55 protein-coding genes and 2 tRNA genes (2 of these 57 only partly in view) are annotated in these 56,982 nt (G+C 64.0%); 21 read left to right on the top strand and 36 right to left on the bottom strand.

Features of this window, described 5'->3' with window-relative positions; genetic code table 11:
* Window positions 1-489: the beginning of a porin gene (locus SR870_RS04510; protein WP_322516848.1), read on the bottom strand. The gene continues 954 nt to the left of window position 1, outside the view; only the first 489 of its 1,443 coding nucleotides appear in the window; the start codon lies at window positions 487-489; its stop codon lies off the left edge, out of view.
* Between the two features lie 655 nt (window positions 490-1,144).
* Here SR870_RS04510 and SR870_RS04505 point away from each other — a divergent pair.
* Window positions 1,145-1,238, top strand: a tRNA-Ser gene (locus tag SR870_RS04505).
* A gap of 107 nt (window positions 1,239-1,345) precedes the next feature.
* Here the strand turns inward: SR870_RS04505 and SR870_RS04500 are convergent.
* Entirely contained in the window at window positions 1,346-1,864 is a 519-nt protein-coding gene (locus SR870_RS04500; protein WP_322516847.1) for a nuclear transport factor 2 family protein, read from the bottom strand.
* Window positions 1,865-1,960: 96 nt separating this feature from the next.
* Complete coding sequence (locus SR870_RS04495; protein WP_322518190.1) at window positions 1,961-4,060, bottom strand: TonB-dependent receptor; 2,100 nt, start codon at window positions 4,058-4,060, stop codon at window positions 1,961-1,963.
* A gap of 264 nt (window positions 4,061-4,324) precedes the next feature.
* Between SR870_RS04495 and nikR the strand changes: the two genes are divergently transcribed.
* Entirely contained in the window at window positions 4,325-4,741 is a 417-nt protein-coding gene (nikR, locus tag SR870_RS04490) for a nickel-responsive transcriptional regulator NikR (RefSeq protein WP_322516846.1), read from the top strand.
* A gap of 173 nt (window positions 4,742-4,914) precedes the next feature.
* The gene (locus tag SR870_RS04485; RefSeq protein WP_322516845.1) at window positions 4,915-5,256 is read left to right on the top strand and encodes a GrlR family regulatory protein; all 342 of its coding nucleotides are present in this window, start codon (window positions 4,915-4,917) and stop codon (window positions 5,254-5,256) included.
* A gap of 37 nt (window positions 5,257-5,293) precedes the next feature.
* Here the strand turns inward: SR870_RS04485 and SR870_RS04480 are convergent, their stop codons facing one another.
* The 4 genes from SR870_RS04480 to SR870_RS04465 all read right to left on the bottom strand — a co-directional run bounded on the left by SR870_RS04480 (window position 5,294) and on the right by SR870_RS04465 (window position 8,943).
* A complete protein-coding gene (locus tag SR870_RS04480) occupies window positions 5,294-5,488 on the bottom strand; it encodes a hypothetical protein (RefSeq protein WP_322516844.1) in 195 nt (64 codons plus the stop codon).
* A gap of 622 nt (window positions 5,489-6,110) precedes the next feature.
* Window positions 6,111-7,004 carry an ADP-ribosyl-[dinitrogen reductase] hydrolase gene (gene draG / locus SR870_RS04475; RefSeq protein WP_322516843.1) on the bottom strand — a complete coding sequence of 298 codons (894 nt, stop codon included), beginning with the start codon at window positions 7,002-7,004 and terminating at the stop codon, window positions 6,111-6,113.
* Between the two features lie 8 nt (window positions 7,005-7,012).
* Window positions 7,013-7,822, bottom strand: coding sequence for an NAD(+)--dinitrogen-reductase ADP-D-ribosyltransferase (locus SR870_RS04470; RefSeq protein WP_322516842.1), 810 nt, complete (start codon window positions 7,820-7,822; stop codon window positions 7,013-7,015).
* Between the two features lie 131 nt (window positions 7,823-7,953).
* Window positions 7,954-8,943 carry an AraC family transcriptional regulator gene (locus tag SR870_RS04465; protein ID WP_322516841.1) on the bottom strand — a complete coding sequence of 330 codons (990 nt, stop codon included), beginning with the start codon at window positions 8,941-8,943 and terminating at the stop codon, window positions 7,954-7,956.
* Window positions 8,944-9,285: 342 nt separating this feature from the next.
* Between SR870_RS04465 and SR870_RS04460 the strand changes: the two genes are divergently transcribed.
* Window positions 9,286-9,375 (top strand) — tRNA-Ser (locus SR870_RS04460).
* A gap of 533 nt (window positions 9,376-9,908) precedes the next feature.
* Here the strand turns inward: SR870_RS04460 and SR870_RS04455 are convergent.
* The 7 genes from SR870_RS04455 to SR870_RS04425 form a co-directional block, all read right to left on the bottom strand.
* Window positions 9,909-10,661, bottom strand: a complete 753-nt coding sequence (locus tag SR870_RS04455) for an SDR family NAD(P)-dependent oxidoreductase (protein ID WP_322516840.1) — start codon at window positions 10,659-10,661, stop codon at window positions 9,909-9,911.
* 11 nt (window positions 10,662-10,672) lie between these two features.
* A complete protein-coding gene (locus SR870_RS04450; RefSeq protein WP_322516839.1) occupies window positions 10,673-11,455 on the bottom strand; it encodes a 2-keto-4-pentenoate hydratase in 783 nt (260 codons plus the stop codon).
* 188 nt (window positions 11,456-11,643) lie between these two features.
* Window positions 11,644-12,873: an ABC transporter substrate-binding protein gene (locus SR870_RS04445; RefSeq protein WP_322516838.1), complete on the bottom strand. Its 1,230-nt coding sequence runs from the start codon at window positions 12,871-12,873 to the stop codon at window positions 11,644-11,646.
* Between the two features lie 324 nt (window positions 12,874-13,197).
* Window positions 13,198-14,007: an alpha/beta fold hydrolase gene (locus SR870_RS04440; RefSeq protein ID WP_322516837.1), complete on the bottom strand. Its 810-nt coding sequence runs from the start codon at window positions 14,005-14,007 to the stop codon at window positions 13,198-13,200.
* Window positions 14,008-14,024: 17 nt separating this feature from the next.
* The gene (locus SR870_RS04435; RefSeq protein ID WP_322516836.1) at window positions 14,025-15,548 is read right to left on the bottom strand and encodes an AMP-binding protein; all 1,524 of its coding nucleotides are present in this window, start codon (window positions 15,546-15,548) and stop codon (window positions 14,025-14,027) included.
* On the bottom strand, window positions 15,545-16,075 hold the full coding sequence (locus SR870_RS04430; protein ID WP_322516835.1) for a hypothetical protein: 531 nt from the start codon (window positions 16,073-16,075) through the stop codon (window positions 15,545-15,547). Before SR870_RS04430 ends, SR870_RS04435 begins: the two co-directional genes overlap by 4 nt.
* Window positions 16,032-17,087 carry an amidohydrolase family protein gene (locus SR870_RS04425; RefSeq protein ID WP_322516834.1) on the bottom strand — a complete coding sequence of 352 codons (1,056 nt, stop codon included), beginning with the start codon at window positions 17,085-17,087 and terminating at the stop codon, window positions 16,032-16,034. The genes SR870_RS04430 and SR870_RS04425 overlap by 44 nt, the downstream gene beginning before the upstream one ends.
* Between SR870_RS04425 and SR870_RS04420 the strand changes: the two genes are divergently transcribed.
* The 9 genes from SR870_RS04420 to SR870_RS04380 are packed head-to-tail and all read left to right on the top strand — an operon-like array spanning window position 17,046 to window position 23,848.
* Complete coding sequence (locus SR870_RS04420; RefSeq protein ID WP_322518400.1) at window positions 17,046-17,207, top strand: hypothetical protein; 162 nt, start codon at window positions 17,046-17,048, stop codon at window positions 17,205-17,207. The genes SR870_RS04425 and SR870_RS04420 overlap by 42 nt on opposite strands.
* A 33-nt stretch (window positions 17,208-17,240) precedes the next feature.
* Window positions 17,241-18,449: an NAD(P)/FAD-dependent oxidoreductase gene (locus SR870_RS04415; protein ID WP_322516833.1), complete on the top strand. Its 1,209-nt coding sequence runs from the start codon at window positions 17,241-17,243 to the stop codon at window positions 18,447-18,449.
* 25 nt (window positions 18,450-18,474) lie between these two features.
* Window positions 18,475-19,767: an aromatic ring-hydroxylating dioxygenase subunit alpha gene (locus tag SR870_RS04410; RefSeq protein WP_322516832.1), complete on the top strand. Its 1,293-nt coding sequence runs from the start codon at window positions 18,475-18,477 to the stop codon at window positions 19,765-19,767.
* Window positions 19,768-19,778: 11 nt separating this feature from the next.
* Window positions 19,779-20,264 (top strand): aromatic-ring-hydroxylating dioxygenase subunit beta, encoded by a 486-nt coding sequence (locus SR870_RS04405; RefSeq protein WP_322516831.1) that lies wholly within the window; start codon window positions 19,779-19,781, stop codon window positions 20,262-20,264.
* A gap of 11 nt (window positions 20,265-20,275) precedes the next feature.
* Complete coding sequence (locus SR870_RS04400) at window positions 20,276-21,034, top strand: SDR family NAD(P)-dependent oxidoreductase (protein ID WP_322516830.1); 759 nt, start codon at window positions 20,276-20,278, stop codon at window positions 21,032-21,034.
* Window positions 21,031-21,357 carry a non-heme iron oxygenase ferredoxin subunit gene (locus SR870_RS04395; protein ID WP_322516829.1) on the top strand — a complete coding sequence of 109 codons (327 nt, stop codon included), beginning with the start codon at window positions 21,031-21,033 and terminating at the stop codon, window positions 21,355-21,357. Before SR870_RS04400 ends, SR870_RS04395 begins: the two co-directional genes overlap by 4 nt.
* Complete coding sequence (locus SR870_RS04390) at window positions 21,344-22,099, top strand: TetR/AcrR family transcriptional regulator (RefSeq protein WP_322516828.1); 756 nt, start codon at window positions 21,344-21,346, stop codon at window positions 22,097-22,099. Before SR870_RS04395 ends, SR870_RS04390 begins: the two co-directional genes overlap by 14 nt.
* Complete coding sequence (locus tag SR870_RS04385; protein ID WP_322516827.1) at window positions 22,096-22,977, top strand: VOC family protein; 882 nt, start codon at window positions 22,096-22,098, stop codon at window positions 22,975-22,977. Before SR870_RS04390 ends, SR870_RS04385 begins: the two co-directional genes overlap by 4 nt.
* 19 nt (window positions 22,978-22,996) lie before the next feature.
* The gene (locus tag SR870_RS04380; RefSeq protein ID WP_322516826.1) at window positions 22,997-23,848 is read left to right on the top strand and encodes a VOC family protein; all 852 of its coding nucleotides are present in this window, start codon (window positions 22,997-22,999) and stop codon (window positions 23,846-23,848) included.
* A 245-nt stretch (window positions 23,849-24,093) separates the two neighbouring features.
* Here the strand turns inward: SR870_RS04380 and SR870_RS04375 are convergent, their stop codons facing one another.
* From SR870_RS04375 to SR870_RS04350, 6 genes are all read right to left on the bottom strand, one after another.
* Window positions 24,094-25,305: an acyl-CoA dehydrogenase family protein gene (locus SR870_RS04375; RefSeq protein WP_322516825.1), complete on the bottom strand. Its 1,212-nt coding sequence runs from the start codon at window positions 25,303-25,305 to the stop codon at window positions 24,094-24,096.
* A 47-nt stretch (window positions 25,306-25,352) separates the two neighbouring features.
* Entirely contained in the window at window positions 25,353-26,888 is a 1,536-nt protein-coding gene (locus SR870_RS04370) for a sugar ABC transporter ATP-binding protein (protein ID WP_322518189.1), read from the bottom strand.
* Between the two features lie 15 nt (window positions 26,889-26,903).
* Window positions 26,904-28,019, bottom strand: a complete 1,116-nt coding sequence (locus SR870_RS04365) for an SMP-30/gluconolactonase/LRE family protein (protein WP_322516824.1) — start codon at window positions 28,017-28,019, stop codon at window positions 26,904-26,906.
* Entirely contained in the window at window positions 28,003-30,117 is a 2,115-nt protein-coding gene (locus tag SR870_RS04360; protein ID WP_322516823.1) for an ABC transporter permease, read from the bottom strand. Before SR870_RS04360 ends, SR870_RS04365 begins: the two co-directional genes overlap by 17 nt.
* A gap of 156 nt (window positions 30,118-30,273) precedes the next feature.
* Window positions 30,274-31,203: a sugar ABC transporter substrate-binding protein gene (locus SR870_RS04355; RefSeq protein ID WP_322516822.1), complete on the bottom strand. Its 930-nt coding sequence runs from the start codon at window positions 31,201-31,203 to the stop codon at window positions 30,274-30,276.
* Between the two features lie 135 nt (window positions 31,204-31,338).
* Window positions 31,339-32,265 (bottom strand): ABC transporter permease, encoded by a 927-nt coding sequence (locus tag SR870_RS04350; protein ID WP_322516821.1) that lies wholly within the window; start codon window positions 32,263-32,265, stop codon window positions 31,339-31,341.
* Window positions 32,266-32,577: 312 nt separating this feature from the next.
* On the opposite strand from SR870_RS04350, the gene SR870_RS04345 reads away from it, so the two are divergent.
* A complete protein-coding gene (locus tag SR870_RS04345) occupies window positions 32,578-33,207 on the top strand; it encodes a GntR family transcriptional regulator (protein WP_322516820.1) in 630 nt (209 codons plus the stop codon).
* 451 nt (window positions 33,208-33,658) lie between these two features.
* On the opposite strand, the gene SR870_RS04340 is transcribed toward SR870_RS04345, so the two are convergent.
* The 6 genes from SR870_RS04340 to SR870_RS04315 form a co-directional block, all read right to left on the bottom strand.
* Window positions 33,659-34,111 carry a Zn-ribbon domain-containing OB-fold protein gene (locus SR870_RS04340; protein ID WP_322516819.1) on the bottom strand — a complete coding sequence of 151 codons (453 nt, stop codon included), beginning with the start codon at window positions 34,109-34,111 and terminating at the stop codon, window positions 33,659-33,661.
* Window positions 34,108-35,289 carry a thiolase C-terminal domain-containing protein gene (locus SR870_RS04335; RefSeq protein ID WP_322516818.1) on the bottom strand — a complete coding sequence of 394 codons (1,182 nt, stop codon included), beginning with the start codon at window positions 35,287-35,289 and terminating at the stop codon, window positions 34,108-34,110. The genes SR870_RS04340 and SR870_RS04335 overlap by 4 nt, the downstream gene beginning before the upstream one ends.
* Window positions 35,286-36,572 carry a CoA transferase gene (locus SR870_RS04330; protein ID WP_322516817.1) on the bottom strand — a complete coding sequence of 429 codons (1,287 nt, stop codon included), beginning with the start codon at window positions 36,570-36,572 and terminating at the stop codon, window positions 35,286-35,288. Before SR870_RS04330 ends, SR870_RS04335 begins: the two co-directional genes overlap by 4 nt.
* A 308-nt stretch (window positions 36,573-36,880) precedes the next feature.
* Window positions 36,881-37,987, bottom strand: a complete 1,107-nt coding sequence (locus SR870_RS04325) for a PDR/VanB family oxidoreductase (RefSeq protein WP_322516816.1) — start codon at window positions 37,985-37,987, stop codon at window positions 36,881-36,883.
* Window positions 37,929-39,248, bottom strand: a complete 1,320-nt coding sequence (locus tag SR870_RS04320) for a Rieske 2Fe-2S domain-containing protein (RefSeq protein WP_322516815.1) — start codon at window positions 39,246-39,248, stop codon at window positions 37,929-37,931. Before SR870_RS04320 ends, SR870_RS04325 begins: the two co-directional genes overlap by 59 nt.
* A 19-nt stretch (window positions 39,249-39,267) precedes the next feature.
* A complete protein-coding gene (locus SR870_RS04315; RefSeq protein ID WP_322516814.1) occupies window positions 39,268-39,594 on the bottom strand; it encodes a hypothetical protein in 327 nt (108 codons plus the stop codon).
* 181 nt (window positions 39,595-39,775) lie between these two features.
* On the opposite strand from SR870_RS04315, the gene SR870_RS04310 reads away from it, so the two are divergent.
* The 3 genes from SR870_RS04310 (at window position 39,776) to SR870_RS04300 (ending at window position 43,176) form a co-directional block, all read left to right on the top strand.
* Complete coding sequence (locus SR870_RS04310; RefSeq protein WP_322516813.1) at window positions 39,776-40,282, top strand: MarR family winged helix-turn-helix transcriptional regulator; 507 nt, start codon at window positions 39,776-39,778, stop codon at window positions 40,280-40,282.
* Between the two features lie 508 nt (window positions 40,283-40,790).
* Window positions 40,791-41,930, top strand: coding sequence for an acyl-CoA dehydrogenase family protein (locus SR870_RS04305; RefSeq protein WP_322516812.1), 1,140 nt, complete (start codon window positions 40,791-40,793; stop codon window positions 41,928-41,930).
* Between the two features lie 31 nt (window positions 41,931-41,961).
* A complete protein-coding gene (locus tag SR870_RS04300) occupies window positions 41,962-43,176 on the top strand; it encodes an ABC transporter substrate-binding protein (RefSeq protein WP_322518188.1) in 1,215 nt (404 codons plus the stop codon).
* A 118-nt stretch (window positions 43,177-43,294) separates the two neighbouring features.
* Here the strand turns inward: SR870_RS04300 and SR870_RS04295 are convergent, their stop codons facing one another.
* Window positions 43,295-44,071, bottom strand: a complete 777-nt coding sequence (locus tag SR870_RS04295; protein ID WP_322516811.1) for an SDR family NAD(P)-dependent oxidoreductase — start codon at window positions 44,069-44,071, stop codon at window positions 43,295-43,297.
* A 63-nt stretch (window positions 44,072-44,134) separates the two neighbouring features.
* The gene (locus SR870_RS04290; RefSeq protein ID WP_322516810.1) at window positions 44,135-44,998 is read right to left on the bottom strand and encodes a MaoC/PaaZ C-terminal domain-containing protein; all 864 of its coding nucleotides are present in this window, start codon (window positions 44,996-44,998) and stop codon (window positions 44,135-44,137) included.
* Between the two features lie 145 nt (window positions 44,999-45,143).
* On the opposite strand from SR870_RS04290, the gene SR870_RS04285 reads away from it, so the two are divergent.
* Together SR870_RS04285 and SR870_RS04280 are read left to right on the top strand one after the other, a co-directional pair.
* Window positions 45,144-46,310, top strand: coding sequence for a thiolase domain-containing protein (locus SR870_RS04285; RefSeq protein ID WP_322516809.1), 1,167 nt, complete (start codon window positions 45,144-45,146; stop codon window positions 46,308-46,310).
* Window position 46,311: 1 nt separating this feature from the next.
* The gene (locus SR870_RS04280) at window positions 46,312-46,716 is read left to right on the top strand and encodes a Zn-ribbon domain-containing OB-fold protein (RefSeq protein ID WP_322516808.1); all 405 of its coding nucleotides are present in this window, start codon (window positions 46,312-46,314) and stop codon (window positions 46,714-46,716) included.
* Between the two features lie 130 nt (window positions 46,717-46,846).
* Here the strand turns inward: SR870_RS04280 and SR870_RS04275 are convergent, their stop codons facing one another.
* The gene (locus SR870_RS04275; RefSeq protein WP_322516807.1) at window positions 46,847-48,043 is read right to left on the bottom strand and encodes an acyl-CoA dehydrogenase family protein; all 1,197 of its coding nucleotides are present in this window, start codon (window positions 48,041-48,043) and stop codon (window positions 46,847-46,849) included.
* Window positions 48,044-48,051: 8 nt separating this feature from the next.
* The gene (locus SR870_RS04270) at window positions 48,052-49,200 is read right to left on the bottom strand and encodes an acyl-CoA dehydrogenase (RefSeq protein ID WP_322518187.1); all 1,149 of its coding nucleotides are present in this window, start codon (window positions 49,198-49,200) and stop codon (window positions 48,052-48,054) included.
* Window positions 49,201-49,385: 185 nt separating this feature from the next.
* Here SR870_RS04270 and SR870_RS04265 point away from each other — a divergent pair, with 185 nt between their 5' ends.
* Window positions 49,386-49,853 carry a hypothetical protein gene (locus tag SR870_RS04265; protein ID WP_322516806.1) on the top strand — a complete coding sequence of 156 codons (468 nt, stop codon included), beginning with the start codon at window positions 49,386-49,388 and terminating at the stop codon, window positions 49,851-49,853.
* Here the strand turns inward: SR870_RS04265 and SR870_RS04260 are convergent.
* The 6 genes from SR870_RS04260 to SR870_RS04235 all read right to left on the bottom strand — a co-directional run bounded on the left by SR870_RS04260 (window position 49,772) and on the right by SR870_RS04235 (window position 56,312).
* A complete protein-coding gene (locus SR870_RS04260; protein ID WP_322516805.1) occupies window positions 49,772-50,875 on the bottom strand; it encodes an NAD(P)-dependent alcohol dehydrogenase in 1,104 nt (367 codons plus the stop codon). The genes SR870_RS04265 and SR870_RS04260 overlap by 82 nt on opposite strands.
* 67 nt (window positions 50,876-50,942) lie before the next feature.
* Window positions 50,943-52,211: a cytochrome P450 gene (locus tag SR870_RS04255; protein WP_322516804.1), complete on the bottom strand. Its 1,269-nt coding sequence runs from the start codon at window positions 52,209-52,211 to the stop codon at window positions 50,943-50,945.
* A gap of 149 nt (window positions 52,212-52,360) precedes the next feature.
* Entirely contained in the window at window positions 52,361-53,584 is a 1,224-nt protein-coding gene (locus SR870_RS04250) for a CoA transferase (protein WP_322516803.1), read from the bottom strand.
* Between the two features lie 8 nt (window positions 53,585-53,592).
* Complete coding sequence (locus tag SR870_RS04245; protein ID WP_322516802.1) at window positions 53,593-54,477, bottom strand: CoA transferase subunit A; 885 nt, start codon at window positions 54,475-54,477, stop codon at window positions 53,593-53,595.
* A gap of 44 nt (window positions 54,478-54,521) precedes the next feature.
* On the bottom strand, window positions 54,522-55,310 hold the full coding sequence (locus SR870_RS04240; RefSeq protein ID WP_322516801.1) for a CoA-transferase subunit beta: 789 nt from the start codon (window positions 55,308-55,310) through the stop codon (window positions 54,522-54,524).
* 195 nt (window positions 55,311-55,505) lie between these two features.
* Window positions 55,506-56,312 carry a FadR/GntR family transcriptional regulator gene (locus tag SR870_RS04235; RefSeq protein ID WP_322516800.1) on the bottom strand — a complete coding sequence of 269 codons (807 nt, stop codon included), beginning with the start codon at window positions 56,310-56,312 and terminating at the stop codon, window positions 55,506-55,508.
* 156 nt (window positions 56,313-56,468) lie between these two features.
* On the opposite strand from SR870_RS04235, the gene SR870_RS04230 reads away from it, so the two are divergent.
* On the top strand, window positions 56,469-56,982 hold the 5' portion of the coding sequence (locus SR870_RS04230; protein WP_322516799.1) for an acyl-CoA dehydrogenase. It continues 1,709 nt past the right edge of the window; the window shows 514 of its 2,223 coding nt (coding positions 1-514); the start codon lies at window positions 56,469-56,471; the stop codon falls past the right edge of the window.

Raw genomic sequence — 56,982 nt, 5'->3', positions numbered from 1 at the left:
ATAGCCGGTCCAGGGCGTGTCGAACTGCGACACGGCCTTACCGAAGGTGAAGCCGGCGAACTGGATGAAGGCATAGTAGACGCCGAGCGAACCGGCGGCGACGCCGTCACCCGTGGTCCAGTTGAAGGTCGCATCGAAGTAGGTGCGAACCACGCCGTATTCAGTCGCGGTGCGGGTGTCGATGTTGATGTCCTGGCGCGAACGGAAGATGGTGTTGTTCGCGAGGCGGTTCTTCTGGCCGGCGTTGCCGTTCCAGGCCGGGGCGTTATAGGCGGCCCCACCGTACATCGTGGCGTCGGCGCGCAGATAGCCGCCGAGCTTGATGCAGGTGTCGGTGCCCGGGATGTAGTAGAAGCCGGCGCCGTAGATCGAGCAAACCTTCACGTACTCGACCGCTTTGGCCTTCAACGGAAGATCGGCCGCCTGCGCGCCGCTCATGGCGACGAGAGCCGCCGCGGAGCCAAGGAAAAGGCTCTTAACCATGTTCATGTAAACCTCCAAGTTTGCTCTCTAGGGAAGGTTCCTGACCGCAGAATGCTCAAAGCACCCGCAGGGTGGTCCCCTTGTCCCAATCAAACCCGCCTAGCCGCTTCGCGCCTTCGGACACACCCGCTGAACGCGAGGGACTTAAGCGAACCACCTAATCCGGGACGACCTCGGGATGCCCCCCTCCGTCGCAGTCACGAGAATTACCTAAGCGTGATGCACACGCAACAAAGGAACGCCCCAGAAGCGCTTGAGTCTCGCCCTTTTCGGGGGGGTGTTGCACAAATAACACTCACGTTCAGGCTCCGGAACTCTCGCAAATTATTGATTTTAAATGACATTTCCGATTCTTCGCGAGAGGCGTCTACCGCTCTGCAACATCACCCGGCCACAGTCGCCTAACCCGCTGCTGCGAGCACGCGGGCCGGTTTCGCCGGTCAAAGCAGGTATTTCTGAGAATCGAATCCTCTTTTGGGCGAATCTCCCGACTCCGCCTGGCCGGGATCCCGCCCCGACGCTCCAGCAATTCGCTGAAACGGAACCGCCGCTTTTGCCGGCGACCTGGCGCCCCCCGGTTCGGTCCCGTCCTGAAGTCGCGGTTATCAAGCGTCGAATCCCGCTTGCGGGTCGCGAGCGTGTCGGGCATATCGGGCCAGCCGGAGACGTGGCCGAGTGGCTGAAGGCGGCGGTTTGCTAAACCGTTATAGGGTTGTAAAGCCCTATCGAGGGTTCGAATCCCTCCGTCTCCGCCATCAAATGTCTGTTTTTATTCGATAAAATTCCACCTGACGAGCGGGTCGCGGCGCCGCACGCCCGGGCCGCCGAGAATGGGCGCCGCTTTCCGCCGCGCCCCTGATTCTCAGCGGGGACGAGGCGCCTCCGCGTCGATCGCGCGCGGACGCCCCAGATACGCGACCGTTTCCGGCCGCTCCTTCAGCCACCCTCCCCACCGATTGAAGATCTTCGCCATGCGCTCGGGCTCGACGCCGAGTTGCTGCATCGCGACGCCGCCGTTCACCGATTCGCGATACTCGCTGATCAGGCCGTCGCGGATGACGAAGCGGCTCATGCCGTCGATCACGACGAACCGGCCATTGAACTGCGGCACCAGCGAGGTGAAGCTCGACAGCGACCAGGCGTAGCCCATCGTGCCGTCGAACACCGGATCGAACATCTCCCAGCGATAGTCGTCGCCGGCGTCGCGCCGGAACAGTTCGACCAGCATGTGGGCGATTTCCTTGCGGCCGCGATGCACGCCGTAGATGTAGTCGTAATAGACGCCGTCTTCGGCGAAACAGCGCGCGAAGCGATCGCCGTCGGCGGCCTCTGCTGCGAGCGTGAACTCCGTGAGCAGGCGCCGAAAGTCGTCGAGAGTCATGCCGGTCTCCGTGTGGGCGTGCGTCGCGGGCATCGTATCGGCGAAATGCGCTGCGCGACACTATCGGTCGCCGAGACGGGCCTCAGAACTGTCCGTTCAGAACGCCCCGGCCAATGTCAGCCGGACGGCCAACGGCTCGGCCGGATGAACGTGGCGGTCGCCGGCGCCGCCGAGCGGCTCGCCCGGAAGTCGCGAGAGATAGTAATATTCGATCTGGTTGGTGCTGGCGTTGAACAGGTTGAGCACGTCGAGCTGAAACCGCAATCCGTTGTCGAAGCGATAGCCCGCGCGGGCGTTGAAGATCAGCGACGCCAGCGAGCGTTCGCTGCCGTCTTCAATCAGCGGCCGGGAACCGAAATAGCGGCCCTTCAGCGCGCCGAACCAGCCGGCCTCGCGCCCGAACGTCAGACCTGCGCTCGCCACCCAGGCCGGCGCGCCGGGAATGAGATCGCCGGCCGGATCGACATCGGTGAAGCGTGCCCGCGTGTAGGCGACGTCGAGGTCGAAGCCGAGCCACGGCAGCGGCCGATACTGGCTGCTCCACTCGACGCCGACGCGGCGGCTCGGCCGGCTCGCCTCGGTGGTGCCGGCGTCGCCGACGAACAGCAGTTCGGAATCGAAGTCGAGCACGAACACCGCAAGCGACGTGGTCAGTCCCGGGATCGACCGATTGCGCAAGCCGAGTTCCGCCCCCTTGGAGCGCACCAGCAGCGGCACGCGGTCGGCCGGCGTGGTCTTGTCGGTCGGATTAACCGTGATGGTCGCGCCGCGAATGTCGTTGCTGTGCAATCCAGTTCCGGCATTGCCGAACAACTCGGTCGAAACCCACGGGCCGAGCACGATGCCGATCGTGGGGCTGGTCATCGTCGCCGACGCCGAGCCGGAATTCGCCGGCGTATCGCTGACGACGCGGCCACCGACATAATCTTCGCGCAGCCCCGCTGTGGTGCGCAGCCAGTCGGTCCAGCGCACCGTGGTGTCGGTCCACAGTCCCAGCGACCGTTCGGCGACGTCGTCGGCGCGCACCGTCGACAGCCAGTCGCGCTGCATCGTCTTGCCGAGGCCGAGGCTGATACTGTCGGCGCGGCCCTGCAATCCGATGCGGGTCTCCACCGGCAGCCCGGCGAAGCGGTAATCGAAGCGCTGGGTGCCGTTCAGCCCGACCACGGTGCGGCGGTCGTACTGGTTGAATTGATCGCCATTGACCGGATCGTCGAGATAGTAAGTGAAGTTGTTGTAGAGCTGCATCGACGAGCGGATCACATAGGCGTTCAGATCGGTCTGTCCGATATCGCTCGAGCGCGCGAACCGACCGGACAGGCTGAAGCGGCTGGAATTGCCGCCGTTGGTCGGATCGAGCGAGCCGTAGCGGCCGATCACGCCCTGATCGATCGCGCGCTGCGCCACCTGATCTGTCGAGGTCCAGCGATTGGCATAGGCCATGCCGGTCAGCGAGAAGCCGTCCGTCACCGTGCCCTGGCTGTAGCGCAGCACGCCGTTGAGCTTGCGGACGTTGTCGGGCACGTCCCAGGGGCCATTATAGGTGTTGGCCTCGAACGCGGCGAGCACCGTCCCCTCGCCTGCTTTGGTCGAGCCCGCGCCGAGCAGCCGGCGATAGCCGAAGCTGCCCAGCGTCACCTCTGCGAGGTTGTTCGGCATCGCGCGCAAGTAATCGATACTCACCGCGCCGGCTGAACCGAAATCGCCGACATCGGCGAAGTAAGGTCCCTTGCGCAGCGTCAGCGCGCCGATCAGCTCGGGGATCAGAAAGTTGATGTCGGCGTAGCCCTGGCCGTGGCCGTGGGTCGGCATATTGACCGGCATGCCGTCGACGCTGATCGCAAGATCGGTGCCGTGGTCGAGATTGAAGCCGCGCAGGAAATACTGATTGGCCTTGCCCTCGCCGGAGTGCTGGGTGACCACCAGCCCGGGCACCGCTTCGAGCACCTCACCGACCCGCGAAACCGGCATCGCGTTGATGTCGACGCCGCTGATCACTTGTGCGCTCGCGGACTGGTCCTGCGGGGCGCTGAGCGGCGTCGGCCCGGCGCTGACCGGCGGCGCGGCCTCTGCGGCCGAGGCTCCAGCCGGGCCAGGGCGCGCCGGATGCGTTGTAGCCCGGCGCGCCGGGCGCCGGACCAGACTGCGCGACCCGCGCGATGGCGCGTCGATCGCGATCTGCGGCAAGGTCTCCATCCGCGACCGCGGGGTCTCCTCCTGCGCCGGAGCAGATGCCACGCCGGTGCCGAAAATGACGCAGCAGACCGCTACGCCTCGTCGAGCCTCCCGCCGGACATCAATACCAAGCACGCTCGCCCCCGTCGCATCTTGCCTGGTTGCAAGACGCGCGCGCTCAAGATCTGCTATCGCAGGCGGCCCCCGGCAGATCGCCCGAACCGGTAACGTGGCACGGGCAGTATGATAATGTCAATAAAACTGCATACCAAAACGAGGCCTGCGATGCACCGCGTCACCGTCACGTTGGACGACGATCTGATGAAGAAGCTCGACGCCATCATCGCGGCGCGCGGTTATCAGAACCGCTCGGAAGCGATCCGCGACCTGGCGCGGATCGGCATTCAGCAGACCACCTCGGAGGACAACGGCGAGAACTGCGTCGGTGCGATGGTCTACACCTACGATCATTCCAAGCGCGATCTTCCGCGCAAGCTGACGCAGAGCTTCCACAATCACCACGAGCTGTCGCGCGCGACCATGCACGTGCATCTCGACCACGACCAATGCCTCGAAGTCACCATCCTCGACGGCAAGGCGAGCGAGATCCAGCATTTCGCGGATCACATCTTTTCGGAACGCGGGGTGCGCTACGGTCGGCTGGTGACGATCCCGGCCGCGGTGGGCGACGGGCACGACTAACGCGCGCTACGGGCCAAGCGCTCGACCAATGAGCCGCCGCCTCTGCAAGGACGATCATACTGGCGGACGATCGCGCGACCGCAGGACAACCGCCGGCTACAAGTCGAGTGCATTAGCAAAGCCGTAAACCTCCGGTGGTAGACAGCCGCATATTCACCGAATTAGAGATTTCCATGACGAATTATCTCAAGGGCTTTTACGCGGCTGAGTTTGAAACGGCGCGGAAGAAAGCGCACGGAGTCGTGCTGCTGCAGGACGGTCAAATCCGCGGCGGCGATTCCACATTCGCGTATATCGGATCGTACACCCAGGAAGGCTTAACGGTGTCGGGCAGCGTCCGCGGCTTCCGGCACGCCAACGCCAACCACCCCGACCACGTCTCGGTGTTCGGCATCGATCCCGTCGAGGTCGTGTTCGACGGCGTCGCCAAGGACGGCTACGTTTCGATCGAAGGTGTCGCGCGCGAGACGCCTAGCCTGTCGCTACGCGGCCTTCTCACCCGGATCGGCGACTAACCCCGCCGAGGGCCTCGCTCTGCGGGACAGCCTGAAATCAACTCGGCGGCTTCAGCTCCGGCGACGACAACCATCCCTGGACATCGACCGCGGTATCGAGTTCGCGCGCCTGTTTGATAAGAAGCTGGCGTTCGGCATTCGCCGCCAAGCCGGCCTGTTGTCGCAACTGCTCTGCCTGCTCGGTCATGCGCTGACCAAGCGGCTGCGGATCGAGGGGCGGTCGTGGATTCATCAGACTATCTCCCTGTCCTTCAGAACCGCGGGAGCGCAACGCGCGATCACATCACCGATGGAGACCAATGCCTCGCAGTGATGATGAACAATATGGGTCGCACACCCCACATTGCCAGTGACAATAATGTGCAAACAGTGCGTCAATCCGCTCCATCCTTGAACGGCGACCGACGCATCGAGACGACGGCGGGACAAGCGACATTGTTCCGCAGGCGGCGAACGGATTAGGTATTTCCGTGTGAGATCCGATCGACTGATCGCGTTGCATTCAGCACCTCGTAACGCTGTCGTACGGCATCGCCGCCGCCCATCCGGAGTTCCAACTACTTCTTAACGCCCGTCGCCGAAGCTCGGCTGCGAGGGCAAAACAACGACCCTTGCATTCGAGACAAAACAAGTGGGAAGGCAGTCATGGCAACGTTCGCAAATATGTCGCACGAGCTCGACAATCACGGAGCCCTGTATCGTGGCCTCTGCAGTTTTCTCGCACAGTTCGTCGAACTGCTCGAGATCGATCGTCGCTGAGCATTGTCACTAAACGGTCGCCGTCGCGTCCGATCGATCGATCGATCGATCGAGACGATCAGGAAGGCCTCGCGCGATGCGAGGCCTTTCCGATTTCAGGCGTCACATTCACGGCCGGCTATGGCGAGCAGACGCGGCACCTGATCGCGGATCGTTGCCGTGACATGGCGATCAAGCCGATCCAGCCAGCGCTTCGGAATCTCCGCCGGCCCATAGGTCGCGCCCGCGAGCATGGCCGCGAGGGCGCCGGTGGTGTCGGCGTCGCCGCCGTGGTTGACGGTGGCGATCACGCAGTCCGCAAACGTCGTCGTGTTGAAGTAGTAATGCAGCACGGTCTGCATCGTATCGACGACGTAGGCCGACGACTGGCCGCGAAACGGATCGAACTTGAAACTCCGATGGGTGTCGACCAGTTCGTCGGCGATCGCGCGGGCCGCCGCCCGCCCCTCGCCCGCGAGCAACGCCTGCAGCATCCGCACCAGCGCCAGCGCAGCGCCGTCGGACAGCGGATGGTGATGCGTGATGTGGCCCTGCGCCACGGTCCAGGCCTCCACCTCCGCCGGCCGGCCGAAGGTCGCCAGCGCCAGCGGCAGTATCCGCATCGCCGCGCCATTGCCGGCGTCGCCTTCGAAATACGGCCCTTCGACGGTGCCGCTGGTGATGTAGCGGCGGATGCCACGGCGGCAGGTGCTGCCGACATCGACCGGGCCAGTTTTGAGCCAGGCGGCGAACTCCTCACAGACGTCGCGCACGTCGAGGCCTCCGCACCGGATCAGCGAGCGGCCGAGCGCCAGCGCCATGTCGGTGTCGTCGGTCACCTGCCCGGGCTTCAGCCGCAGCCAGCCGCCGCCGACGATCTCTTTGTGCACGCCGTGGCGCTCGACGATCTCCGACGGCGTCATGAATTCGACGGTGGCGCCGAGCGCATCGCCGATCGCGAAGCCGAGATAGGCCGCCAGCGCCCGCTCCTCGATGTCCGGCCCGGTCATTGCGATCCTCAGAAATAGCTCGCGGTGACGCGATAGGCGCCACCGATCACCAGATACTCGCCCTCGCCTTTCAGGGGATGCGCGGCGAGCAGCCGATTGAAGAACACAATCTTGGGCACCGGCACCCGAACGGTCAGGATGGTGTCGCCGAAACAGTCGGCGACGCTGCGGTCCGACGAGAACGACGTCAGATTGTTCAGCCGCATCACGACGTGGCGCTTGTCGATGCGCTGCAGGATCTGATGCTCGTCGAACGCGTTGACGCCGCGATACAGCGTGACGTGGGTGCTGCCGGCGGCGGAGAAATGCGCCAGCGCCCATTGGCAGAATTCGAACAGCAGGTCGAGCTGGACGTAGATCGCGTTGTTGTGAAAGCGGCTCGACATCTTCTCTTCGACATAGGTCGTCCATGGCGGGCTCGCGATCCGCCGGATCGGGTCCTTGTGAAACGTCGGAAAGATGCCGAACCGGCTTTCGACCCAGCCTTTCAGCACCGCGCCTTCCGGCCCGTTGCTGTCGAAGCCCCAGCCCTTGATCAGGTCGAGGAACGACGAGCGAAAACGGCTGCGGCCGTCCGCCCTGCGCACCCGCTGCTCCGCATCGATGCCGAACAGGGCGGCCATGTAGCAGGAGAACGCCTCCCCGGCATCGGCGAGATCCGCCGCCTGGCCGAGCATCTCGAACAGGCTCGGATTCATCTCGCGCACGCCGGCGATATGCAGCGGCACCGGCTGGTCGTTGAACGCGACATCGGTGAGATATCCCATCGGCACGCCGACGAGGTTGGTGGAATGGCCGATGCCCCCTGCTGAGGTCAATGGTGCCGGCTCTGCCGCTTGCGCCCGGGAGCGCTTCAACGAAATCACGCCCCTCGTCTAGCGGAGCCCGCCGGCGCTGCCTATGCGCATCTCGACTAACCGTCGCGCGCCGCGGCCGCGGCTTCGCCAGGTCAGCGCGCCCGCGCCAGCGTCTCCGACGGCAATTCGCCGTGCTTCTGGCGATAATCGTGGGCGAAATGGCCGAGATTGCTGAAGCCGCAGGCAAACGCGACCGAAGTGACCGAGCGCGACGGATCGCCCTGCAGCAGCATCTCGCGGGCCTTGTTGAGCCGTATCGTCTTGGCGAACGCCATCGGCGAATAGCCGCGGTGCTTCTGAAACGACTTGAACAGGCTGCGGACGCCGACATTGGTCACGGCCGCGAGATCGTTGATGGTGATCGCCCTGTTCCACGACGCCGCGATGAATTCCTCGGCGACGCGGACGTAGTCCGGCGCGCTGTCCGGTGCGTTGCGATCGAGCTGATCGCTGAAATTGTGCCGCGCAACGCTCAGCAACGACACCATCAGCGTTTGCTCGAGTTCGCGCAGCATCAGCGGAGGCAGCGGCTGCGCCGGATCGACATGCCGGGCGAGAAACAGGCCGAAATCGCGCAGCGCCAGCGCGCCGCAATCGCCGCTCCGCACCGTCGGCGCGAATACCAACCGACCGCGCGGCTTGACGCCCAGCATCGCTTCGAGCGTCGCCATCAGTTTCTCGTTGGAAAACCGGACCACCAGCTGCTCGTAGCCGGCGCCGTATTCGAGCCGCGACGGCGCGCCGGACGACGACACGCACCAGCACTCGCTGTCGACCTCGACGCTCGAGCCGCCCGATGTCGTTCGGCCGTTGCCGCGCAACGCGATCTGCAGCCGGGCGAAGTCGGTTTCGGAGAACTCGGCGACGGCCCGCGAGGCGTAGCGGCAGAAACCGAAAGCGGTCACGTCGAGCTTGACGAAGCTGCCGAACCCTTCGAAGCCTTCAGCCTCCGCGGAGAAGGTCTGCGCGCCATAGAAATTGATCAGCGCATGGCGCATTTCCTCGGTGTCCGTGGTGTGGACGACCGGGGTCCGGTTCAGCGGATAGTCAAGGGCAATGGCGCTCGCGGAAGCGTCGGGCATGCGGTGAGGGCTCCGTCCAGGACCTGTTTTCGCCCGGTTTTTCGATCCAGGCCTCGCGGCAAGCCTAGATGTGCGACACAGGTCCCACCGCTCAATACCGAACAAGTTCACTCAATCAACGCGCTTATGACAAATTTACATCAAAACTGATGCAATAATGCCTCATCTCGTGAGTGCGGCGCCGGAGACGCGGCCCCTGCGACACAGATCGAAGCCGAGGGGTGGGCCGACGGGTTCTCGATTGTGGCCCCGCGGCCACCGCCAAGCCGCAGGCGTCGCCGGAGCGCCGCATGACCCTTCCCCAGACCGATGCCCTTTGCTAAGCCGCTGTCGTTCCAGCCTGGAAGGGTGGCCGAGTGGTTTAAGGCACCGGTCTTGAAAACCGGCGTGCCCGCAAGGGTACCGTGGGTTCGAATCCCACCCCTTCCGCCATAACCGTTGATTGTATTTTGCAAAATCTGTTGACGGGCGAACGCTGGTTTTACAACCATAAAGCGAAAGTGGGTTTCAACCTGCAACAATGCTGCATCAAGTTTTCTTGTTGCAGATGGTCGCTGGGCGCCGACTTCGCAGCGATGCGCCGCTCGCTCTCGAATCGTTGGCCGCCGGCCCAACCGGCTAGTCCGCCCGACCTTGCCCTTCACACTCCTGAATGACGTTCACGACGCTCTGGAAGCGGCACCCCGCTGCGGCTACGGATTCCGACCTGCGCCTTGGCAAGCGGGGGCCCCGAGGAACTGTCGGTCGGCTAATTGCCAGGCTCGATGCCGTCTACTCATCCCGAGTTGACGGATCGACAACGCCGTTTCACCAGCCTGCTCGGGTCCGAAAGCGTATTTCGAACGACGCTGAATGTCGACGACGTCACCATTGTCGCCGCCTGTGGGAGGGCTCCATCCTCCGGCTATCAAGCTCTTAAGCTACCCACGATACTACGAGAACAGATCAGGACGGTCACTGGACAATCAGTAAGTCGCCCGACCTCCCGACAAGTCGAACACCGCCCCCGTGCTGAACGAGCATTCTTCACTCGCCAGCCAACAGATCAGCGAGGTGGCCTCTTCCAGAGTGCCGAATCGTTGAAGCGGGATTTTAGACAGCATGAATCGGATGTGCTGCTGGGACATTTGATCGAACAGCGGGGTCCTGATCGCAGCCGGCGCGATGCAGTTGACGCGCACCTCGGTGCCAGCCATTTCCTTGCCGAGCGATTTGGTGAGAGCGATCACGGCGGCTTTGGATGCGCTGTATGCGGAAGCGTTAGGGTTGCCCTCCTTCCCCGCCACCGAAGCGACGTTGACGACTCGCCCATAGCCGTTGTGCTCCATGGCACGGACTGCAGCGCGATTGCAGTAGAAAGTGCCGTTGATGTTGATATCCAGCACCTTCCTCCAATCGTCTCCTGCGTAATCCTTCACAGCCGCATTCGGCCCGGTAATACCAGCGCTGGCGACCAGGATATCCAAGCGCCCCCCCAACGCCTCAAGGCTCCTTTGAAGCGCCGCATCGACCGCTTCTTCGACCGAGACATCGACTGGCTGCGCGTCCACCGCGCGCGTCGCCGTCGCAGCAGCATCGAGGGCCACGGCATTCAAGTCCCAAATTGACACGAGCGCTCCTTCTGCCGAGAGGCGGCGCGCCACGTCTCGGCCGATGCCCGACGCAGCGCCCGTTACGACAGCCGTGCGTCCTGCGAACCGTCCTGTAAAAACGCTCACTGCCACCCCGCTTATGCAAATCGTGCCGATACGGTCCCAAGACCCGTGATGGTCGCTTCAAACGTTTCTCCGGCACCGACAGGGACCATTGGCCCAAGCGCCCCTGAAAGGACGATGTCGCCGGCCCGCAGGGGGCGCTTGCGGCGCGCCAGTTCGCTGGCGAGCCAGACCATCGCATTCAGCGGATTACCCAGACAGGCGGCGCCGCTCCCTTGCGACACGGTCTCCTCTCCTCGCGTCATCCGCATCTGCAGAGCGCGAAGATCCAAGCCGTCTAGCCGACGCACCGGACCACCCAGAACGAACAGGCCCGACGACGCGTTATCGGCGACTGTATCGACGATACCAATGTCCCAATTCGTGATGCGGCTGCCGACAATCTCGAACGCCGGCATCGCATAGGCGACCGCGCGAACGATATCTGCAACCGTCGGAGTCTCGAGAACGACATCCCGATCGAGAACAAAAGCCACTTCCGCTTCAATTTTCGGCTGCAGCACACGTCCCGCTGCGACTGGCTCGTCTTCGGCCACGATCATGTCAGCGAACAGCATGCCGAAATCGGGCCGGTCGACTCCCAACTGCTTCTGCACCGCACGCGACGTCAGCCCGATTTTGCTGCCGACGACACGCCGCCCTTCTTTCTCCCATAAGGCCGTATTCCGCTGTTGAATGGAATACGCGGCATCGACGTCGAGATCGGGCAGCTCGGACCGAATCGGGGCAACTGGCGTCCCTCCATAGGCTGCCCGGATCCGATCGGCCATCTCGCCGATGTCTGCCTGCATCTTCATTGTGAAGTCCCTCCTGCGTTGTCGATACTTGAAAAGCTGCGATATCGGCTGATCCACGCCTCTTACGAGGACGCCGAACCCTCGATGACGAAATGCTCACGGTCGCCCGCGGATCTTGTGCAATCCGCGGGCGACCTGCGACGCGACGAACGGCCGGACGCGCGATGACAGGCGTCCGACGCTTGTGGCTACGAGGCGATGTTATTCAAGTCGATCTTGTCTCCGTGCGGCATCCAGTTCGCGCCATCGAACTTTGTGATCTGGATGTTGTGGATTGCCCGATAATCCGTCGAAGAATTCCCGACCTTGATTCCATCGAGGAACAATGGAGGCTGCTCATCGCGCAGCGAGGTCGCCTGCTTCAGCAGGTTCTCACGCGTGAGCTCGTTGCCGCAACGGCGCAACACCTGCTCGATCATATAGGCATTGTTGTATCCGGGGGTCGCGGTGGTGTCGTCGAGCGTCGCCTTCGGCATGTACCTCTTCATGAAGTCGACAAAGGCCCGAATTCGAGGCTTGTCCCGATAGCTGGGATCGGTCGCGATCGCCTCCCACGAGGCAGAGACAAGCCCTTTGGCATTGTCCAGCCCGGCGGGCGCGAGCGTCCCCCCGACCGAACTGCAATTCGAATTCACGACATGAAGCGGCTTCCAGCCGAGTGCCGCGACCTTCCGGATGCCCTGCGCGGCGAACTTCGAGTAAGTGAGCTGCACGAACACGTCGGCTCCCACCGCCTTGCAGTCGGCGACTTGGTTGTCGATCGAGGGTTCGGAGATCTCGTGACTGACCTCCTTGACGATCTGGTTGGCTTTGGCTCCAAGGCCTTTCTTGAATCCGCGCAGAAAGTCTTTGCCGAGGTCGTCGTTGAGATACTGAATGGCGATCTTCGCGTCCGGCCTCTCTTTGATGACATAAGCGCCGAGGGCCGCTCCCTGGGCGACGTAGAGCGGATAGAACGGGATGATCCAGGGATATTCCTTGGGATCGTTGAAGCGCTCGGCGCCGGATGTAAGAAAGAGGTTCGGCACCTTCTTGCCGTTGAGATACTTCTGAACAGCGGCATTGGTGGCGGTTCCGAGGAATCCGGCAATCGCGAAGACTTCATCGGACTCGACAAGCTTGCGGGTTTGCTCCACCGCCTTCGGCGGCGAGAACGCGTTGTCCAGCGAGATCAGATTGATCTTGCGGCCATTGATGCCGCCGTTGTCGTTGATCATCTGGAAGTACGCGGTCTGCGCCTGGCCATAGATGCCGTAGCTCGACGCCGGTCCGCTATACGGCGAGGTGGTGCCGAGCTTGATCTCGGTATCGGTGACGCCGGGACTGTACTTGGACGCTGCGCGGGCTCGCGAGCCGTTCAGCGCCAAGGCAGTCGCGCCCAAGCCGGCAATCGCGGTTCGTCGTGAGATGGCCTTCATGTTCGTTTCTCCCTCATGTTGTTTTCGTTGCACGTTCGGAGCGCAATCATTCCGTCTCGTTTCCTGCCGCATTGAGCTGATCTAACCGAACGAGGCAGACACCTTTCCGAAGCCTGACACGCAGGCTTCGTAGTCGTCGTTGGACGTACGGGCGGCGGGCAACCGCCAGTCGCCGGTACGCCGGCGGCCACCGCCAAATCGGGGCCGGAATGCCGCTGAGCTACGGACGGCATCAGCTCGATGTTGCGAGGCCGGCTACCACCAAGTGCCGGCGAGGCCCCAGCCTCGTGCGGTCACGCCGCGATGCTCACGTCACCGCCGCCCTCATGGGCGGTCCAGGAAGTCGGCAACCAGGGCATTGAACTCGTCCGCCTTCTCCCACTGCGCCCAGTGGCCGCACTTCGGGTAGACGTGGAGTTGTGCGTTGGGGATCGTCTTCAGCAGAATGAAGCTGGAGTCGAACGGCACCACACGATCTTCGCGGCCCCAGACGATCAGCGTCCGGTGCTTCAGCGATGCCAGATCCTCCCGCCAGATATCGAGGCCGGGGCGCTTGAAGATGTCGATGATGTCGGAGCGCGTCGCGGCTTCGAGACGCTCCTTCATCAACGGTTCGGTGATGGTCGACTGATCGTACACCAGCAGTTCGAGCACGGCCTTGAGTTTCGCCATGCTCGGACCGTCGCCGGCGTTGAAGCGCGCCATCCGCATCAGGCCTTCGGTCGGCATCGGCGAGAACATCGCCTGACTCCCGCCGGTCCCCATCAGCACCAGCCTGTTGACCCGTTCCGGCGCCCGCAGCGCGACCATCAGGGACGTGCCGCCGCCGAGCGAATTGCCCACGAAGCTGGCCTTGTCGACGCCGATCGCATCCATGAAGGCGCGGGTGAAATCACCCAGCACCTCGTAGATCGCGCCGTCCTTCAGCTTACCCTCGGTGTGACCATAGCCGGGAAGATCGAACACGATGACGCGCCGCTTCGCCGACAGCGCCTCGATGTTCTTGCGATAATTGCTGAGCCCCGACGCGCCGGGGCCGCCGCCGTGAATCAGGATCGTCGCCTCGCCTTGTCCGACGTCGTAGTAACGCGTGCGGGCACCCAGCACCTCGACCTGCTTGTCCTTGAACTCCAACTTCCGTCTCCTTTTGGTTATCGTTGATCGACGCTCACGGCGCCCTGGAGGTAGGCGTCGCGCAGTTTTCGCTTGAGCAACTTTCCGCTCGCCTCGCGCGGCAACGCATCGAGCATCAGAAAGCGCTTCGGGATTTTGAACCGCGCTATATGGCGCTGGAGAAAGGCGGCCGCCGTCGCCGGCGTGATCTGCCCATCGTCATCGGACTCGACAGCCGCGACCAAGCATTCGCCGAACTCCTCGTCCGGCACGCCGAACACCGCGCAGTCGCGCACGCCGGGGCAGTTGACGAGCACGCTCTCGATTTCGGCCGGATAGATGTTGACGCCGCCGGAGATCACCATGTCGCGCTTGCGGTCGCAGATGAACAAGTAACCGTCGGCGTCGAGATAGCCGACGTCCCCGCAGGTCACGAGCCCGTCCCGATCGATCTCCCGACGCTGGTCGGCGCGATTGTGATAGGTGAAGTCGGAATAGGCCTCGGTGCGGAGATAGATCTCGCCGATCTCGCCGACCCCGAGCACGCGGCCCTGCTCGTCGTAGATTCGGACCGTGGTGCCGGACATCGCGCGCCCCACCGTGCCGGGATGCGCCAGCCATTCCTCGGAGTCGCAGCCGATCGCGGGCCCGGTTTCGGTGGCGCCATAGGTCTCGTGAATGACCGGCCCCCACCATGCGATCATCTGCCGCTTCACCTCCGGCGGACAGGCCGCGCCGGTGTGGGTCACCCATTTGATCGACGACACGTCGTAGCGGCACCGCGCCTCCTCGCAGAGGCGGAGTAGGCGCACGAACATCGTCGGCACCATCGTCAGATGCGTGATGCGATGCTGCGCGATGGTGCGCAACAGTTCTTCGGGATCGAAGCCGTGCTGCAGCACGGTCAGCACGGCGTGCTGGAACGCCTGCCGAGCGAACGCCCCAGGCGAGGCGTGATAGAGCGGGCCGCACACGAACGCGCGCATCCCGGGCGCGATGCCGTAGATCTGCCGGAGCAGCGCGGCGTTCTGCGCTACCTGCTCGGCCGTCATCGGTTGACGCCGCACGCCTTTCGGCCGGCCGGTGGTGCCGGACGTGTAGATCATCGTGCCGCGCGGCGCGCGGGCCGGCGCGTCCCAGGCCGGGAAGCCATCGCGAAACGCCGCCCAGCATCGCCAGCGCCACGTGCCGGTGTCGGCAGTCGCGTCCCGCCCCGGGTCCGGCAGAGCGAAAGTCGCGACCGCATCGGGGATCACCGAACCGACATTATCCAGCAGGCTGCGATGGCCGATCAGCGCGATGGGGCAGCAATCGGAGAGGATGTAGCGGATTTCCTCCGCGCTCGAATGCCAGTTCAGCGGCACCACATAGGCGCCGAGCAGCGCCGCGGCATGCAGCAACTCGAAATACACCGGATCATTCTGCAGCAGCAGCGCGACCGCATCGCCTTCGCGAACACCGGCATCGGCCAGCGCCGAGGCCGCTCGCGTCCCGCACTCGATCAGTACCGATCGCGCGATCTGGTGATCGCCGAGGATGACGACCGGCTCGGCGGTGCTCATTCGAGGCATATCGTCACCTCGCCGGCAACCGATGGCAGGCGAACGCTGTGCAGGGCCTCAAATTGAGCGTCGGTGAGCGCCACCGAGGCCGTGAAGGTCAGAGGGTCCATGTGCCCGTCGAGCACGTCCGGGTACATCCAGTGGACCGTCGCGACTGTCCCGGCCTCCGACAGCAGGTCGATACACAGCGGCGCCCCGGCGGAGGAGCCGCGCCCGCTGTGATAGCCGTCGCCGATACAATAGACCTCGAATGAGAAACTGCCGGACGGCCGACGCTGGACTGCGATCTCGATGTCGAGCAGCCCGAAGGCGACGTCCTTCGAGCCTCCCTCACAATAGAAATACACATACGGAATGCGTGCGTAGCGGCAGTCGCCGAGGCTGGCGTCGATCGGCACCTGAGCATCCGAGCGGCCGGGCGTGCGCGGCGGGATCGGACCGAACAGGGCCAGTTGCGGAATTGAGCGACAGGCGACCATGGGTTCATGCCTCTCCAGTGGCGACGGAAGCGCGATCACTTGGTTCATGCGGCCTGTCCTGATGATGCGGGCGCCCGAGGAGCGCGAAGGCATTGCGACGCAGCGCGTCGGGATTGTCCGGCAGCGCTTCGCGCACGAAGCGGCCGGGCTGTTTCTGCTCGATGGCGAACGGATAGTCGGAGCCGACGACGATGCGGTCGGGACCGACGACAGCTTGGAGAAACTGTAGCGACGCCGGATCGTAGAGAACGGAATCGTAGAAGAACCACCGCGCCGCGTCCGACGGCCGTCGCGGCATCCGCGTGCGCATATCGCCGCCGAGTGACCAGCCGTGATCCATCCGCGGCAGAATCCACGGCAGCGCACCGCCGCCATGGCTGAGCATCACCCGCAGCGCCGGATATTTGCCCGGCACATCCGCGGCGAGTAGCGACGCCGCCGCGAGCGCGGTCTCCAGCGGGAACGCCGTCGTTGCGGCGAACTCCGGCCCTGCGGCAATCCGTTCCAGACCCGCGGGGTGAAGCGCATGGATCATGATGGTGAGGCCGAGCGCCTCGGCGGCTTCGTACAGCGGGTGCAAAGTTTCCGAGCCGAGCGCGACGCCGTCGATATGGGTGCCGATCTCGATGCCGCCGAGGCCCAGCGCTTTCAGGCGCTCGAGTTGCCGCACTGCACGCGGAACGTCTTGCGCACACACCATGCCGAGGCCGGCGAAGCGTTTCCGCGACGACGCGATCATTTCGGCGATCTGCTCATTGATGAGATCGGCGAGATATTCGGCGTCCGCCGGCGGCAGCCAGTGCGACAGTAATTCCGGCATCGGCGACAGCACCTGCATCGCGATGCCGTCCTGCTCCATATCACTCAGGCGCTTTGCAACGTTCCACGAGCGCTGATCGAGCTTGCGAAATACCTTGCCAGCAATGACGACGGCGCCTTTGTCTCCGGTGATTTCGACGCTGGGCCACCGACGATCGCGCGCAGAATCCGGCGGAAGTCGCGCAGGCACGACATGCGTATGGGCATCGACCACGCTCAAGGCGCGCCTCCCCTGTTTCATCCCGATCTTATCTTCGCCGATGCAGCACCCTCTTGCGGCATCCCCATCGACGAATTTGCTTTACAAACAGGAATGATTGTTTTTAGTTTGCGTGTCAAGAGCATTAGCAAGAAGCGCTGATAGCAGCGCCGCGACGCTTCGGAGGAAGTCAGGGTGGATCTTCTTGAATCACGCATCGTCATCGTCGGCGCGGGCCAGGCCGGCGCGCGCGCGGCCGAGGCGTTGCGCGCCGCAGGCCATCGCGGTTCGGTCACGCTGATCGGCGACGAATCCCATCCGCCCTATGAGCGCCCGCAACTATCGAAAAAGATGCTGATCGATCAGCAGGCTGCGGCGACACTGATTCGGCCCGCGCAGGAATGGTCCGATCTCGGCATTACGCTCCGGACCGGATCGCGCGCCGAGACGATCGATCTCGATCGGCGCAGGCTCGGCCTGTGCGACGGCGGCGAACTCGACTTCGATCGCCTGCTGATCGCGACCGGCACGCGGCCGCGACGCCTTGCCGCGCTCGAGACGGCACCGGTCCCCGTGCACTATCTCCGCGGCATCGATGATGCGCTGACGCTGCGCCGGCGCCTGGTTGCGGGCGCGCAGATCGTGCTGATCGGCGGCGGCGTGATCGGCCTCGAAGTCGCGGCCGCCGCCCTGCTGTGCGGCTGCAACGTCACCATCCTCGAACGTTCCGATCGGCTGCTGCCGCAGATCGGTTCGAACGCGCTGAGTCTGTTCGCGCACGAGATGTTCGCCCTGCGCGGCGCAACGATCCTCTGCAACGTCGAACTTGGTGCGATGCACCAGGCCGGGCTGACGTTGGCCGATGGCCGCGTCGTTCCGGCGGACGTCATCGTCGTCGGCATCGGGGTCGCGCCCGCCGGCGAATTGGCCGGGCAGATCGGCCTCGCCGTCGATCAGGGCATTCGCGTCGATGCCAGCGGCGCGACCGAGCGCGACGGCATCTACGCGGCCGGCGACGTCGCCGAGCAATGGAGTTGCTGGCACGGCCGGTGGACGAGATTCGAGAACTGGGCCAATGCGCAGAACCAGGCGATCGCCACCGCGCGGGCGATGGCGGGCCTCGACAGCCGCTACGAAGCCCCGCCGTGGTTCTGGTCCGATCAGTTCGACACCAACATCCAGGTCGTCGGCCATCCGGGCGGCGCCGAGGAAATCGTCCGCGGCGATCCCGCGACGTCGCGCTTCAGCGCGATCAGCGTGCAGAACGGTGAAGTCGTCGGAGCGATCAGCGTCAATTCGGCCAAGGACATGGCGATGCTGCGCCGCATCGTCGCGTCACGAAAGACGGTCGACCCCGGAGCGCTCGCCAATCCGGCTTTCGATTTGAAACGCGCCCTCGCCTGAGAAGGGGCGCCTGAAGGAGGAAACCATGCACCATCACAGCGACGACCCGGCGATTCTGATCGACCAGGGCCAGAAGACCTTCAAGGTCGCCCGAAAGAACTTCACCGATCCGGAGATCTTTCGTGCCGAGAAGGACCGTATTTTCGAACGCTGCTGGCTGTATCTCGGTCACGCTTCCGAGCTGCCGAAGCCGGGCGACTTCATCAGCCGCACCGTGGCCGGCCGCAGCATCCTCCTGAGCCGCGACAGCAAGGGCACGCTGCGCGCCCTCCTCAACACCTGCCCGCATCGCGGCGCGCAGGTCTGCCGCGAGCGCAAGGGCAACGCCAAGTCGTTCCAGTGCTTCTATCACGGCTGGGTTTTCGGCGCCGACGGCAAGCTGCGCAGCCAGCCGGGCGAAGAATCCTACGCGGCCGACTTCAAGGAACGCGACTCCTCGAACATGCAGCCGGTGCCGAGGTTCGAGATCTATCGCGACTTCTGCTTCGTCGCCTTCGACAAGAACATCGTTCCGCTGGTCGATTACCTCGCCGGCGCGAAGGAATATCTCGACATCGTGTGCGATCAGACCGACGCGGGACTGTCGATCATCAGCGGCACGCAGGAATATTCCATCCGGGCGAACTGGAAGCTGCTGACCGAGAACAGCATCGACGGCTACCATGCGCTCACGACGCATGCGAGCTACTTCGATTATCTGATGAACACCACCGACGGCCTGTCCGGTGGCATGGGCGGCGGTTACGGCTACGACCTCGGCAACGGCCACGCCGTGCTGGAATACGCCGCACCGTGGGGACGGCCGGTGGCGCAATGGATCCCCGCCTGGGGCGAGGAAGGCAAGCGCGAGATCGAGCGGCTGCACCAGAGCCTCACCGAGCGCCACGGCCGCGATCGCGCGGACCGCATCGCGCTGAAGAACCGAAATCTGTTCATCTTCCCCAACCTCGTCGTCAACGACATCATGGCGTTGACGGTGCGCACCTATTTCCCGCTGGCGCCGGACTACATGCTGATCAACGCCTGGGCGCTCGGACCGAACAGCGAGTCCGCATGGGCGCGCAAATTCCGGCTGAACAATTTCCTCGAATTCCTCGGCCCCGGCGGCTTCGCCACGCCGGACGACGCCGAAGCGCTCGAGCATTGTCAGCGCGGCTTCAACAACGCCAAGGAAGCGCAATGGAACGACATCTCGAAGGGCATGGGCAAGGATCGCCCGTCCCACAACGATGAACTTCAGATGCGGGCATTCTGGACACGCTGGAACGCGATGATGTTCCCGGAGCCGGTGCCGAATCTCAAGGGCGTGGCGGCGTGAGGGAGGAAGCGATGCAGACGATCGAGCGAAGCGCCGTCGAGGACTTCCTGTTTCATGAAGCCGATCTGCTCGACCAGTGGCGGCTACCGGAATGGTTGGAGCTGTTCACCGACGACGCGACCTACGAAGTGCCGTGCACCGATCTGCCGCCGGACGCCTTGTCCGACGTGAACCTGTTCTACATCGCCGACGACCGTTTCCGGCTCGGCGAGCGTGTCAAGCGGCTGATGAAGCGGACCGCGCACGCCGAATTCCCGCATTCCAAGACCAGCCGTCTGATCGGCAACGTCAGGATTTGCGAGAGCGGCGAAGACGGCCTGCGGGTGAGCGCCAAGTTCCAGACCTATCGCACCAAGGACGGCACCACCGACGTTTATTTCGGCACGGCCAACTATCGGCTCCGGGTCAACGACGGCGAACTGCGGATCCGGGACAAGCGCTGCGTGCTGGCCGGCGACGGCTTGCGTCCGAGCGGCCGCATCTCCATCGTGCTCTGAGCGGACCGATGATGAATCGCTTCTCAGACCAGGTGGTGATCGTGACCGGCGCGGCCAGCGGGATCGGCGCGGTGATCGCCCGGCACTTCGCCGAGCAGGGCGCGCAACTGGTGCTCTCCGACATCGACGAGCCGCGCCTCTCGGCCAGTGCCGAGGCGCTCGTCTCGGCAGGCCACGGCAAGCCGATGCTCCATGTCGGCGACCTTTCGCGCGAGGACGTCGCCGGCCGGCTGATCGGGGACACGGTCAAGCTGCACGGAACCATCGACGTGCTCGTCAACAATGCCGGGGGCGGCATCATCAAGCCGTTCCTCGACCATACGCCCGACACGCTGCGGACGACGATCGACCGCAATCTATGGACGGCGCTGTGGTGTACGTGGCACGCCGTGCCGGTGATGAAGGCCAAGGGCTACGGCCGCATCGTCAACATCGGCGCCGATTCGGTGCGGAACGGGCTGTGGGACCACGCCGCCTACAATGCGGCGAAGGGCGGGGTTCATGCGATGGCGACCGGGCTGGGGCGCGAATTCGCCACCAGCGGGATCACCGTCAACGTCGTCGCGCCCTGCATCGTCAACACGCCGCAAGTCCAGCAGGCGTCCGAAAAGGCACCGCACCTCATCCAGAAGTTCATCGACGTGGTTCCGATGCAGCGGCCCGGCGAGATGGACGAAGTCGCATCGATGGTGACGTATCTCGCTTCGAAAGAGGCGTCGTTCGTCACCGGGCAGGTCATCAGTGTCAACGGCGGCAGTACGATGCTATGAGCACGATCGCACCAACCGAAGTCCGGGTCGGGACTGTCTCGGACTTTCCCTCGGGCGAGATCCGGGCGGCCACCCTGCCCGACGGAACCACCGTCGCCGTCTACAATGTCGACGGGCAACTCTACGCGACGGCCGATCTATGCAGCCACGGCGAAGCCTCGCTCTCCGAGGAAGGCATCCTGACCGGCAAGACCGTGGAATGCCCCTGGCATTTCGGGACGTTCGACGTCACCGACGGTCGGGCCACCGGGATGCCGTGCACCATTCCGCTGAAAACGTTCACCGTCAAAATTGTCGATGAGAATGTCTATGTCGAATTCTGACAAACCGCGACCGACCCGGGCACGATCCACCTCTGGGCTGCCCGCTTCGCCGTCGCGGCAGAAGCTGCAATCCAGGCGAAACAGCTCGACCGAGCCGACCTACGCGCCGCGCCGGACACAGGCGGAACGCAGTGAAACCACCCGGACCCAACTGATCGACGCCGCCATCAAGCTGGTCCGCGCCAACGGCCTGAGCGGGCTGCGCACCGTCGAAGTCGCGGAGCTCGCCGGCGTGTCGCGCGGCGCCTTGATGCATCATTTCAAGAGCAAGCACGATCTCACCGTGGCCGTGATCCGCCACGTCAACGACATCTCGCGCAGCGAGAGCGCACGGCGTGCGACGATCGCCAAGCGCTCCGATCAGGATCCGATCGAAGGCATCATCCACGACGCCCACGACTTCTATTTCGGCGATTACTTCTTCATCGAGCTCGCCATCGCGATGAGCGCCGATTCCGAGTCGCGCGTGCTCAAGCGCGAGACGTTACGGACCTCCCGCACCAGCCGTTTCTCGGTGGAGGCGGCGTGGCTCGAAGCGCTGATGGCGACCGGCATTTCCAAACAGGTCGCCAGCGACGTGCTCGCGCTCACGCTCAGCGTCGTCCGCGGCTTCTCCGTCCGCATGCTGATCGAACGCGACCCGGACCAGTTCGCACACCTGCTGAAGGTCTGGCGCAACATCATCCGCCACTATCTCGACAGCATGCCGACCGATCGGCCAATCAAGCGTGGTTCAAAATGACATCCGTACCGGCAGGCGAAAATCTGGAGCTGCAGCTCTGCTACGTCCGGCTGGGGCTGCAGGAGCCCGGCGCGGCGGCGACATTCGTCACTGACATTCTCGGCCTGCAAGCGGTGCCGAACGATCTCGGCGAGCACCTGTTCCGATCCGACGAGCGCGCGCATACGCTCTGCCTCACCGACCAAAGTGAACCGCCTGCGATCGGCATCGAGCTGCTCGCGGAGGTCGATCTCGACGCCATCGGCACGAGGATTCGCGAGGCCGGGTTTGACGCGCGGACCGCGACCGACGAGGAGTGCCGTCGGCGCAACGTCCGTCACGCGCTTTTGGTGCGGGACGCCAGCGGCAATGCGATCGATCTCGTCGTCCGGCCCGCGCGCAGCGGCAGGCGCTACTTCCCAAGCCGCGACGCCGGCGTGATCGGCCTGCAAGGCATCGGGCTGCGCAGCCGGAACGTGAGCGAAGACCTCAAGCTGTGGACGGCGATCCTCGGCGCTCGCGTCAGCGACTGGGTCGGCGACGTCGCCTATCTGGCGATCGATGAGAAACATCATCGCATCGGGCTCTACCCGTCGGATCGCGCCGGGCTGGTCTATGTCAGCTTCGCGGTGGAGAGCCTCGATGCCATCATGCAGAACAATTATTTCGCGCAGGAGCGCCAGATCAAGATCCTGCACGGTCCCGGGCGCGAGCCGGCCTCGGGCCAGATGTTCCTGCGCTTCGCCGGCCCCGAGGGCCACGTGTTCTCCTACGGCTACGGCATGAGCGACATCGGCGCCAAGCATCGCTGCCGGCAATTTTCCCCCGTGCCGTCGTCTCTCTGCGAATGGGGAAGCGATTGCTCAGAAATACCCGAATTGCAACGAGCCGTCGGCTGATCCGGGAAAGGACTGCACCATGATCGAACTGAAAGACGTCGCCTACGCCCGGCTCGGCACTTCCAATCTCGAAGAAGCCGAGACGTTCGCAACCACCTGTCTCGGCCTGCAGGTCGCGGAACGGTCGTCCAAGGCGCTGTATCTACGCTCCGACGATCGCGCCCACACGCTGTGCTACTTCGAGGGCGATCCGGCCGAGCAGACGCTCGGCTTCGAAATCGAGGACGAAGACGAATTGTCGGCCGCCGCCACCACGCTGGAAGCGCTCGGTCATCCCGTCCACGTTGGCACCGCCAGCGAATGCGCCGCCCGCAAGGTGAAGGCCTATGTCGGCTTCAAGGATCCGACCGGCAACAGCATCGAGCTGGCGGTGCGGCCGCAGCGCTCCGGCCGGCGCTATTTCCCGACGCGGGATGCCGGCATCACCGGCTTCAGCCATGTCGGGCTCAATTCGACCAACCCGCTGCGCGACGAGGCGTTCTGGACCAAGGTCTGCAATGCGCGGGTGAGTGACCGGATCGGCGATATCGCGCTGATGCGGGTCAACGCGATCCACCACACCGTCGCCCTGGCGCCGGCGCTCGGACCGGGCATTCAGCACATCAATCACCAGGTGCAAAGCAACGACGACGTGCTGCGGTCGTTCTATCATCTGTCGGAGCAGCGCGTTCCAATCGTATTCGGCCCTGGCCGGCATCCGACATCCGGCGCACGCTTCCTGTATTTCCAGGGACCGGACGGCATGGTGTTCGAATATTCGGTCGGCGTCGACGAGATCGAGGACGAAGCCAGCCATCGCCCGCGCCAATTCGGGTTCGAGCCTTCCAGCCTCTGCATGTGGGGATCGAAATCTCAACGGATGGCACGTTGATAGCCTGACGAGAGGTTCCTCCGGGCGGCGTTCGCGCCGTCACGAATCCTGGGTTCGTCGCGCGGAGCCGCCCCCGAAGACGCCCGCAGCCGCGCCAATGATGAACATCTCGACCGCAATGATTGCCAGCAAAGCCCTTCTCGGCGCGATGATGGCACGTGAACGCACCGGGCCGGGACAGACGGTCGAGCAGTTCGACACGGTGCTGATAACCGGCTACACCAGCATCATGCGGCCGGCAGCAGCTATTTGTTCGAGTACTTCCTCAGTTCCAGGCGGGCGATTTGGTTGCGGTGGACTTCGTCCGGACCATCGGCCAGGCGTAGCAGCCGCGCCGTCGCATAAGCGGCGGTGAGGCCGAAATCATTGCTCGTGCCACCGCCACCGTGGGCCTGGATCGCCCAGTCGATGACCTGGCAGGCCATGTTCGGCACCGCGACCTTGATCATTGCGATCTCGGTCTTGGCGACCTTGTTGCCGACCGTGTCCATCGCATGGGCCGCATTGAGCGTGAGCAGACGGGCCTGCTCGATCATGATGCGTGATTCCGCGATACGCTCCTGCGTCACAGTCTGTTCCGAAACAGGCTTGCCGAATGCCACCCGGCTGGCTGCGCGTCGGCACATCTTTTCGAGCGTTCGCTCGGCAAGCCCGATCAGTCGCATACAGTGGTGAATACGCCCCGGCCCGAGCCGCCCCTGGGCGATTTCGAACCCGCGCCCTTCCCCGAGCAGAATATTCGACGCCGGGACACGAACGTCACGAAACACCACTTCGGATGCACGATCCGGAACGCCGTAGAAGCCGAATACCGGAATTGAACGAAGCACCTCCACGCCCGGCGTATCCATCGGCACCAGGATCATCGATTGCTGCTGATGCCGGTTCGGATTGTCCGGATCGGTCTTGCCCATGAAGATGCAGATCTTGCAGCGCGGGTCGGTGGCATTGGTGGTGTACCATTTGCGTCCGTTGATGACGTAGCTGTCGCCATCGCGCGCGATACGGCTCTCGATATTGGTGGCATCGCTGGACGCAACCGCGGGCTCGGTCATGGCGAAGCAGGATCGGATTTCACCGGCCAGCAAAGGCTTCAGCCAACGCTCCTGATGCTCGGCGGTCCCGTAGCGCGCCAGCACTTCCATATTTCCGGTGTCGGGAGCCGAGCAATTGAAGACTTCGGGCGCGAGATGCGAGCGACCCATCACTTCGCAAAGGCTGGCATATTCGAGATTGGTAAGGCCCGCGCCATGTTCGCTGTCGGGCAGAAATAGATTCCAGAGACCCTGTTCGCGCGCGAGTGGCTTGAGCTCCTCGACTGTCGGATAGACCTTCCAGGGACCGAGTTCTTCAGCCTCCTTGTAGAAGCGTTCCTCGTTCGGATAGATGTAACGGTCCATGAAGGATAACAGGCGGTGCTTGACGACGGCAACGCGCTCGGATTCTGGATAGAGCATGGGGTCTCGCAAGTGAGATTGTTGGAATAGTAACCGCGCGGTCCCGTTTAATGGATCGCGGCGTACATGATCTTTTCTTCCGTCGCTTCAGACGCGGGCATTTCCTCGACGATACGTCCGCCGCGGGCCACAAGAATCCGATCCGACAGAGCCAACACTTCCGGCAGATACGAGGATATCACCACCACCGCCTTGCCGCTCTTGGCGAGATCCCGGATCGACGCATGAATCTGCGGGATCGCGCCGACGTCGACACCGCGGGTCGGCTCGTCGAAGATCACCAATGAGGGCTCCTGCGCCAGCGACTTCGCAACCACCACCTTCTGCTGGTTGCCACCGGAATATTCGATGATCTTCAGACTGCGCTTGAGCGCCGAGATCGACAGCGCCTTGACCCACCGATCGGCGACCTGCTTACGCTTCCTGAGCGAATAGAACAGGCTGCGTCCCTTGGGCGAGGCGAGATAGCCGAGATAGATGTTGTCGTCGGCCGTCATGGTTTCGAAGAAGCCATCGAGCTTACGGTCCTCGGTGATGTAGACGATACCGTCGCGGATCGCCTGGCGCGGCACGCGATAGCGGATCGGCTTGTCGTTCAGATATACTAGTCCGCCGCGGAGGAAGTTGCGTTTGCGGGCCCCACAGATGATGTGCGCAATCTCGGTTCGGCCCGATCCGACGAGGCCCGCGATGCCGACGACCTCCCCCTCATAGACCGAGAACGACATGTTCTTGACGACGTTACCCATGGTGACGTTCTCGACCGCCAACACGCGCTTGCGCTTGGCAGGCTCCGCATCGTGCACCGGTGGAAGCGCTGCATCTCCGGCGATTTCGGCAGCCGCATAGTGGCTCGTCGCGACATCGCGGCCGACCATCATGCGCACGATCTTCGGCCGGTCGAGCTCGTTCGCGGGACCTGTATGCACCAGCTTGCCGTCGCGCAGGATCGTGATCCGATCGGCAATCTTCAGCGCTTCTTCCAACGCATGCGAGATGAAGATGACGCCGACGCCCTTTGCGCGCAGGCTGTTGAGCAGGTGGAACAGATGTTGGATCTCTTCCGGAGTAAGGCTGGCGGTCGGTTCGTCGAAGATGATGACGCGCGCATTGTGGCGGACCGCACGGGCGATCTCCACCATCTGCCGCTTCGCCGTGCCGAGCGTTTCCACCAGCGCCAGTGGATCGACGTTGAAATTCAGGGCCTGCTGTGACTGCTGCGCGGCGATGTTGATCTTGCGGTAGATCGTGAACCAGCTCTCCATTCCGAGCTCGAGGTTCTGCGCAACAGTCATCGACGGAACCAGACTGGTTTCCTGGTAAACCATGGCGACACCTTGCGCCAACGCTTCGCCGGGCGACGAGAACGACACCTTCTCTCCGCCGAGAAGGTAGTCGCCGGACGTCAGCTTGATGGCGCCGGCGATGGCTTTGCACAAGGTCGACTTGCCCGCGCCGTTCTCGCCCAGCAACGCATGGATCTCACCGGGGCGCAGCGTAAAGTCGACCTTGTCGATCGCGTGGACACCGCTGTAGACCTTGCTTCCTGCTGTGATCTGCAGCACCGGAGCGATTTCGATCATGGTCATGGCGTCCTCCTACTCGGACACAGGGCCGGTGGGCAATTTGATCAGCTTGCCGTGCCCCTTCGACACGGCGAAGACGTGCCCCGCAGGATCGACCAGCACAGCCGTGATCCCGTGAACCTCTCCCGACGTTCGGCTGTGATAGCTCTCGCGCGCCGCGCCGTCCGGTCCGATGCGAGCGACGAGCCCGTAAGAACGCGGCGGCGCCCACGGCTTCTGAATGCCGAGTTTCTTGATACGGCCGATCTGCATCGCCTCGCGATAGTCGGCGGCGCCTCCGAGCCGCGGGCCGATCCATAGATGCGGCTCGACGGCTTCCAGCATACGCGTGCGAAACGCGTCCTCGCGCAACACGAACTCCATCAATTGCGTGCGCAAGCCGAAGAACGCGAGCCAGTAATCGCCCCGGGAGCCGCGCGAGATCCGGCACGGATAGCCGGCGAAGTTTTTCACCAGGGCGCGCGGAGTTCCGCCGTCGAGAGCCAGGGCGCTCAGCCGATGCTCCCAGGCCTCTGTCACCAGCAGGCTGCGACCGTCATGCGAGATGACGAGGCCTGCGGGCCAGTCGAGACCATCTGCAAGGACACGCGCCTCCGACAGATTTGCGTCGCAGGCGATGATCCGGCCGGACGGCGGTCGCTTTTCGAGAAGGTCCCGATGCCATTCGGAGGCGGGATTGTGACGCGAACCGTCGGCGATATAGATCCGACCATCGTCTCCGATCGCCAACGCCGTCGGACATCTCAACTGCTCACCCGCCACACCCGTCAGCCGCGCGACGATTGCTCCATCAGCATCGAGAGACACGACGCCCTGCCCCGACAAAGCGGCGACCAGCCCGGATGTCGCGGACCATGCCAGAGCGCCGACCTCGGCGTCGAACACCGCGAAAGTCCGGCGTTCGATATAATCAGGACCGCGGCACGCCAGAATTGTCCGACCGCTCGACACATACAAAATGCCGCGCGCATCGAGCGCGAGCGCGTCCGGTGCCTCGATGGGTTCACCGAGAACAGACGCGCGATCGAGGCGCTCGTTCGGCGAGAGGTTTCCGTCCAACACCGGGATCGCGTGCACGTCGCGATTCGGGAAGAAGATCCGGTCGATGATGTCACGCGCCAGAGACATGCTTCGCCTTCGCTGTAGTGATCGGACGCACGTTGCTTGGTGCGACGCCGGAATTGTTTTGGCCATTCGACGACCAGTAGGACTTCCACCCGGTCCAGTTCACGTCGCCGTTCGGCAGCTTGACGCGCCCGATCCGGTTGTTCTCGAGCCCGCCGATGTAGAGATAGCCCTTGTGTTCGCGCATCGAGGTGATTGTCGGATGAGAACGCCCGCCCGGATCCCACCAGGATTCCAGGACGCGACCGGTGTCGTCGAACTTGATCACGCAGCCGTTGTTGATGCCGGGACACATCCACTCGTCCGGCGGAATCTGCTTCACCATCCGCGTGCGGAACGCGGGGTCCGCCATCGCGAGGTCGTATACCGGTGATCGAAGCCCCACGAAGGCGAGCCAATAGGTCCCGTCTGAGGCGCGGTTCACATTGTCCGGATACCCCGGGAGATTGTCGACCAGCAGCTCGAGCTGGCCGGCCTTCTCGCCGGCAATCCAGTATCTGTAGATCCGGCAAAGCCAAGTCGAGACCCACAACACCGATCGCCCGTCGTGAGACACGCATACGCCGTTCGGGAAGGCCAGATTGGACAGGACGGTGCTGGTCTTACCCGTCGCCGGATCGTGGCAGACGATGCGGCCATTGCCCCGCCCCTCGAAGCCGTCCAGTGCCCAATCCGAAAGATCGTAGCGCGTGGTCGCATCGCTGAAATAGATCTTGCCGTCAGGCGCGACGTCGAGATCGTCGGCAAGCCACAGCCGCGAGTCGTCCTTGAAGCGATACCAAGTCCGGTTGGTCTCGTCGGTGACCTTGAAGACGGTGCGGTCGGGCTTCACGCCGTAGACGCCCATGCCGGCCACGCAGACGAGAATGTTCTTGTCGCGGTCGAGCGCCATGCCGAGCGGACGTCCGCCGATGCGGGCGAACTCCTCGCGCACCTCGTAGTCCGGGGCGAGAAACCGAATGATCGAGCCGTTGCGATTCACCGTGTAGAGATGATCGTGCTCGTCGAGGATGATGTCTTCGGGCCCCTCGATCTTGTCAAGCGCGATCGCCTCGGCATTCTTCAGCCGATCGTTCTCGGCGAAGACCGTGCCGCTGTCACGCGCGATCGAGGCCGGGGGTTCGAATTCCACCAGCGACGGCGTGACGTAGATCTTCTGCAGCAGCTTGCCCTTGTTCTTCACGAACTTGACGTTGAAGGCCACGGCCGCGAGCAGGATCGCGCCGATGATCGCGGTGGTCAGGCTGCCGTGCGTGCCGAGCTGCACCAGGCCGTTGATCAGCAGGAAGATGATGGCGGCGCCCATCAGCGCCCGGCTGATGGTGCCGCGTCCGCCGGACAGGCTGATGCCGCCGAGCACCGCAGCGGCGAGCGCGTTGACTTCCCAGCCGACGCCGGTGTCGGTGCCGGCGCTGTTCTGCCGGGCGGCGTAGAGAATGCCCGCCAGCGACGCCATCATGCCGGACAGCACATAGGCCATGAACAGCGACCACTTCACATCGATGCCGGCGTGGCGTGCCGCTTTGCGGCTGGAGCCCACCGCCATGATGTGAACGCCGGAACGAATTCGCGTCAGATAGAAGTGCGCGACGATGCCGACGACGAGCAGGCAGACCATGTTGATCGGGATCCCGAACAGGAAGCCTCCGCCGAGATAATCCCACGCCGCGTTGTCCGAGGACGCGCCGGCCAGTTCGACGGCGTATTGCCCCGTGATCTTGTTGTAGGCCGCGCGCAGGATGATCAGCACCACCATCGTGGTGAGGAACGGCCGCGTCTTCGCATAGGCGATCAGTCCACCGTTGATCGCGCCGATCAACGCCCCCCACCCCATCACGGCGACGATCGTGAGCGGCAGCGGCCACTCCAGGACCATCAGGAAATACAGCGTCAGGAAATCCGCCATCGCGAAGACGGCGCCGACCGAGAGATCGAGCCCGCCGGAGAGAATGGAAACGGCCATCGCCATCGCCACGAAGCCCTGCTCCGGAAAACTGCGCATCAATTGCTGAAGCTGAGGGATCGACGTGTAGCCGGGGATCATCACGATGAACGCGACGAACACCACCAGCAGCAGCGTGAACGGAACGATCGGTTCCATCCAGCGCTTTTCCAGGAGCTCACCGAGCAGCAGCTGGGGCGAAAGGCGATACCACAGACGTCGAAGGGACTTCATGAGCGACGGACTTTCGGACAGCGGATGCCGCTCCACAGCGGAACGGCATCCGTGATGTCGGGACAAAGCTGAGAGAACCGGCTATTCCTTCGGGACGACGAAGCAATACTGACGGTCGTCCTTGCTGGAGACCCAATAATTCGTCGTGTAGTAGGCGAGCTGGGTCGTTCCGGCGGGTCGGTTGTCCTGCAGCAGGGTCAGGACCGCGTTGGCGATCGCTTCGCCTTGCGTGTCGGCGCGGTAGGACAGGTTCTTGGTGAACAGGCCCTGATCGACCATGTCGCAATCCGCCGGCTGGCCATCGCTTGCGACGAAGATCTTCACCTCGCCCTTCTTGCCGGCGTTCTTCACGACCTGCGCCGCACCCACCGTCTGAGGACCCCAGACGCTGAAGATCCCGCACAGGTCCGGGTTCTGCTGCAGCACATTGGTGGTGATGTCGGATGCCTTGTTGGCGTCCCAATTGGTCGGCTGCGAGGAGACGATCTTGATCGACGGATCGGTCTTGAACACTTCCATCGCCGCCTTGACCATGTCGAGCGAATAGGCCGCCGTCGCTTCGCCTTGCAGGATCGATATCTTGCCCGATCCCTTGCCGCCGCCGCAGGCCTTGATCACTTCGCCGGCCAGCATACGGCCGAGCTTCGGCACGTCGGCGCCGACATAAGCGTCGGTGAGTTGGTTCGACGCCATGTTGACCTGGATCACCTTGATGCCGGCGTCCATCGCCCGCTTCAGCTCGCGCGCCAGCAGAGTCGTCGTCGGATTCTGCACGATCAGCACATCCGGCTTTTCGTTGATGAGCGACGACACCGCCTGCAGCTGCACGTCCGACTTCATGTTCGGATCGCGCGTCACCATCTTGATCCCGTAGTCGTCGAAGTGGGCTTTCATCACGCGGGTCCACTCGCCCTCGAGAACGCCCATCCATACCGGCACCCAGGCGACGGTCTTGCCCTTCACGGCTTTCTCGAATTTCTGAAGCAGTTCGGCGCGCGGATCGGCGGCCATCGCCTGGCTTCCACCGACCATCAACGCGGTCGTAGCCAGCGCAAGAAGGATGCGGCGACGACGCCCGTGCTCTCTGCCTTTGTGGATCATGGTCTTCCTCCCGGTGTTTGAAGTCTTTTTGTTGGATCGGGCGTATCAGTCGCCCTGTTTGGCGGTTTCTTCGTCGCGCGGATGAATGTAGCTGTCGAGAATGATCGCGAGCAGCAGCACCCCGCCCTTGATGATGTCCTGGGTCTGGATATCGAGATTCATGATCGTCATGGCGTTCAGCAGAACGCCGATCAGAAGCGTACCGGCGATCACGCTGAGGACGTTGCCACGGCCGCCGACGAGGCTGACGCCGCCCAGCACCACAACCAGAATGACGTCGAAGATCATCGTGGATTCGACGACCTGGAGATGCATCAGGGACGTCGATCCCACCATGATGATGCCGCCGATGTAGCCAATGGTCGCCGACAGCGCATATTCGATCATGGTGAGCGGACGCGTCGCGATGCCGGACATCCGCGCGGCCTGCGCATTGTCGCCATGGGCGTAGATGAACCGTCCGATCACCGTGCGCGACAGGAACAGGTGCAGCAACAGCGCGCAGATTGCGAAGGCGATCAGCGGGACCGGCACGCCTCCCAGCACCGTACCGCCCAGCAGGAGCAGAAATTCGTGCCCCGGCTGCAGGAACACCTGGTAGTGCGGGACCACCAGCGCGCGGGTGAGCCCGAGCACCAGCAGACCGGATGCGAGCGTCGTGAACAGCGGCGGAATTTCGATCACGGAGACGAAATAGCCGTTCATGACGCCGATCATGATGGCGAGTACGAGACCGAAGACGATAGCTGCGGCCGGCGGCCATCCGCTGTTGATCAGGGTGACCGCGATCGCGCTCGAACAGGCCAGCGTTGCGATTTGTGACAGATCGATACCACGGCCAATCACGACGACGGCCATGCCGAGTGCCAGGATGCCGAGGATCGAGATGTTGCGGGCCAGGGTGAACAGATTGCCCAGCGTGACGAACCCCGGAAGCACGGCGCTCAGCACGACGAAGAGCGCGAGAGTCACGCCGAGAACGATCAACGACTGACTTGGCTTGAAAGGCGCACGACGACGTCCGCCGGCCAACGCTTCGCTGGACACGGTCCCCTCCTGGTCCTTCGGCCGAGCGCACGAACGATCAATCGCGCGACCAGCGTTTCCTCACGGGGCAGTTCGCCCTCTATGCCTGCAGCTTGCGCGCAGCCACTCTTGTTAGTTGCATATTATTTGTTATAACAAAAACATCACAAGGTTCCGAGCATGTCAATAACCATTCGCACGCCGTCGGACGATGACCTTCAGTCCCACCCCTTCGGGCGACCGATCTCGAAGGAGAGCGTGAGCCAGCAGGCCTATGCGGCGATCCGGGATTCCTTGATGCGGAGTCGTCTGAAGCCGGGGCAGAAGCTCGTCGCACGGCAAGTCGCGGATGAACTCGGCATCAGCGTGACGCCGGTTCGCGAGTCGCTGCTACGTCTCGCATCCGAACACGCGCTGACGATCGACGAGCGCGGGACGGTGATCGTGCCGCGGCTGACGCGCGCGCGCTGCATCGAAATCCGAGACCTTCGCCGCCTGATCGAGGGCGAAGGCGCCGCACGCGCCACGCAGCACGCCACGGAATCCGATGTGGCCGGTCTCGAAGCAATCCACGCCCGCTACACAGAAACCGAATCCGAAGGCGACTTTGCCAAGGCCCTCGTCGAGAACGAGAACTTCCACTTCGCCGTTTGCCGCTTGGCGCAAGCGCCTGCCCTGTTCCGGCTCGTCGAGAACCTCTGGATGCAGTTCGGACCGATTCTATCGGCCTTGTACGATAGCGCAAGCAGACCGTTCCACGACAGCAAGCACGCCCATCTCGCCGTCATCGAAGCGCTCAGGAGCCGCGACGCGGAGGCCGCCCGCCATGCGATGAGCGAGGATATTCTGATCGGCGGCGCCGCCTTGCTGGAAAAATTTTCGGACTGATCGCGATATCGGCTCGAGATTTGGCGGCGATGCCGATCATTTCAATTCTCAAGCGCAGCGACATTCGACTGATCGTCCACCACATCGTCACGTCGATCACGCCGGCGGTCGTTTCAACTTTGCCATGACGACGCAGGTGCGGCCCGGTGCCAATGACCTCGGGCACGGAACTGTCGATCGCGCGTCCCAGCCGCAACCCACCCCCTTGGCGAGTGAGATGTAACTGGTCGCGACCGACCGACGCCGGAATGCCGGCATCGATCAGTGCCCGGCCGGGACAGTTGCGATGAACTGACTGACCCAAATGTTGCTCAGCCTTCCCGCGCAATCCGCTCGAAAGTCCTCACTCACCAATTCCGAGAACAACCCGGCGACATCCGGCAGAGACTTGGAACGCCGTCGATGTTCACAAACCCTCACGGACGTAGATGGCTGACCTAAGGGTCCGAGATCAGGAAATTCTTTTCCAATGAAGAAGGGTGAAGGGAATTGTCCCGTCGGCATGATGCTCGAACTGCCCCACAACCTCTTCTCCGAAAGCGAACTCCTGCATCGGATCGCCAAGCAGATTTCCGATCATCCGTACGGCACCCGCTTGCGGCAATTCGACCAGCACGGCCAAATAAGGTCCATAGCCCGTCAGCGCTGTGTGCGATGGGTGCCAGACCCGCTCCCAACTGAAAATGCGACCACGCGGCTCGACTTCGACCCAGTCCGGGTCGAGAGCATGACAATGATGGCAGATCCATTCGGCACCGAACTGCCATGTCCGGCACTCCGCACAGCGCTGAACCAGTAAGCGGTTTTCGCGCAATCCGCCCCAATACGGCGCGGACAGCCCATCGGGCTCCGGGAGCGGGGTCGGCAAGCCGCTCGGCAGGTAGAACGGTGCGCGCTGGCTCACAGCGTCGCCTCAGATCCGAGCAGAAGACTGCTGGCAGGCGTCACCATCGGGCCGCCGATCACCAGGGCGACGTCGTTGCGCGGCGCCTGATTGACCGAGACCCCGCGCACCTGACGCACCGCTTCCAGCACCAGTTCGAAGCCGTGCATGTAGCACTCCGCGAGATTGCCGCCGCTGGTGTTGAGCGGAAGCCGGCCGGACGGCGCGATCAGGTTGTCGCGGGTCAGGAATTCGTTGGCCTGTTCGGGTGCGAAGAAGCCGTGCTCGGCGAGCGCCATCACGACGCCGCCGGTGAAATTCTCGTACGCCTGCACGACCCCGACGTCGGACGGTCCGACTTTCGCCATCCGATACAGCTCCGGCGCGACCGTGGCGAAGCCGGCGCTGGCGTAGTCCGGTGCATTGTGCGGGATCGCACCGGCGCGATGGCCCGATCCCGTCGCGGCGCCGAGCAGATAGACGGGCGCATGGCGCAGCTCGTGCGCGCGATCCGCGGCGACGAGCACCAGCGCCGCGGCGCCGTCATTCTCCATGCAGCAGTCATACAGGTGGAACGGTTCGACGATCCAGCGCGAGGCGTCGTATTTTGCGGCGTCGAGCGGCTTGCCGAACATCACCGCCCGCGGATTGGCCTGCGCATGATGATAGGACGCCAACGCGATCGCCCGCAGCGCATCCTGCGTAATGCCGTGGTCGTGCATGTAGCGGCGCATGCGCATCGCGAAGCGCTGCGGCGGGGCGAGCACGCCGTACGGCATCAGATAGGCCTTCTCGCCCGAGATCGTGGCGATGCCGTCGGCCTGTCCGAACCGGCCGTACTGGCCCTGCGCGAGCGCGCGAAACACCACGACGCAATCGGCGAGCCCGGCCGCGATCGCCGCCGCGGCATTGGCGACCGCCGCGCAACAACCGCCCCCGCCGCCGCCCCATTGCATCGTCGCGCTGCGGAGCCGATGCGTGCCGAGCGCCGCGGCGAGCCGCGACGCTTCATTGCGATCGTCGCTGTACGACGAGAACCCGTCGATCTCGCGCGGGTCGATGCCTGCGTCTGCACACGCGGCGAGGATCGCCTTCAGCGCCAACTTGAACTCGGCATCCGGCGAGCCGCCGTGCCGGAAATACTCGGTTTCCCCGATGCCGACGATCGCGATCCGACCGCGCAGCGTCCGCGCCGTCACACCTTGGCGTCCTTCGCCGATCCGGCGGCGGCGCCGAACGCACCGGTCGCGGCGAGGCCGGCCAATCGCGCGTCGTCGTAACCGAGCAGCTCGCGCAGCACGTCGCCGGTATGCTGTCCGACCGCCGGCGCGGCGACCGGATCGGCGAGCGGCGTGCCCGAATAGCGGATCGGAGAATTGACATTCGGCACCCAGCCGACGGCGTCGTGCCTGATCCGCGTGACGATGCCGCGCTCCCGCGCCTCCGGCGAGCGGATCGCCTCCCCGACGCTGCGGAGCCGGCCGTGCGGCACACCGGCGGCACGCATCCGCGCCTGCCAATGCGACCACGGCTGCCGCGCGAACGCATCGCCAAGCAGCGCGAACAGTTCCGCGCGGCGACCGACCCGGGCGGGACCCGTGGCATAGATCGCGGCGCCGGCCAGATCCGGGCGATCGAGAACCTGGGTCATCAGGCGCTGAAAGATCTTGTCGTTGCCACAGTTGATGTAGAACGCGCAATCGCTCGCCTGGAACACGCCGGACGGGCAGGTATCCGGGCTGGTGTTGCCATTGCGCTGCGGATCGGCGCCGCTGAACAATTGCTGCATGCTGGCATAACCGGTCATCAGGACCGCCGTTTCGAACAGCGACACCTCGACCATCTGTCCCTGCCCGGTCCGCTCCCGCGCCATCAACGCCCCGAGGATGGCGTTGCTCGCCATCATCGCGGTGGAGATGTCCATCACCGGCGACAGTGCCCGGACGCCCTCGCGGTCGGCGTAGCCATTCATCGAGACGAAGCCGCTCTCGACCTGCGCGATCGGATCGAAGCCGAGCCGGTCGGCGAAGGCGCCGCTGCGTCCATAGGCCGACACCGAACAATAGATGATCTCCGGTCGCAGCGCGCGACAGGCTTCGTAGTCGAGGCCGAAGCGTTGCATCACGCCGGAGGAGAAATTCTCGACCACCACATCGGCGGTCGCGATCAACTCGCGCGCGACCGCGACGCCGTCCGGCAATTTGAGATCGAGCGCGACGCTACGCTTGTTGCGGTTGGTCCACAGGAACGGCGCGCCATGGGCGAGATCGGCGTTGATCGGCGGGTAGCGCCGCAGATCGTCACCGCGGCCGGGCGGCTCGATCTTGATCACGTCGGCACCCATGTCGGCCAGGATCGTAGTCGCGAACGGCCCCGCGATGAAATGCGAGAAGTCGATTACGCGGATGCCCTGAAGCGCCGTCGGCAAGGCGCGCGGACGCGGCGGATGCTCGGGAAATTCGGCTTCGATCTGATTCAACATCGGCCTCACCTGTCTGATTGGGACGGCGACGTGCGTCCTGGTCCGTCGTGCCGGTCGTTCGAGGATCGCGCTCGCGAGCGACCTGTTACACCTTCGAGAAGCCCGCGGCGGCCGTCGTCGCGGCCGTCACCGAGCCCTCGCCGGCGTTGTCCGAATACGGCCCCGACGCGTCGTTGAGCACGCCGATCTTCATCGCGCGCGCGGCCGCCCAAGTCGGCGTCGATGCCAGCGCGGCGGAGACAGAGAGAGCGAGGACTGACGATGTTGCTTTCACGTTGTTTCCACCCGGATTGTTTTTGTCGTTGCGGTCAGAGGTCGAGCACGAGCGTGTCGGATTTCGCGCCCGAGCAGCAGATCATGATGGTGCGGTTGGAGGCCCGTTCGTCCTCGCTCAGGAACTGGTCGCGGTGATCGGGCGCGCCGTCCAACACCCGCGTTTCGCAGGTGCCGCACAGCCCTTCGGAGCAGGCGTAATTGGCGGCGATTCCGGCGCCGAGCAGCGCGTCGAGGATCGTCTGTCCCGGCTGTACGGCAATTGTCTGGTTGCTGCGCGCCAGCCTGACGGTGAAGCCGCCAACGAGCGCGGGGGCCTCCTTCGGCTTGAAGTATTCGACGTGGACGTGGCCCGCCGGGCGGTCCGCTGTTGCGGCCTCGAAAGCGGCGAGCATCGGCAGCGGCCCGCAGCAGTACAGATGCGCATCGGCCGGCGCGGCGCGCACGATCGCGACCAGATCGAACGGCCGGCCGCCCCGCTCGTCGTCGAAATCGACGTGCAGGTTGAGGTGCCCGTCGGCGCGCAGCGCGTGCAACTCGTCGAGGAACGCGGCCGCGCCGCGCCTGCGCGCCGCGTAGAACAGCTCCCAGCCGCGTCCCAGGACCTCGAGCCGGCGGATCATCGACAGCAGCGGCGTCACGCCGATTCCGCCGGCAATCAGCACGCTGTGGCGCGCGTCTTCCCGCAGCGGAAAGTGATTGCGGGGCTGCGAGACGTTGATCAGGTCGCCGGCCTTCAACGTGTCGTGCACATAGCGCGAGCCGCCGCGGCTGTCCGCGTCCCGGTTCACCGCGACGACGTAGCGATGCCGCTCGGCCGGGTCGTTCACCAGCGAGTAGCTGCGGATCACACCGTTCGGCAAATGCAGGTCGATGTGGCTGCCGGCGGTGAACGGCGGAAGCTCCACGCCGGCTTGCCCGGTCAGTTCGTAGGAGTTGATGGTCTCGGCCTCGTAACAGATCCGCTTGACGCGCAGCGCGAGCAGGCCGTCGCCCGCCGCGCCGACGGCGGCCGATAAGGCGGACTCCCCCGGGGACGGGTTCATCTGACCGGATGCGAGAGCCAGCATGGCCGGGCCTCCCTCACAGTTCGTAGCCGAAATCGGCGCCCAGTTCCGCCCGCATGAAGGGAGCACCGACATCGACCCAAGAATCTTCGGGCGGCAGCCGCATCGACACCGCCCGCACCATGAACACGTCAGGATCGGTGACGCCCTTCGGTTTGGTGCCGTGATCGCGATAAGCACCGAGCGCTTCGAGGATGAAACGCCGGGTCATCGCGATGCCGGTGTCGCTGGAGCAGAGATTTTCCTTGGTGCGATCAAAAATCGGCGACACGCCGCTCTGGCACGCCCCGTCCTGCACCCAGAGCCCGGGAAGCCCGGAGAACCAAGTCGTCTGCTGCGCCTGGTAGTCGAACTGAAAGCCGTTCTGCGGGGTGTATTTGGTCCAGTAGCCCGCATAGGGGACGGTCGGCGGTTGCTGAACCAGCGCGTGGCGGCTGGCGTGGCCGCTCTCGCGGCCGTTGTGGCCTTCGGCGAAGATCTCGCGAGTCTTCGCCCGCAGCGGCTCTGAGGGATGATACGAGAACATGATGCACAGCGTGTTCTCGTCGTCGATCGGCACCCAAGCATGCCCGCTGAGATCGGGGAACGGCGACAGCGGCGGAACCAAGGTGTAGAATGGCAGCATGAACTGGTTGACGCGCCAATACAGCGTGTTGGCGTCGTAGTTGCGCCGCGCCGCGATGCTCATGCCGAAATCCTGCTTGACGCATTCGAAGGTTGGGCGCAGGTCGCGCTTCTGGATCCAGGCGCTGGTGGTGCCTTGTGAGTCGAGCCGGCCATGCAGCAGCGGCGCGTGCGCGGAATCGATTTCGCCCTCGACCGCCTGCAGCCAGTTGCATTCCTGGACTCGGATCGAGATATGCACCTGTTCCTTCGGAACCAGATTCCATTCGACGTTCGGCAGTTGCGGCGGCTCGCTCTGATCCGGCCCCATATAGGTCCAGATCATCCCGTTGCGTTCGCGACACGCATAGGCCTTGATCCGCACCCGATCCTTCAGGCGACTACGTACCGGCTCCGCCGGCATGTCGACCACCGCACCGCTGACGTCGAACTTCCAGCCATGGTAGACGCAGCGCAGGCCGCAATCTTCGTTGCGGGCGAACACCATCGGCGCGCCGCGGTGCGGACAGGCCTGATCCACCAGGCCGACGCGGCCCTCGGAGTCGCGAAACGCAACCAGATCCTCGCCGAGCAGGCGAACGCGCTTCGGCTGGCCGTCGCTGGTCAGATCGTCCGACGGCAGGAACGGGATCCAGTACAGCCGAAACAGATCGCCGAGCGGCGTGCCCTTGGCCACCCGCACCAACCGTTCGTTGTCTTCATGCGACAGCATGATCGTCCTCCATGGATATTCAGCCGCGCGCCACAGGCGCGCGTGGATTGTCAGCGAGTGCGGCGACGCGATCGGCGAGGCCGAGATCGCGTGCAGTCCACAGCGGGTCGGCCCCGGCCAGCGGCGGCCGCGGGACCGGCGGCTCGTGGCCGTCTTCGAGCAGGTCGAGGATGGTCTCGATCCGGCGCCGCTCCAGATCACGCAGCGCGTGTTCAACCACCGCGCCTTCGGCGACGCACCCGGGCAGCTCTGGATAGGTCAAGCGCACGAGCCACTGGCCCGGCGCGGCTTCGACAGCTTCGGCCTCGAGCAGATAGGGAACGGACAGGAATTCGCGCAGTTGCAAGCCGTCCTCCCTTGCCGGTCCTGTTCGTTGCAAACCAGCTTATATTACGTATGCGTATTACTAACACGGATGATATGCAAGAGCTGCGAGCGCGAGCCGACCGGCCTCCTGGGATTGTGATCGCTTGCCGCACCTGCTAACTGCTTGGGATCGACAGGATCGCAATCGGATCAACCACATAATGGCGGCTGAGAAGAAGACAACAAAGGCGCCGCAGGCCGCGGCGCTTGCGCGCGACTGGCAACTCGAAGGCGGAATCGGCTTTCTGATCCGGTTGCTCGATGCCCGTTACGACGTGCTGTATCAGGCGGTGACGCGGCAAAGCGAAATCACGCCGCGCCAGTTCGGCGTACTGATGGCGCTATACCAGCAAAGCCCCCTCACCCCATCGGTTCTGGCCGAACGCATCTGTTGCGACCGCAACACCCTGAGCGAGATGCTGAAGCGCATGACTGCGCGAAAACTGGTTGCCAAGGCGGTCAATGCCGAAGATCGGCGCTCCATCCAGGTCGAGATCACACCCACGGGCACAGAGGCCTTGCTCGGTGTGGTTCCGGCAGCGGCGGAGTTGCAGGAGCTCATGCTTGGGCCGCTCAGCAAGGACGACCGCGCCCATTTCCTCAAGTGCATGCTGACAATCGCCAAGGCTGGCTCGGCGGCAGGCCCTGCCGACCCTAGGAACCGATAGCGGGGGCCGACGTCGGCCAGAGCGGCGCATGTCGGTCCGCCGCAGAACGCCCCGGACGGTCTGCTGCGCAGATCGTTCGCCTCGGCGTGTTCCGAGCCCGGCCATGCGCCAGACAGGAAGCGGTACGCTCGCGGCGCTGCTCGACTAGTCCCCCAGGCGCATCGACGTCCGCAGCCTCATAAGGCCATTGAGAGAGGCGTCGCCGCCGCGCGAGAAGGGGCCAATCTGTACCAACGGCCGCGGTCGGCCCGAGACTCAATGAAGGCGGCCTGCGTCGGCAACGGTCCGCTTCCGGCTGCTTCGATCACCTAGACTAGCGTCTGGTGGCCGCGTCGGCTCGTCCCGTTGAGCATCGCACTGCAGCAGCGAAGCTGCAGGCGCGCACTTGCGACAGACGACTTCCCACCCGCATCGGCCTCCCAACAATGGCGCCTTGTCATCCCCTCGCCAAGCGGGTAGATTGGTCCAACCATTGATTTCACATATCAGCAAGGAGACCCGCCTTCCAATGAACTTCACTGAGGAGCAAGTCGCGTTTCGCGACAGCATTCGAAAGGTCGTCGCCAAGCACGTGGCTCCAATCGCGGCCGAGATCGACGAGACCGACCGCTTCCCCGAGGAACTCGTCAAGCTGTTCGGTGACATGGGGCTGATGCAGCTCTGGGTCCCGGAGCAATATGGCGGCCCGAACGGCAATCTCACGATGATGTGCATCGCACGCGAGGAGATCTCGAAGGTCTCACCGGCGTGCGCGTCGATCGCCGGCCTGAACACCATGTTCATCATGCCGCTGCTGCATTTCGGGTCAGAGGAGCAGCGCAAGCGGTTCCTTCCTATCGTCGCCGAAGGCGGGGTCGTCACCGCGATTGCGATCTCCGAGCCGCAGGCTGGCTCCGACGTCTCCGCGCTCTCGACCCGCGCGCGCAAGGACGGCGACAGCTACATCATCAACGGCCGAAAGCAGTGGTGCAGCTACGGCGTTGCGGCCGACTACATCGTTCTCATGGCGCGCACCAGCGACAGCCCCGGCTCGGACGGGATCAGCGCGTTCATCCTCGAGCCGAAGACGATGCCTGGCATCAGCTTCGGACGCCACGAACGCAAGATGGGATTCCGCGGCGCGCCGAACACGCCGATCTTCCTCGACAACGTCCGTGTGCCCGTCGAGAACCTCGTCGGTGAGGAAGGCAAAGGCTTCAAGGCCTCGATGCGAGCGCTCGACCTCAATCGCCCGACGATCGGCGCGCAATGCGTCGGGCTCGCCCAGGGAGCGTTCGAGGCCAGCCTCGCCTACGCCAAGGAACGCAAGCAATTCAAGAAGAGCATTTCCGAATTCCAGGGCGTCCAGTTCATGCTGGCCGACATGGCCATGCAGATCGAGGCCGCGCGAGCGCTGGTCTACGAATGCGCGCGTGCCGGCGACGCCGGCGACTGGAAGCGTCTGAACCTGCTTGCCAGCATGGCGAAGTGCTTCAGCAGCGACATGGCGATGAAGGTCACAACCGACGCCGTGCAGGTGTTCGGCGGCTATGGCTATACCATGGACTATCCGGTCGAACGAATGATGCGCGACGCCAAGCTGACGCAGATCTTCGAAGGCACCAACCAGATCCAGCGACTTGTGATCGCGCGTGAGCTACTTCGATAAGCAAAAGCCAAAAACGCGTGGGGAGGAAACCTTGCACCATCGAACGTTCCCGACTTCAAGTTCAATCGTCGCCGCCGCGATACTGTGCATCGTGCCCGCCCATGCGCAGAAAGCCCACGGGCCCGGTGTCAGCGACACCGAGATCAAGCTCGGCCAGTCGACGCCGCTCAGCGGCCCGGCCTCCGCGTTCGGCGCGGGGGCCGGCCGCGCCGTGGTCGGTTATTTCACGATGATCAACGAGCGTGGCGGCATCAACGGCCGCAAGATCAGCTTCACACAGCTTGACAATGCCTACAGTGCGCCGAAGGCAATCGAACAGTCGCGTAAGCTGGTCGACGACGTCGGCGTGCTGGCCGAGGTCGGCACCATCGGCACCGCCCCCAACGTCGCGGTTCAGAAGTTTCTCAACACAAAGAAAGTGCCGCAACTCTTCATCACCGCGGGCGGCCGGCGCTTCAATGATCCCAAGCAGTTTCCCTGGACCATTCCGCTCTATCCCGATTTCGAGACTGAAGGCCGGGTGATCGGAAAATACATCCTCGCCGCTAAGCCCGACGCTAAAATCGGCGTGCTCTATCAGAACGACGACTTCGGTAGGGACTATGTGAAGGGCCTGCGCGCCGGGCTCGGCGGAAAGGCGAACGCCGTCCTGATCACGGCCTCGTACGAGGTCACCGACCCCACGATCGACTCGCAGATCGTTCAATTGAAGGCGGCGGGCATCGACACGCTGATCGAACAATCCTCCGCCAAGGCGGCGGCGCAGTCGATCCGCAAGGTGCACGAGTTGGACTGGCATCCGCTGCACATTATCGGCGGATCGACCGCCTCCGTGGAGACGGTGCTTAAGCCAGCCGGACTCGCGGCCTCCCGCGGTGTCGTCACCACGCAATATCTGAAACAGCCAGGCGATCCCGCCTGGGCCGACGACGCCGAAGTCAAGGCCTACAAGGAATTCCTCAAGAAGTACGCTTCGTCGGTCAATCCCGACGATTATTCCGTGCTGGTGGCCTACACCAACGTCAACACTCTTGGCGCGGTGCTGAAGAGCTGCGGCGACGATCTGACGCGCGAAAACCTGGTGCGTCAGGCGACGTCACTGCACGGTCAGCGGATGCCGATGATGCTGCCAGGCCTCACGATCAGTATCACGCCGGAGGACTACACACCGTTCAAGACGCTTCGGATCGCCGTTTTCGATGGAAACAGCTGGACCCTGACCGGTGCCCCGATGACGGCTGACTGACAGAATGAAAAGACGGCGGGCCACATCTTCGGTGTAGCCCGCCGCGAGTTTCGCCTTCGCCTGTGTTTACATCCCACGATTCGGAGATGCCCCAGGGAGGAGCGAAGGCGGGGACCAATCAAAGGCTGATGTGGAAGCCGCCATTGACGCCAATATGCTGTCCGGTGGTGTATGACGACGCATCGGATAGCAGGAAGCAGACGGTTCGTACGACCTCTTCCGGGGTTGCCCATCTCGCAAGCGGGATCTGCGCCAGCATTCCTTCCCTGAATTTTTCCCCGCGCACGACCTCGGTCATTGGCGTCTCGACCACTCCGAAGCAGATCGAATTGGCGCGGATGTTGTACTTGCCCCACTCCCGCGCGGCCGTCATGGTGATTCCGAGCAGACCGGCCTTGGCGGCCGCATAGTTGATCTGGCCGATCGACCCTTTACGACCGGCGTCGGAGGAGATGTTGACGATGGCGCCGCCCGATGTGTCGCCGTCCTTGGCCCGCTGAACCAGATGGCGGCCCACTGCCTGCAGCCAGAGAAACGCGCCGGTCAGATGCACATCGACGACTTCCTGCCACTGATGCACACTCATCTTCTCGATCATCGCGGGCCGGATGATGCCGGCATTGTTCACAAGCCCATTCACCGTGCCGAATCTACCGACCGCCTCATCGACCGCCTCGGCGGCGAGCGCGGCGTCCGTGACGCTGCCGACCACTTTCATCACACGATCTTGCGGCAGGGCGGCGAGGACGGTCTCGAGCGCCGCGCCGTTGAGATCGACCGCCACGACATTCGCGCCGAGTTCAATCGCAAGTTCGGTCGTCGCCTTGCCGATCCCTTGTGCGGCGCCGGTGACGACGACCGTCCGGCCTTGCAGAGACACCATGTTCTTCGTCATTCTTGGATCCTCGTTTCCTCAGTTCATCGTGAAGTTCGTCATTGGCCTACCGGCCTTGCGGGATCAGATCGCTGCCCATCCGTGGCTCAGCACCAGCGCGTCGCGCTCGACCACCCGCGCCTGAAAGGCGATGCGTCTGCCGAGACGCCAGCATTCCAGCCTGATGGTATCGCCGGGAAACACGGGCGCGGACATCCGCGCGCGGATCGCCGTCAGCGCCCTGGGGTCTCCGTCGCAGAAGCTCTCGATCAGCCCGCGGCATGCGAAGCCATAGGTCGCCAATCCGTGCAGGATCGGCCGGGGAAAGCCGGCCTTGCTCGCGAAGTCAGGGTCGATGTGCAGCGGATTGAGATCGCCCGAGAGCCGATACAGCGCCGCCTGATCGGGCCTCGTCGGCATCGTCACGATTTGATCGGGGGAACGGCCGGGCACGGGCTCAGGTGCAGCGGCGGGCTCATCGCCGCCGCCGGCCCGCGCGAACCCACCGTCACCGCGCAAGAACAGAACCTGTTCGCAGGTCGCCACCAACGTGTCGGCGGCCTCGTCCCACAACTCCTTTTCGACATGCATGATGGCGCCCTTGCCCTCACCCTTGTCGACGAGCCGTGCGACGCGGCTCCTGCCCACCAGACTTCCGCTGGCAGGAAGCGGGGTGTGGATTTGCACGGACTGCTCGCCGTGCACCATCTTCCCGAAATTGATGCCGAGTTCCGCGTGGTCCCGCATCCACGCGCCGGGCGAGGCCAGCACGGTCGCCATCGTCGGCAGCGCCACCAGATCTTTTTCGTAGACCAAGCGCAGCTGCCGCTCGTCTTGCGGATTGCTTCCGCCGCCAGCGCCGAGTGCGTAGAGGATCGTATCCTTCGCCGTGTGGGCGTGGCGCACGTCCCCCGAGCGCCAGGCGAGAGTCTTCGCGTAGTCCACCATATTGACGTCGCTCCCCGGATCGATCCTCCACCGCGGATCGACTATTGGCCTTTGGTTGAACCAATGATATATGCGCTGCCCGTGATGGTCAACGATGCTTCACGCAGACGGCCCACCACGATCCGAACATCAGCTCGAGGACATGATGAGCATTCGACGCAAGGCCTGCATCGCAGGCGCCTATGAGCATCCGACCCGCAAAGCCCACGACAAAACCGTCGCCCAATTGCACGCCGAATGCGCGCGCGGCGCCCTCGAAGACGCCGGCCTGCGCCTCGAAGATGTCGACGGCTACTTCTGCGCGGGCGATGCGCCTGGCTTGGGCGCCAACAGCATGGCGGACTATCTCGGGCTTCGCCCGCGCCATGTCGATACCACCGACACCGGCGGATCGGCGTATCTGATCCACGTCTCACACGCTGCGCAGGCGATCGCTCTTGGCAAATGCGACGTGGCTCTGATCACGCTCGCCGGCCGGCCGCGCAGCGAAGGGTCGAGCGGCGTCGCGCCGAGGCTCGTCGGAGCCGGCACGCCGGACGTGCCCTGGGAAGCACCGTATGCGCCCGTCACCGTCAACATGTATGCACTCGCCGCGGCGCGGCACATGTATGAGTTCGGCACCACAAGCGAGCAACTCGCCTGGATCAAGGTGGCGGCCGCCACCCATGCGCAACACAACCCCAACGCGATGCTGCGTGACGTCGTGACGGTCGACGAGGTGCTCGCCTCGCCGATGATTTCCGACCCGCTGCACCGTCTCGATTGCTGCGTCGTCAGCGACGGCGGCGGCGCGCTGGTCGTCGTGCGTCCGGAGATCGCGCGGTCACTGAGGCGCGCCATCATCAACGTGCTCGGCGCCGGCGAAGCCATCAAGGGGCAGTTGAACGGTCAGGTCGACCTCACCTATTCGGGGGCCGCGTGGTCTGGCCCGCGCGCGTTCGAAGAGGCTGGCGTCAGGCCGTCCGACATCCAATACGCATCGATCTACGACAGCTTCACCATCACGGTACTGATGCAGCTCGAAGATCTCGGATTCTGTGACAAGGGCAAGGGCGGCCGTTTCGTCGCCGACGGAAATCTCATCTCGGGAGTCGGGAGGCTGCCGTTCAACACCGACGGCGGCGGCCTGTGCAACAACCATCCGGCCAACCGCGGCGGCATCACAAAGGTGATCGAGGCAGTCCGCCAATTGCGCGGCGAAGCCCATCCCGCGGTGCAGGTGCCGGACTGCAAAGTCGCGTTGGCCCAAGGTACCGGCGGCCTGCTCGGCTCCCGCCACGGCAGTGCCACCCTCATCATGGAGCGTGCGTGAGATGACAACGATGTACCAGGACCGAGCTCTCGGAGCAGCAGTTCACGACTCCGCCACCGAACCGTTCTTCGCCGCGACCGCCGCTGGCTCGCTGCAGGTCAAAGCCTGCGGCGGCTGCGGCAAGCTGCATTGGTATCCTCGACCGCTCTGCCCGTATTGCCTCGGCGACACCGACTGGCGATCCGTTTCGGGCAAAGGCGAGATCTACAGCGTCAGTGTCACCCGCCGCGCCGGCCCCATCCCCTATGCAATCGCCTATGTGCGCCTCGACGAGGGGATCACGATGCTGACCAATATTGTGGACTGCGATCTCGACGCGCTGAGGATCGGTCAGCGCGTGCATGTCGTTTTCAAGCCCGCCGATGACGGTGCGATGATTCCAATGTTCGCCCCCGATCAGGATTGAGGGTATCTCCCCTCAAATATGGCGCATCGGAAGAAAAGGCCGGGATCGCTCCCGGCCTTTTGCATTTCGGACCATTCAGGCCGGGGGCCGTCGACGATACGTCTTCGCGCTCCTCCAAGGCTTCAGGGCGTCAAAGCCCCAGCACCTGTTTGGCGATGATGTCGCGCTGGATCTCCGAGCTGCCCCCGAAGATCGTGTTTGCGCGACCGTTGAGGTGACGAGGCACGACGCTGAGCACCTCCGGGGAAACAAGCAGTTCTTCGTTGAGAGCCGCCAGCGGCCTGCGCCGTTCTTCGACCATCAGGTTCTGTCCCACGACATCGACGCCGACGCGCGAAATCGCCTGGTGAATCTCGCTGGCGCGCAACTTCAGCAACGACGACACCGGCCCAGGGTTCTCGCCTCGCTGCAGCGCAGATAGAACCTGCAATTCAGCGAACTCCAGCGTCTGCAGATCGAGCTCGATCTCCGACAACCTCATGGCGATTTCCGGATAGGCGATCGCCCGATGCGACAGGTCCGAGCCGGCCAGGTTCCGCACCTTCTCCAGCGCTGCGCGCAACTTCGGCGAGTTGACGCCCCCGCCCCGCTCGAACTCGAGCAGATACTTGCCGTAAGTCCACCCCCGCCCCTGCTCGCCGACCAGATTGCCCACCGGCACGCGGACGTCGTCGAAGAACACCTGATTGACATCGTGATCGCCGCTAATCATCAGGATCGGACGGATGGTGATCCCCGGCGAATCCATGTCGATCAACAGGAAGCTGATGCCATCCTGTTGTCGCGGCTCGTCGCTGGTGCGAACCAGCGCGAACATACGGTTGGCGAAGTGCGCGTGCGTGGTCCAGATTTTGGTACCACTTACGACGTAGTGGTCGCCGTCGCGTACGGCGCGCGTCTTCAACGATGCGAGATCGGAGCCGGAGCCGGGCTCCGAATAGCCCTGGCACCATCGATCCTCGCCGCTCAGAATGCGCGGCAGGTAGAAATTCTTCTGCGCTGGCGTTCCAAAGCGGATCAGCACCGGCCCGACCATCTTGATCCCCATCGGGGACAGCTGGGGTGCGCCGGCACGCGAGCATTCGGATTCGAAGATCCAGCGCTGGGTCGCCGTCCAGCCGGGACCGCCGTGCTCGGCCGGCCAACCCGGCGCGACCCAGCCGCGCTCGTTCAAGGCCGCCTGCCACGGCGCGACCAGGTCGGGGTCGGAGAAGAAGGAGACGCTGAGAGAGGTCGCCCGGCGCATTTCAGGAGAAAGACGCGCTGCAATGAACTCACGCACCTCGTCTCGAAATCGCAATTCGTCGGGGGTGAACGATAGTGACATGATGGACCTCATTCCGGACGGGATCGCGCGAGCAATTCGACGTGGCGGCGCAGATGATATTCGACGCTGCCGAACATCGCCTCGAACACCAGCAGACGTTTGAAGTAGATCCCGAGGTCGAGTTCGTCCGTCACGCCCATGGCGCCGTGCAGCTGAATCGCCTGTTCGGCGACGTTGCGCGCGCAGCGGCCGATCTTGACCTTGGCGCCGGAGGCGACGAGCGAGCGCTCGATGGCGACATCCTCGGCGTCGATCATCAACGCCGCGCGCGAGGCCATCGCTTTCGCCTCCTCGCATTGCACATACATATCGACCAGCCGGTGACGGATCACCTGGTTGGCCGAGAGCGGTCGGCCGAATTGCTTGCGCACTTTAGTGTACTCGAGCGTCGCTTCGAACATGCTCCGCATCAGGCCGGCCGCCTCGGCGCCGATCGCAGCGATCGCACGATCGATGGCTGCTTCGATCGCGGTCATTTCGTCTGCGCTGCTTCCGAGCCTCGCATCGGACGCGAGCACGACGTGATCGAACGTCAGATCGGCAACACGGCCTCCGCCGAGGCGCGGCGCATCCCGCAGCGTCAGGCCGACAGCGTCTTTGGGCATCACGAACAGCGCTATCCCGCCGCCCTCCGCATCAGGCAGCCGCGCCGACACGACGTGACTGTCGGCAGATCCGCCGTCCAGCACATTGGTCTTGTGGCCTTGCAGCATCCAGCCCGAACCGCTTCGCAGCGCGGCGGTTCGCACCGTCGAGAGGCCGGCTCGCGCGTCGGTCTCGTAATGGGCAAAAGACAGCAGCGTATGACCTTCGATGACCGGCTGCAGCAGTTCCGCTTGTTGCTCCGGCGTGCCGCACTTCGCAATCAACGCGCCGGCGAGCAGCACCGTGCCGAGGAACGGCTCGGTCGCGAGACCCCGGCCGAACTCCTCCATCAAAATCGCGACCTCGACCGATCCGCCGCCGACGCCTCCGACGTCCTCTGCGAACGGAAGCCCGAGCCAGCCGAGGTCCGCGAAGGCTTGCCAATTCGCGCGCTTGAAACCGCCCGGATCCTGCGCCGCCTGCCGCCGTCGCTGCTGATCGTAATGCTCTGTCACATACCGTTCGATGCTATGGCGCAGCATCTGCTGCGCTTCGCTTTGCGCCAAATCCATTCCAGGCTCCATTCCAGTCAGGCCGATTTCGGTTTCATTGCAGCGAGCGGAGCCGCGATCGGCTAATGAACGCTCCTGAAGCGGATCGGAAGCCGCTTCAGTCCGCCGACGAAGGACGTTTCGGTCCACGCCGGCTCGCCGGTTAGTTCGCTGGCCCGCGCGAGCTTTCCGATGCGCTCCTCGAGATGCCGGACCTGGCGCGGCTGAAACCAGGCGTGAGTGATCTCTTTGTACTTGGCCTGGCCGGGATTATCCATCTGGTTGATGGCGCGTACCAGCATCGGCCGCCCAGCCATCGCCTGCCGGATCTTGGCCTCGAAATCCAGCGACAGCAGCTTGGTGCGCGGCGCGTTGACGAAACGTTCGTGCTGGCGTTCGATCTCGATGACGTCCTGATGCCTGCTGATGGTCCAGAACGGACGAAAGCCGGACGGCTCGGTTCAGTGCACGGGATCCTCGCGGCGCAGCACCGAAAACAACGGGTGCGGCTTGTCGAGCGCTCCGCAGGTTTTATAGTCGACGATCGCCTGGTCCCAATCCGCGCCTTGCATCTACGTCCTCCCGCTTGTCGTCAGCTCATGCGCAACACCGGCTTCACCGTCGCGCCGCTCTCCATGTCTTCGATGGCCCGGTTAATCTGTTCGAACGGGTAGAAGCTGACGATCTGGTCGATCGGCAGCCGCCCCTGCCGGAAGAACTCGACGAGCTGCGGCAAGAACAACTGAGGAACAGCGTCGCCCTCGATCACTCCGCGCATCGTCAGGCCGCCCCCGACCAGCACGTTGGCTTCTGCAGCAAACCGCGTACCGCGCGGCGGCGCCGCCACCTGCGCCGACGAACCCCGCTGGCGTAGGCATGCAATCGAAGCCGTGACGACGTCGGGCACGCCGGTGGTGTCGAGCGAATGATCGACGCCGCGGCCGCGGCCGAGAGCTGCCACCGCTTTTGCGAGTTCAGGCGTCCGGCCATCGATCGTATGCGTCGCTCCGATCTCGCGCGCGAGGACGAGCCGATCGCCGCGAACATCGACAGCGATGATATTGCTGCAGCCCGCCAGCTTGGCAGCCATGATTGCGGCCATTCCGACGGCGCCGACCCCGAAGACGGCAATCGACGCGCCTGCCTTCGGCGAAAGAACATTCAGCACCGCGCCCGCCCCTGTCTGGATGCCGCAGCCGAACGGCGCCAACAGGTCGAGCGGCAGATCCTTGTCGATCTTGACGACGTTCCGGACCGTGGCGATCGCGTGGCTCGCGAAGGCGGACTGCGCGAAGAAGGAGGCGCCGAGTGCCGCGCCGCGATAGCGCAGCCCGGAGCCGAGGCGCCGCTGGCCGAACAGGTTGATCATCCCGAATTCGTCGCAATAGCCGGGGGCGCCAAGCCGGCACTCCTCGCAGCCGCCACAGGAGCCGAAGCTCATCAGCACATGGTCGCCTTCTGCAAGGCCGACCGTCTGGGCACCGACGCGTTCGATCACGCCTGCGCCTTCGTGGCCCAGCACCTTCGGTAGCGGCACAGGAATGTGCTGCAGCTTCACGGCGAGGTCGGTGTGGCAGATGCCACAGGCCACCACACGTACCAGCACCTCGTCCGGCGCCAGGTCGTCCGCCAGATCGCACTCGATCAGTTCGAACGGGCGCTCCGGCGCATGCGCCACGGCTACTGTAATCTTCATCTTTGCCTTGCCTCCCTGCATGCGTGACCGATCAGACGCCGGGACTGCGGCCTTTGCTGATGGCTGGTCAATGGAGTCGGTAGCGAATCGGCAGGCGCTTCGGTCCGTTGACGAACCACGAAACCGTCATCGCACCGCTCCCGTCGAATTCGACCGACGAGAGGCGTTGCAGCAGTTCTTCGAACAGAATGCGCATCTCGAGCTTGGCCAGATACTGCCCGAGGCACAGATGAGCGCCGTAGCCGAACGCAAGATGACGGTTCGGCGAACGATCGATCAGGAACGCGTCCGGGTCTTGGAAGACGGCTTCGTCGCGGTTGGCAGAGGCGTAACACAGCATCAGCCAGTCGCCGCGTCTGATGGGACGACCGGCAAGATCGGTGTCGTCCGCAGCCGTGCGCATGAAGTGCTTCACCGGCGTGGTCCAGCGGATCGCTTCATCGACGAAGCCGGGGATCAGCGCCGGATCGGCCTTCAGCTTGTCGAACTTTTCCGGATGCTCGCAAAGTGCCCACATCCCTCCCGCGCTCGAGGACGATGTGGTGTCGTGCCCGGCGGTCGCGATCGTCACGAAGTAGCTCAGCGCGTCTAGATCTGAGATCGGCGCCCCGTCGATGCAAGCATTGGCGATGATGCTGGCAAGGTCCTCGGTCGGGTTGGCGCGGCGGTCCGCGACGATCGCGGAGAAGAACTCGCCAAACTCAGCGATCACGTCCGACAGCGCGGTGACGCCGTCGGTCGCCCCTTTGCGCGCCGCGTCCGGATCCTTAACTCCGAAGAATTCCTGCGTCAGACGCAGCATCTTCGGTTCGTGCTCCGGGGCGACGCCCAGGATGCTCATGACCACGCGCAGCGGGAATCCGAGCGCGACCTCGGAGACGAAATCGCAGCGTCCGTCCGAAGCGACGAGGCGATCGGCATAGTTGCGCGCGATATCTCGGATCTTGCCCTCGATCCCGCGCAGATTGCCGGGCGTGAACCACTTCTGTGTCAGCGCGCGAAACTTCGGATGGTCGGGCGCATCCATCTGCACCAGGGTCCGAAGGAAGCCGTTGCCGCCCGTCGCCTCCGCGATCTTGGCTTCCGCCTTGCGGCTCAGCAGCGCCACCGCACGATCGCTGCTGCGGAAGAGCTTGGGCTGCTGACTGACCGTCTGCACGTCGGCATGACGCGTCACCACCCAGAACGGGCTGAAGCCCCGCGCCTCCGCCAACCCCAGCGGCTGATTGGCGCGCAGCCAGCGATAGGCGTCGAAGATGCGCCGATCGCCATAGGCGGTCGGATCGGTCAGCACCGTGGTGATCGTCTCGGGAATCGCATAGCTCGTGGCGCTCAACTCCGCTCTCCTCCCGACATGGCAGGCCCGTTGCGACGTTGCGCGGACCGCCCGTGCCCCACTCCCGGCGAGGCTATTTTCTTATTGGTTCAACCATTCGACTATAGCGCCGGGAGCCTGCCTTGCCAAGATCCCGCGCGATCGTGCACTTACTCGGCTGCCGCAGCGATCTCTTCGGTGCCACGCAGCACCCCACTGTTCCGCAGCTCCTCGATCGCCTGCGCGTTCAGCCCGAGCAGCGTGCTCAGCAACCGCGAGCCGTCTTCGCCGAGCGAAGGCACTTTGTTCCGGACGCGGGTAGCGCTGTGTCCGAAACGGAATGCCGCGTTCGGGATCCGCAGCGGTCCCGCTCCGTCGTCGATCTCCTCGAGCACACCGCGCTCTTGAATCGGCGGCAGCGCCATCGTCTCGCGGAGGGTACGGTATTGAGAACAGGGTACGCCGGCTATGGTCAGAGTCGCCTCGCAGTCGGCGGCCGTCCGCGTCAGCGCCCACTCGTCCAGGAGGCTCATCAGTTCGGACCAGTTATGTTCACGGTCGCTACTGGTGGCGAAGCGTGAATCGCCGATCCACTCCGGATGACCGACGCCGCGCGCCAGAGCCTCGAAATTGTTCTGGCTCACCGGCGCAACCAGCAGGAAACCGTCGCTCGCCTGCGTCGGCCGGTACAGCGGACGGCGACGCTCCGCCGGGAACTGCGCCTCCTGACACTCGTAGACCAGCATGCTGACCATTGCGTCGAGCAGGGACACGTCGACATGATCGCCCTGCCCGGTCTTCAGCACCCGGAACAGAGCAGCCTGGATCGCGCCGAACGCGGTCGAACCGCCCAGAACGTCGGCGATGAAGATGCCGTTTTTCAGCGGCCGATTGATATCGCCTTCCTGATAGTCGAGGTTGGCCATGTCGTAGCCCGACGTGGCGTGCAGCACAGGTGCATAGGCGCTCCGTCCCGACCACGAGCCTTCCTGGCCGAAACCCGAGATCGAGCAATACACCAGCTTCGGGTTGAGCATCGCCAGCTTATCGTAATCCAGCCCAAGGCGCTGCATCACGCCGGGCCGATAGTTCTCCACCAGGACATCGCAATGCGGAACCAACTCGTGAATCAGTTTTCGCGCTTCTGGCCGCTTGAGGTCCAACGCAATGCTGCTCTTGCCGGCGTTGAGCTGCGCGAAGTAAGCGCTCCGCCCATCCCGCAGTGGCGGCCGGAGACGAATGTGGTCGCCTTCCGGCGGCTCGACTTTGATGACCTCAGCGCCGAGGTCTGCCATCAGCCGCGTGCAATAGGGTCCGGACATCATGGCGGTGAAGTCCAGCACGCGGATGCCGTCGAGAATCCCCGGGCGAGCGGATCCGTTCGCTGTCGCCATGTCGCTACTCACTTCAGGTTCGTTTCAGACACGCCGAGCGCCGCGAGTCGACTGCCACCGATCTTATCGAGATAGCCGCTGTGCGCGACGCCGCGCACGTAGCGGTCGAGATAGCCAACGAAGGCATCGGTGCTCGCGCTGCTCTTTACGTATTCCTTCAGATGCGCGTCGTCCGCCCGATAGAGGGACGGCGACGTCGTTGGATGCGCGCCGAACGGCGCTTCGACGATCGCGTCCACCATGGCGCTCGGCAATTTGGTCAGATGGTTATTGCGCCGGATGGTGTCCGTGGAAACGATGCGGTCGACCGAGACGATCACCTTGCGCGACGCCTGCGCGATCATCGCGTCGAAGAACGGCGGCCCCAGGTGCTGGACGTTACCATGCTCATCCGCCTGTTGCGCATGCAACAGGCACACGTCCGGCTTGACCGCCGCGACCGCGAGCATCTTGCGTTCGCCGGGCTTGGACGGCAGCGGCCAATAGTGCTCTGGTGCATATTTGGGTAGATCAGTCCCCAGATCAGGGATAGGCATATAGGGGAGATCGCAGATGCCCGCTCGCAAACCGCCCGCGATCGCCGGGCCGTCCAGGTCGTAGACCTTCAGCGCGCCGCTTTCAGCCTGGCGGCGGAAATGCGGTGCGAGGCCGAATTGCTCGAAGCTGATGAAGACACAGACCGTCGAAGCGGCGCACCCTGCACCGATCAGCATGTCGGGCGCGATCGATCCTGGGGCGGGAATCAGATTCAGGTCGCGCGCGCCTTTGCGGATCAGCGCGCGAACCAGCGCCATCGGCTGTGAATTGAAGATCCAGCCGCCGAGCGCGACTTTGGCACCGTCTGGTATCTCTGCGACGGCCTCGTCGATTGATACGATCTTGCTCTTTGTCATGGGACTACAGCTTGCCTGTCGGTCTTATGGGAGGAGCCGCGCGCTCAGGGGAATTTTCGCCGAAGTTCACCGCGTCGGTCGACGTGGGTGCGCAGCAGATCGAGTTCGTGACCGGCCGGCATCACCGTCGTCGGCGGGACGTCCTCGACCACGAGGTCGAATGCCGTGTTGTCGCGAATTTGCTCGAGCGTCACACCCGGACTGATCGACTTCACGCGCATGGACTTGCTGACGGGCTCGAAATCAAACACGCCGAGCGGCGACAGGATCAACTTGGGACCGCCCGGCGGCAGCCCCATCCGCTCTCGCGAGTCGCCCCCTTCCATGTGGCCGGCGCCACACAGGAAATCGACGCGGGGCACGAAGGCGCTGCGGTCATGCCGGGTCAGGCACACATAGAAGCGCTTCGCGAGGCCACACAACGCGCTGATACCGACCGTTCCGGGTCCGCGCAATTTCGGCTTGCGCTGATCTCCGACCACCACAGTGTTGATGTTGCCGAACCGGTCGACCTGCAGCGCCGACAAGATGGCGAAGTCGAAGAAGTGAATTTTCCAGTCGATGAAGTCGATCATCACCGGAAGGTCCATCCAGGACTCCGCGGACTCGATGTTCTCGAAGTCGGCAGTCGAGAGCAGGTGATCACGGGTCGGATTGACCATTCCGCCGGGGCCGGAGATCCACCACAGCCGTGGCGCCTGCATGTGCCGAGCGAGATTACACGCCGCGAGTTGGATATCGGAATTGGTCCCGATGATGACCTTTTCACCGTCGACCATGTCGCGCGCGAGCAACACCGCCAGCGTCTCACCAAGAGATGGTTTCGAAGCCATTTACTGCCGACCTATTGGTTGAACCATTGGCATGGTATCGACGCTCGAAATCGATGTCAACGGCACGCCGCGCCGGCCGAGCGCACTTGCCCGGTCGGTTCGGTTCTGGACAATCGGCGGCAGAAACGGCGGCGTCGTAAGCCCGCAGGTGGCAGCCTTCCGCGTCGTGGGCGCTGAAAGATCGGCGCCTGCGAGCTATCGACGGGAGGCAGGCGGCGCGCGGCGGACGCGTGGCGCAGCCTTGGGAGTCGAGGCGCCCTCCCCGGCTTGTATGCGCGACATGTAGCTGCGCTGCAGCCGTTTCAGGCAGGCTTCCATCTCGGCCACCGCCGCGTCGGCATCACCGGCCGCGAAATGTTCCATGAAGCGGCGACGTGACGGCAAGACGAAGCTGTTATCGTAGTCGCCGATCCGCTGCACGAAATGCGTCAGCACGTCGAGCACGCCGTTCATGACGATGACCATGATCGGGTTGTCTGTCAGGCGCGCGAGCATCCGATGAAATTCGATGTGCCGCTCGGCGCGCCCGACGAAGTCGCCCTGCCGCCGGGCTTCTTGCGCCTCGTCGATATTGCGGTTGAGCATGTCGATGTCGGCGGCCGTTGCACGCCGGCACGCTTCGCGCACGACCACTGCTTCCAGCCAGATCCGGGCCTCGGTGAGTTGCGCCGGCAGGATCGAGCCGACGTGATCCATGTCCATGAGCCCCGTGGCGATCGCCTCGCCGCTGTGCTGGCTGATGAAGGCACCGCCGTGGGCGCCCTTCTGGAGACGAATCAGCCCGGCATGCTCGAGCGAACGCAGCGCCTCGCGCAGCGTGTTCCGCGACACCCCGAATTGCTCGGACAACGCCCGCTCCGACGGCAGGCGATTGCCGACCGCAAGCCTGCCGGTGGCCAGTTCGGTCCGGATCTGCGCGGCAATCTCGTCGAACGCCCGCGCCGAGCGGATTCGTTGGAACTGCGTGATCGGCGCAGCTTCGACTGGGGATTTGGCCGGCATCTGTGAAACACTCATTTCAATCGGAATTGGTTCGAAACCTCAACCATATATAGGCCAAACCGACGGACCCCGCCATAGAGCGCGAGTCATTGACCCCATCCTTCCGACAAAAGTAGAATGGTTGGACCAAATACGCGGGATGGGAGGGGTACAGGAATGGCGCATGAACTGCCGTCGGACGAGGATCGCCGGATCCTTCAGGAAGCCGTCCGCGGGTTTTTCGAGACGACAGTTGCGGAAGCCGGCGCGACGACTCGTGGCCTCTGGTCGAAGCTCGCCGCGCAGGGCCTGACACAGGTCGCCTCGTCTCCCGCCGACGGCGGCCTACGGGAAATCCTTCTCGTGCAACAGGAAGCCGGACGAGCGGCCTGCCGGGCGCCGCTCCTGGATGCCTCATTGATCAACCTGATGCAGCTTTCGGCCCGCAGCGAGGACCCAGCTCTGTCGGCTCTGCTTGACGAGCTCTACGCCGGCGATGCGGTCGTCGCCCTCGCGTTCGCCAGCTTCGACCATGATGTGAGTGCGGGCCGCGCGGAACTGCGAGGCGACCGCCTCGTTGCGGAACTGGGCTTCGTCGAAGCCGCCGACATCCTGACGCATCTGGCCGTGTTCGTGCCCGGCCCAGCACTGGTAATCGCCGGAATCGACAGCGGTGTCACCGTCGAGCCGA

The organism is Rhodopseudomonas palustris (assembly GCF_034479375.1).
In the GTDB taxonomy this organism is placed as follows: Bacteria; Pseudomonadota; Alphaproteobacteria; order Rhizobiales; family Xanthobacteraceae; genus Rhodopseudomonas; species Rhodopseudomonas palustris_M.
This window is presented reverse-complemented; position numbering and strand designations above follow the sequence as displayed.

Bases quoted from the DNA above. Each gene is read 5' to 3' on its own strand.
- SR870_RS04500 (WP_322516847.1), bottom strand. From the start codon at position 1,864: ATGACTCTCGACGACTTTCGGCGCCTGCTCACGGAGTTCACGCTCGCA.
- SR870_RS04495 (WP_322518190.1), bottom strand. From the start codon at position 4,060: ATGGAGACCTTGCCGCAGATCGCGATCGACGCGCCATCGCGCGGGTCG.
- nikR (WP_322516846.1), top strand. From the start codon at position 4,325: ATGCACCGCGTCACCGTCACGTTGGACGACGATCTGATGAAGAAGCTC.
- SR870_RS04485 (WP_322516845.1), top strand. From the start codon at position 4,915: ATGACGAATTATCTCAAGGGCTTTTACGCGGCTGAGTTTGAAACGGCG.
- SR870_RS04480 (WP_322516844.1), bottom strand. From the start codon at position 5,488: ATGAATCCACGACCGCCCCTCGATCCGCAGCCGCTTGGTCAGCGCATG.
- draG (WP_322516843.1), bottom strand. From the start codon at position 7,004: ATGACCGGGCCGGACATCGAGGAGCGGGCGCTGGCGGCCTATCTCGGC.
- SR870_RS04465 (WP_322516841.1), bottom strand. From the start codon at position 8,943: ATGCCCGACGCTTCCGCGAGCGCCATTGCCCTTGACTATCCGCTGAAC.
- SR870_RS04450 (WP_322516839.1), bottom strand. From the start codon at position 11,455: ATGAAGATGCAGGCAGACATCGGCGAGATGGCCGATCGGATCCGGGCA.
- SR870_RS04445 (WP_322516838.1), bottom strand. From the start codon at position 12,873: ATGAAGGCCATCTCACGACGAACCGCGATTGCCGGCTTGGGCGCGACT.
- SR870_RS04435 (WP_322516836.1), bottom strand. From the start codon at position 15,548: ATGAGCACCGCCGAGCCGGTCGTCATCCTCGGCGATCACCAGATCGCG.
- SR870_RS04430 (WP_322516835.1), bottom strand. From the start codon at position 16,075: ATGAACCAAGTGATCGCGCTTCCGTCGCCACTGGAGAGGCATGAACCC.
- SR870_RS04420 (WP_322518400.1), top strand. From the start codon at position 17,046: ATGGGCATCGACCACGCTCAAGGCGCGCCTCCCCTGTTTCATCCCGAT.
- SR870_RS04425 (WP_322516834.1), bottom strand. From the start codon at position 17,087: ATGAAACAGGGGAGGCGCGCCTTGAGCGTGGTCGATGCCCATACGCAT.
- SR870_RS04410 (WP_322516832.1), top strand. From the start codon at position 18,475: ATGCACCATCACAGCGACGACCCGGCGATTCTGATCGACCAGGGCCAG.
- SR870_RS04405 (WP_322516831.1), top strand. From the start codon at position 19,779: ATGCAGACGATCGAGCGAAGCGCCGTCGAGGACTTCCTGTTTCATGAA.
- SR870_RS04400 (WP_322516830.1), top strand. From the start codon at position 20,276: ATGAATCGCTTCTCAGACCAGGTGGTGATCGTGACCGGCGCGGCCAGC.
- SR870_RS04395 (WP_322516829.1), top strand. From the start codon at position 21,031: ATGAGCACGATCGCACCAACCGAAGTCCGGGTCGGGACTGTCTCGGAC.
- SR870_RS04390 (WP_322516828.1), top strand. From the start codon at position 21,344: ATGTCGAATTCTGACAAACCGCGACCGACCCGGGCACGATCCACCTCT.
- SR870_RS04385 (WP_322516827.1), top strand. From the start codon at position 22,096: ATGACATCCGTACCGGCAGGCGAAAATCTGGAGCTGCAGCTCTGCTAC.
- SR870_RS04380 (WP_322516826.1), top strand. From the start codon at position 22,997: ATGATCGAACTGAAAGACGTCGCCTACGCCCGGCTCGGCACTTCCAAT.
- SR870_RS04375 (WP_322516825.1), bottom strand. From the start codon at position 25,305: ATGCTCTATCCAGAATCCGAGCGCGTTGCCGTCGTCAAGCACCGCCTG.
- SR870_RS04370 (WP_322518189.1), bottom strand. From the start codon at position 26,888: ATGATCGAAATCGCTCCGGTGCTGCAGATCACAGCAGGAAGCAAGGTC.
- SR870_RS04365 (WP_322516824.1), bottom strand. From the start codon at position 28,019: ATGTCTCTGGCGCGTGACATCATCGACCGGATCTTCTTCCCGAATCGC.
- SR870_RS04360 (WP_322516823.1), bottom strand. From the start codon at position 30,117: ATGGAACCGATCGTTCCGTTCACGCTGCTGCTGGTGGTGTTCGTCGCG.
- SR870_RS04355 (WP_322516822.1), bottom strand. From the start codon at position 31,203: ATGGCCGCCGATCCGCGCGCCGAACTGCTTCAGAAATTCGAGAAAGCC.
- SR870_RS04330 (WP_322516817.1), bottom strand. From the start codon at position 36,572: ATGTTGAATCAGATCGAAGCCGAATTTCCCGAGCATCCGCCGCGTCCG.
- SR870_RS04325 (WP_322516816.1), bottom strand. From the start codon at position 37,987: ATGTCGGTGCTCCCTTCATGCGGGCGGAACTGGGCGCCGATTTCGGCT.
- SR870_RS04320 (WP_322516815.1), bottom strand. From the start codon at position 39,248: ATGCTGTCGCATGAAGACAACGAACGGTTGGTGCGGGTGGCCAAGGGC.
- SR870_RS04310 (WP_322516813.1), top strand. From the start codon at position 39,776: ATGGCGGCTGAGAAGAAGACAACAAAGGCGCCGCAGGCCGCGGCGCTT.
- SR870_RS04305 (WP_322516812.1), top strand. From the start codon at position 40,791: ATGAACTTCACTGAGGAGCAAGTCGCGTTTCGCGACAGCATTCGAAAG.
- SR870_RS04295 (WP_322516811.1), bottom strand. From the start codon at position 44,071: ATGACGAAGAACATGGTGTCTCTGCAAGGCCGGACGGTCGTCGTCACC.
- SR870_RS04290 (WP_322516810.1), bottom strand. From the start codon at position 44,998: ATGGTGGACTACGCGAAGACTCTCGCCTGGCGCTCGGGGGACGTGCGC.
- SR870_RS04285 (WP_322516809.1), top strand. From the start codon at position 45,144: ATGAGCATTCGACGCAAGGCCTGCATCGCAGGCGCCTATGAGCATCCG.
- SR870_RS04280 (WP_322516808.1), top strand. From the start codon at position 46,312: ATGACAACGATGTACCAGGACCGAGCTCTCGGAGCAGCAGTTCACGAC.
- SR870_RS04275 (WP_322516807.1), bottom strand. From the start codon at position 48,043: ATGTCACTATCGTTCACCCCCGACGAATTGCGATTTCGAGACGAGGTG.
- SR870_RS04270 (WP_322518187.1), bottom strand. From the start codon at position 49,200: ATGGATTTGGCGCAAAGCGAAGCGCAGCAGATGCTGCGCCATAGCATC.
- SR870_RS04265 (WP_322516806.1), top strand. From the start codon at position 49,386: ATGCCGGACCTGGCGCGGCTGAAACCAGGCGTGAGTGATCTCTTTGTA.
- SR870_RS04260 (WP_322516805.1), bottom strand. From the start codon at position 50,875: ATGAAGATTACAGTAGCCGTGGCGCATGCGCCGGAGCGCCCGTTCGAA.
- SR870_RS04250 (WP_322516803.1), bottom strand. From the start codon at position 53,584: ATGGCGACAGCGAACGGATCCGCTCGCCCGGGGATTCTCGACGGCATC.
- SR870_RS04245 (WP_322516802.1), bottom strand. From the start codon at position 54,477: ATGACAAAGAGCAAGATCGTATCAATCGACGAGGCCGTCGCAGAGATA.
- SR870_RS04240 (WP_322516801.1), bottom strand. From the start codon at position 55,310: ATGGCTTCGAAACCATCTCTTGGTGAGACGCTGGCGGTGTTGCTCGCG.
- SR870_RS04235 (WP_322516800.1), bottom strand. From the start codon at position 56,312: ATGCCGGCCAAATCCCCAGTCGAAGCTGCGCCGATCACGCAGTTCCAA.